This window comes from Criibacterium bergeronii, assembly GCF_001693775.2.
Taxonomy (GTDB): Bacteria; Bacillota; Clostridia; order Peptostreptococcales; family Filifactoraceae; genus Peptoanaerobacter; species Peptoanaerobacter bergeronii.
On record NZ_MBEW02000017.1, the window covers coordinates 1 to 42,237 of the forward strand.

At 33.1% G+C, this 42,237-nt stretch carries 33 protein-coding genes; 27 read left to right on the plus strand and 6 right to left on the minus strand.

The features are described from left to right. Positions 1–75: 75 nt before the first annotated feature. Both BBG48_RS07500 and BBG48_RS07505 read left to right on the plus strand, forming a co-directional pair. The gene (locus BBG48_RS07500) at positions 76–399 is read left to right on the plus strand and encodes a DsrE family protein (protein WP_068913239.1); all 324 of its coding nucleotides are present in this window, start codon (positions 76–78) and stop codon (positions 397–399) included. A 120-nt stretch (positions 400–519) separates the two neighbouring features. Further along, complete coding sequence (locus BBG48_RS07505) at positions 520–1,362, plus strand: 3-hydroxybutyryl-CoA dehydrogenase (RefSeq protein ID WP_068913237.1); 843 nt, start codon at positions 520–522, stop codon at positions 1,360–1,362. Between the two features lie 210 nt (positions 1,363–1,572). On the opposite strand, the gene BBG48_RS07510 is transcribed toward BBG48_RS07505, so the two are convergent. From BBG48_RS07510 to BBG48_RS07520, 3 genes are read right to left on the minus strand one after another with little or no spacing between them, the layout of a single operon-like run. Beyond that, positions 1,573–2,472, minus strand: coding sequence for a carbohydrate kinase family protein (locus tag BBG48_RS07510; protein ID WP_068913236.1), 900 nt, complete (start codon positions 2,470–2,472; stop codon positions 1,573–1,575). 53 nt (positions 2,473–2,525) lie between these two features. Further along, positions 2,526–3,179 carry a PAQR family membrane homeostasis protein TrhA gene (gene trhA / locus BBG48_RS07515; RefSeq protein ID WP_068913234.1) on the minus strand — a complete coding sequence of 218 codons (654 nt, stop codon included), beginning with the start codon at positions 3,177–3,179 and terminating at the stop codon, positions 2,526–2,528. Continuing rightward, on the minus strand, positions 3,176–3,640 hold the full coding sequence (locus BBG48_RS07520; RefSeq protein ID WP_068913232.1) for a DUF1836 domain-containing protein: 465 nt from the start codon (positions 3,638–3,640) through the stop codon (positions 3,176–3,178). The genes trhA and BBG48_RS07520 overlap by 4 nt, the downstream gene beginning before the upstream one ends. A gap of 174 nt (positions 3,641–3,814) precedes the next feature. Between BBG48_RS07520 and rsmI the strand changes: the two genes are divergently transcribed. The 20 genes from rsmI to ychF all read left to right on the plus strand — a co-directional run bounded on the left by rsmI (position 3,815) and on the right by ychF (position 25,973). Next, positions 3,815–4,639 (plus strand): 16S rRNA (cytidine(1402)-2'-O)-methyltransferase, encoded by an 825-nt coding sequence (gene rsmI / locus BBG48_RS07525; RefSeq protein ID WP_068913230.1) that lies wholly within the window; start codon positions 3,815–3,817, stop codon positions 4,637–4,639. Positions 4,640–4,673: 34 nt separating this feature from the next. Beyond that, the gene (locus tag BBG48_RS07530; RefSeq protein ID WP_068913229.1) at positions 4,674–5,339 is read left to right on the plus strand and encodes a hypothetical protein; all 666 of its coding nucleotides are present in this window, start codon (positions 4,674–4,676) and stop codon (positions 5,337–5,339) included. Next, positions 5,336–6,181, plus strand: a complete 846-nt coding sequence (locus BBG48_RS07535; RefSeq protein WP_068913227.1) for a DUF6734 family protein — start codon at positions 5,336–5,338, stop codon at positions 6,179–6,181. Before BBG48_RS07530 ends, BBG48_RS07535 begins: the two co-directional genes overlap by 4 nt. Before the next feature lie 159 nt (positions 6,182–6,340). Beyond that, positions 6,341–7,234, plus strand: coding sequence for a polyprenyl synthetase family protein (locus BBG48_RS07540; protein WP_068913225.1), 894 nt, complete (start codon positions 6,341–6,343; stop codon positions 7,232–7,234). A 14-nt stretch (positions 7,235–7,248) separates the two neighbouring features. Beyond that, positions 7,249–9,114: a 1-deoxy-D-xylulose-5-phosphate synthase gene (gene dxs / locus BBG48_RS07545; protein WP_068913223.1), complete on the plus strand. Its 1,866-nt coding sequence runs from the start codon at positions 7,249–7,251 to the stop codon at positions 9,112–9,114. A 94-nt stretch (positions 9,115–9,208) separates the two neighbouring features. Next, the gene (locus BBG48_RS07550) at positions 9,209–9,997 is read left to right on the plus strand and encodes a TlyA family RNA methyltransferase (protein ID WP_068913221.1); all 789 of its coding nucleotides are present in this window, start codon (positions 9,209–9,211) and stop codon (positions 9,995–9,997) included. 11 nt (positions 9,998–10,008) lie between these two features. Continuing rightward, the gene (gene recN, locus BBG48_RS07555; protein WP_068913219.1) at positions 10,009–11,691 is read left to right on the plus strand and encodes a DNA repair protein RecN; all 1,683 of its coding nucleotides are present in this window, start codon (positions 10,009–10,011) and stop codon (positions 11,689–11,691) included. Positions 11,692–11,758: 67 nt separating this feature from the next. Next, positions 11,759–12,310, plus strand: coding sequence for an NUDIX hydrolase (locus BBG48_RS07560; protein ID WP_068913217.1), 552 nt, complete (start codon positions 11,759–11,761; stop codon positions 12,308–12,310). Positions 12,311–12,321: 11 nt separating this feature from the next. Further along, on the plus strand, positions 12,322–13,686 hold the full coding sequence (gene glmU / locus BBG48_RS07565) for a bifunctional UDP-N-acetylglucosamine diphosphorylase/glucosamine-1-phosphate N-acetyltransferase GlmU (protein WP_068913215.1): 1,365 nt from the start codon (positions 12,322–12,324) through the stop codon (positions 13,684–13,686). Between the two features lie 51 nt (positions 13,687–13,737). Continuing rightward, positions 13,738–14,691 (plus strand): ribose-phosphate diphosphokinase, encoded by a 954-nt coding sequence (locus BBG48_RS07570; protein ID WP_068913213.1) that lies wholly within the window; start codon positions 13,738–13,740, stop codon positions 14,689–14,691. Positions 14,692–14,707: 16 nt separating this feature from the next. Further along, on the plus strand, positions 14,708–15,268 hold the full coding sequence (pth, locus tag BBG48_RS07575; protein WP_068913211.1) for an aminoacyl-tRNA hydrolase: 561 nt from the start codon (positions 14,708–14,710) through the stop codon (positions 15,266–15,268). A 10-nt stretch (positions 15,269–15,278) separates the two neighbouring features. After that, positions 15,279–18,650 (plus strand): transcription-repair coupling factor, encoded by a 3,372-nt coding sequence (gene mfd / locus BBG48_RS07580; protein ID WP_068913210.1) that lies wholly within the window; start codon positions 15,279–15,281, stop codon positions 18,648–18,650. Between the two features lie 79 nt (positions 18,651–18,729). Then, complete coding sequence (locus BBG48_RS07585) at positions 18,730–19,884, plus strand: peptidylprolyl isomerase (protein ID WP_068913208.1); 1,155 nt, start codon at positions 18,730–18,732, stop codon at positions 19,882–19,884. Between the two features lie 276 nt (positions 19,885–20,160). After that, positions 20,161–21,372 carry a bifunctional phosphopantothenoylcysteine decarboxylase/phosphopantothenate--cysteine ligase CoaBC gene (coaBC, locus tag BBG48_RS07590; RefSeq protein ID WP_068913206.1) on the plus strand — a complete coding sequence of 404 codons (1,212 nt, stop codon included), beginning with the start codon at positions 20,161–20,163 and terminating at the stop codon, positions 21,370–21,372. Between the two features lie 81 nt (positions 21,373–21,453). Then, the gene (locus BBG48_RS07595; protein WP_068913205.1) at positions 21,454–22,647 is read left to right on the plus strand and encodes an acetate kinase; all 1,194 of its coding nucleotides are present in this window, start codon (positions 21,454–21,456) and stop codon (positions 22,645–22,647) included. 177 nt (positions 22,648–22,824) lie between these two features. Then, positions 22,825–23,331 (plus strand): YceD family protein, encoded by a 507-nt coding sequence (locus BBG48_RS07600; RefSeq protein ID WP_068913203.1) that lies wholly within the window; start codon positions 22,825–22,827, stop codon positions 23,329–23,331. Between the two features lie 36 nt (positions 23,332–23,367). Beyond that, positions 23,368–23,547, plus strand: a complete 180-nt coding sequence (gene rpmF / locus BBG48_RS07605; protein WP_068913202.1) for a 50S ribosomal protein L32 — start codon at positions 23,368–23,370, stop codon at positions 23,545–23,547. Positions 23,548–23,736: 189 nt separating this feature from the next. Beyond that, positions 23,737–23,892 (plus strand): DUF4026 domain-containing protein, encoded by a 156-nt coding sequence (locus BBG48_RS11010; protein WP_158527917.1) that lies wholly within the window; start codon positions 23,737–23,739, stop codon positions 23,890–23,892. A 45-nt stretch (positions 23,893–23,937) separates the two neighbouring features. After that, positions 23,938–24,729, plus strand: a complete 792-nt coding sequence (locus BBG48_RS07610) for an AIM24 family protein (protein ID WP_068913200.1) — start codon at positions 23,938–23,940, stop codon at positions 24,727–24,729. 152 nt (positions 24,730–24,881) lie between these two features. Continuing rightward, the gene (gene ychF, locus BBG48_RS07615) at positions 24,882–25,973 is read left to right on the plus strand and encodes a redox-regulated ATPase YchF (RefSeq protein WP_068913198.1); all 1,092 of its coding nucleotides are present in this window, start codon (positions 24,882–24,884) and stop codon (positions 25,971–25,973) included. 400 nt (positions 25,974–26,373) lie between these two features. Here the strand turns inward: ychF and BBG48_RS07620 are convergent, their stop codons facing one another. Beyond that, positions 26,374–27,342: a ribonuclease H-like domain-containing protein gene (locus tag BBG48_RS07620; protein ID WP_068913196.1), complete on the minus strand. Its 969-nt coding sequence runs from the start codon at positions 27,340–27,342 to the stop codon at positions 26,374–26,376. Between the two features lie 97 nt (positions 27,343–27,439). Here BBG48_RS07620 and leuS point away from each other — a divergent pair, with 97 nt between their 5' ends. The 3 genes from leuS to BBG48_RS07635 all read left to right on the plus strand — a co-directional run bounded on the left by leuS (position 27,440) and on the right by BBG48_RS07635 (position 32,174). After that, the gene (gene leuS, locus BBG48_RS07625; RefSeq protein WP_068913194.1) at positions 27,440–29,851 is read left to right on the plus strand and encodes a leucine--tRNA ligase; all 2,412 of its coding nucleotides are present in this window, start codon (positions 27,440–27,442) and stop codon (positions 29,849–29,851) included. Between the two features lie 20 nt (positions 29,852–29,871). After that, positions 29,872–31,158, plus strand: a complete 1,287-nt coding sequence (locus tag BBG48_RS07630; protein ID WP_068913192.1) for a VanW family protein — start codon at positions 29,872–29,874, stop codon at positions 31,156–31,158. Between the two features lie 95 nt (positions 31,159–31,253). Then, positions 31,254–32,174: an Abi family protein gene (locus tag BBG48_RS07635; RefSeq protein ID WP_068913190.1), complete on the plus strand. Its 921-nt coding sequence runs from the start codon at positions 31,254–31,256 to the stop codon at positions 32,172–32,174. 54 nt (positions 32,175–32,228) lie between these two features. On the opposite strand, the gene BBG48_RS07640 is transcribed toward BBG48_RS07635, so the two are convergent. After that, a complete protein-coding gene (locus BBG48_RS07640; protein ID WP_068913189.1) occupies positions 32,229–33,875 on the minus strand; it encodes a glycoside hydrolase family 26 protein in 1,647 nt (548 codons plus the stop codon). 279 nt (positions 33,876–34,154) lie between these two features. Here BBG48_RS07640 and BBG48_RS07645 point away from each other — a divergent pair, with 279 nt between their 5' ends. Then, positions 34,155–34,919, plus strand: coding sequence for a hypothetical protein (locus BBG48_RS07645; protein WP_094754431.1), 765 nt, complete (start codon positions 34,155–34,157; stop codon positions 34,917–34,919). Between the two features lie 182 nt (positions 34,920–35,101). Here the strand turns inward: BBG48_RS07645 and BBG48_RS07650 are convergent, their stop codons facing one another. Further along, entirely contained in the window at positions 35,102–35,926 is an 825-nt protein-coding gene (locus BBG48_RS07650) for a tropomyosin (RefSeq protein ID WP_068913187.1), read from the minus strand. A gap of 384 nt (positions 35,927–36,310) precedes the next feature. Between BBG48_RS07650 and BBG48_RS07655 the strand changes: the two genes are divergently transcribed. Next, a partial coding sequence (locus BBG48_RS07655; protein ID WP_116170956.1) for an IPT/TIG domain-containing protein occupies positions 36,311–42,237 on the plus strand: 5,927 nt, incomplete at its 3' end.

Sequence of the window (42,237 nt, forward strand, 5' to 3'; positions counted from 1 at the left end):
CGGAACTGACAAAACTAATAGAAGCAGAAAAAGAAAAAGCTGAAAGTAAATAACAGTAAATTGAGGAGAATGACTATGAATGTAATATTTCATGTTGTAGAAGCAGAAAAGTGGACAGCAACACTTGATAATGCAAGAGATATACTATCTAGAGAGCCACAGGCGAATATAGAAATAATAGCAATGTCTAAAGCTGCTGGACTATTTGGGTCATATAGTGGACAATCTTTTGAAGGACTGATTGGAAATCCAAGAGTTAAATTTGTAATTGGAACTAAGGGACTTATAGAAAATAATTTAACCAAGGAACTTCTTCCTCAAGGCATAGAAGTTGAAGAGTCTGCGATTACAAGAATAGCAAGGCTACAGACGCAAGGGTATGCTTATATTAGACTATAGAATAAAGTAAAATATTTTGATATAATATTTTTATAAAATTTTCAAAATAGTTTTATTACTTACTAAATAGATATTATGTAAGTTGAAAAATAAAAAGTATAAAAATTAGGGAGGCAATCAATGAAAGTAGCAGTAATAGGCTCAGGAGTAATGGGCTCAGGAATAGCTCAGGTTATGGCAAAAGGAAATCAAGTTATAATTAGAGATATAGCACCTCAGGCACTAGAAAAAGCACAAGCAAGCATCAAAAAAAATCTTGAAAAGATTGTTTCTAAGGGTAAAATGACTCAAGAAGAAATGGATACAACTATAGGAAATATATCTACATCATCAGATATTAACGATATAAAAGATTGTGATTTAGTCATAGAAGCCGCAACAGAAAATGAAAAAGTAAAACTTGCAATATTCAAAGAGCTTGATGAAATTTGCGATGCAAAAACAATACTTGCATCTAACACATCTTCATTATCTATAACTGCAATTGGTGCAGCAACAAAAAGACCTGAAAAAGTAATAGGAATGCACTTCTTTAACCCAGTACCAATGATGGCACTTGTAGAAGTTATAAAAGGCAAGATGACCGATGATGAAACTAACAGCAAAATAGTTGAATTATCTAAAGTAATAGGAAAAACTCCGGTACAAGTAGAAGAAGGACCTGGATTTGTAGTAAACAGAATATTAATACCAATGATAAATGAAGCAGTTGGTATCTTAGCTGATGGCTTAGCAACTCCAGAAGATATAGACACAGCTATGAAACTTGGTGCAAACCATCCAATGGGACCTCTAGCTTTAGGAGATTTAGTAGGTTGGGATGTATGCCTTGCAATAATGGAAGTGCTTTATAATGAATTTGGAGATACTAAATACAGACCACATCCAATGATGAGAAAATTAGTTCGCTCAGGTCAATTAGGAAGAAAAACAGGTAAGGGTATCTACGATTACAGCAAATAAATTTTAATACTAAAATCCAAGAGGTTACTTTATTTATATTTCTAGTTATACTCTAAAATTTGTGCGAAAGAACTTAACCAATACAGCTGGATTTTAAATTGTTGTAATAGTCAATAGTATGAAAATAATAAAACTTGTTATATGAAAATAAAATGGACCATTTGATGTAGACTTTTAATTAGTCTACTTCGATTGGTCCATTTTATAAATCTATAACAAGTCTTTTTTTAGCTCTTTAAATTCAGATTTTGGTAAATCAGTACCACTTATACTTACGATTTTTGAGGCGACCTTATTAGCAAAGGCTACTGATTTTTTCATGTCATTTCCTGCGCAAAGTGATGATATAAGTCCTCCTGCGTGTGAGTCGCCAGCTCCTATGGTATCTACTACAACAGATTTAATAGGTTCAAGAAAAGTTTTTATTTTGCCATCAAAATAAAATGCTCCATCTTTGCCACAGGTCACTACGATTATATTTTTTATTTTTTTGTAGAGTTTATTTAATGAAACGTCAATATCGTCATTTGCTCCAAGCTCTTTTAATTCTTTTTCGTTTAAATGTAAAATAGGAGAAACTTCAAAAATTTTATCCATCAATGATTTTTTTATAAGCTTTACCCTTGGACCGGGACAAAAAATTATTTGACCTTTAAAACTTTTAAGTGAACCTACTAATTCTTCTCCATCCTTGTCCTCTACTTCCAAGCCACATACATATATGTATGAGTAAGAGTTTAAGTCAAGATTTTCTAGCCAAGACTTATTAAATCTATATTCTGCACCATGATAGGAGATAAAACTTCTTTCACCGCCGTTTTCTACTATACAGTAACAACAGCCATTTGTAAGCTCTGTATATATGCTGGTGTGAATATTTTTTTCTTTTAGTTTATTTTTTACAAAATCTCCGTATATTCCTTGACCAACTGGGGATATAAAGTCATAAGGAATATCTAAATTGTGAAGTATGGAGACTACGTTGTAGGCACATCCTCCAAGATTAATATTTTGTGATTTAGCGTGCTCATCTTCACTGGTTTTTGGCATTTTATCCACATAAATCATTATGTCGCAGACTGTTGAGCCAATAATTAATGCTTTTTTCATTTAGAGGCCTCTTTAAATATAATTCATTTACATAAGATATTATACCATCTAAATCAACTGATTAGATAAAAATAATAACTGAAAAAATGAATTATTGCCGCTCCTAGTACAAAAAAGTGCCAAACTATATGATAAACCGGGTTTTTGCTTTTATAAAATATTGTGCCGACAGTGTATAATAATCCGCCTAATACTAATAATATTATAAATTTAACAGATTTTTCTAATAGCAGTGGTTTGAAAATTATTATAGCAAACCAGCCCATGGCTATATACAAAATTACAGATATTTTTTTATATTTGTCATAGGAATTGTGAGTAATTATCTTAAATATTGTACCTCCTAATGCAAGTAGCCATATTGAGCAAAGTAGTAAAATACGCATATTTCCTGAGAAAATTGATGTTATAACAGGTGTATAAGAGCCGGCGATGAATAAAAATATTGCTGTATGGTCAAATATCCTTGCAAAAGCCTTTATTTTTTTGTTAAATGTGGCGTGATATATTGTGCTTGTCAAAAACATCAGTATAAAAAATGCTCCGTACACTATAAAGCTAGGTAGGTTTTTACTGCCTATTAATAGTGATTTGTTAATCATAAGTGTTAAAAAAACTATTCCAAGCACCACGCCTGCAAAATGTGACAAGGTATTAAATGTTTCTATAACTAAGCTTTTTGCATCAAATTCATAGGTTTTCATCATTTGACCTCTTTAGTAGATAAATAATTTTTTACATAGATATTATTGGCGATTGATTTTGTGGCACAAGAAAGATAGGTATTAATATCGGTATTGTGTATGGATTTTTCTTCTTTTACGGTAGACACGTCTTTTTCTATTAAATCGCAAAACATATCGTAGGATTTTTCATAATCATAAATGGCAAGCATTAGGCTAATGCCTTTTTTTATTTCATCAATGGTGAAGATTTGTTTTAAAAGCGTTATTACAATTACGCTTGCTAAGTGCTGTTTGGTGTACTTTTTCTTTTCCGGCTTTGGGATAATTTTATTTTTTACATAATTATTTACCATTGCCATGGTAATTGTCGCATCGTTTGGATTTAAAAAAATTTCCAGCTCAGCTTTGGCAATACTGCATAGCTGGTCATTATATAATGGGAAATCAGGTAAATGCTCCCATCTTGTAAGATTTGTTTTCATTTATTTATACCTATAAAAATATTTAAAGTAATATCTAGTTTTAATAACTAGTATAATTCATTTACAAAATTAGTTCAAGGGAGATTTATAAATTTTTTAAACTATATTTTAAATGTGATTTTATTTATAATGTGGTATAATAATAATCAAGAATATGAATAAAAGGAGTATATCATGTTATATATCTGTCCTACTCCTATAGGCAATCTTCAGGACATAACTATAAGAACCTTGGAGACTTTAAAAAGTGTAGACGAAATTTATTGTGAGGATACTAGAAACACAATAAAATTATTAAATCACTACGAAATATCAAAACCGCTTTATTCCATGCACGAGCATAATGAAAATGAAAAATCCGAAGAAATAATAAATAAATTGTCTTTAGGAAAAAATATTGCCTATGTCAGCGATGCTGGTATGCCCGGCATATCAGACCCTGGTGCAATACTTATCAGATATTGTATAAAAAATGGTGCAGAGTTTACTACTTTGCCAGGAGCCAGTGCGTTTGTAGTGGCATTAGTTAGCAGTGGGTTAGATACAGCGGGATTTTTTTTCAAAGGCTTTTTAGATAGAAATAATGGCAAAAAAAAGCAGGAATTAAGAGAGCTTAGCGAATACAAAAATACAGTTATAATATATGAGTCTCCTAATAGGACTGCAAGCACTATAAAAAGCATCTATGAAATTTTTGGAGACAGGAATGTAGTTATTGCAAGAGAAATCAGTAAAAAATTTGAGGAATATATAAGAGGAAGTCTACGTCAAGTAAATGAGCAGCTTGAAAAAGGCGACTTAGGGATAAAAGGCGAGGTAATAATCCTAGTAGAGGGTAAAAAAGAGATTAAAGAGCAAATCAGCGAAAAAGACATACTTAATGAGCTTGAAAAAAATATTAAGCTTGGTTTGTCTCAAAAGGATGCAATAAAGGTTACCGCATCAAATTTAAAGGTTTCAAAAAATACAGTGTATAGCTTATCTATTAATAATAATTAATAGTTTATTTTCATTTAAAGGGATGGATATGTGTATGTCTGTAAAAAATAATTTTATATCCTATAGTAAATTGGTGAAATCGTCACTAAAAAATTATCTTTCTTGTAGAAATGTTGTCTATTCTAATGAAGTAAAAGGGATAGAAGAAATATTCCTTGGGAAAAGTATTATTAATAAATTAAAAAATACTAAGGTAAAATATAAGTTTAGCCTGATAGATAATTTTTTAAAAATGAAATCATTTTTGCAAACGGATTTAGCTCTGTTAAATGAAAATAAAACAAGTGACCTAAACTGCAAAACCAACCCATTTAGACAACATTATTCATTTAATACATCTTTTGGGGTATCAGGTTCATATACTTCATTTAGTTCACATAATTCTTACAGTTATAACAGCTCTTACGGGTTATACACCTCACTTGTAAATGTAAATTCATATAAAAAATCATATTCACCCTCTTATGGTTCGTTTAGTTATTATGCAAACAGCTATAATTACAAATATAAAAGCTTTGCCGGAAGCTCTGAGACATATGCACAAGAAGTTTTAAATGATGAGAATTACTTTGAAAAAAGCAAGGTGGAGTTAATAAAAAAAATTGATGTAAGAGCGGAATATAAAAATGAATATTTGTATAGAGCGTCAAATATAAAGCAAGAATTTTTTGTGATGGGTTATGGACTGGAGCTGATATGATAGAGCAAGGTGGATTAAGAGCATTTAACACTGTATGGAGTAGACCGACAAATCTAAAAGAGGACTTCATGATTAGGGATTATGATTTATTAGTTACAGCTTTATCTGCGTTAAATTGGAGAAAAAATAATGGCAAGATAACATTATTTGCTGATAAATATGCCACCAACTATTTTAATAGGCTAAATATGCTTAGCCTTTGGGACAAGGTTGAGGAAATACCTTATGATTTAGGTATAAACCCAAAAATGTACTGGGCTGGGGCGAAATTATTTGCTCTAAAAAAAATGCAAGCTCCATGCGTCATGATGGATACAGATATGATAGTGTGGCAAAATCTACAAAATATTTTGAATTCAGACATTTGCTCAGCCCATAGTGAGCCACTTATCACTGAGGTATACAAGCCTAAGGAGTATTTTAAAATGAAGGAGGCTTTTGACTTTGATGAGTTGTCGTTTAACGTTTATGCCTCAAATACAGCCATATTATATATAGCCGACATGGACTTCAAAAAATATTATACCGATTTAGCAATTGAGTTTATGCAAAAATCTGAGGACGTGGACGATACACTCAGCTACATGGTATTTGCAGAGCAAAGGCTATTATCAATGTGTGCTTACAAAAAAAATAAACAAATTAAGTATATACTGGAATTTCCAAAGGCTATAGGAAACCAACAGCTCTTGACCCATATTTGGGGTTATAAAAAAATACTTGCAGAGAATACTTACGAAAAAATGAAGTTTTGTAAAAGAACAGTTAAAAGATTAAGAAATGATTTTTATGAAGAAACTGAAAAGTTTTTGGCAAATGATATTTTTAAAAGATATATGTAAAATTTAGATGTTTACTAAACTTAGCGTTAATATTAATTCAAAAAAATCTCACAAATTTTACATTTATTTAATATTTGTGATATAATCTATGGGTTGTCGAAACTAATTATTTATATTAATAAGGCAATTAGAATTAAAATTTTTAAAAAATGGTGGGACATGGATAGAATTGAAAGGCTAAAAAAGGACGCTGCTGTAATAGAAGATAGGATAAAAAAGCTGCTGGATATTCATTTGAAATATTCCGGTATCATAATTGACGCTATGAAATATTCTTCCCTTTCCGGAGGCAAAAGGCTAAGACCAAGTCTGTTTTTAGAGCTTTTAAGAGCCTGCAATGTCTATGAAGAAAAATATTTAGATATAGCGTGTGCAATCGAATTTATTCATACCTATTCATTGATACATGATGACTTGCCGGCTATGGATAATGACGACTATAGGAGAGGGACACTCACCTCTCACAAAAAGTTTGGAGAAAATATAGCGATTTTAGCAGGTGATGCCTTGCTAAATTTTGCGTATGAAATTTTACTGAGATTTATCTGCGAAAATAATGGAGAAAACCAAAATGTTGCTAGAGCCTGCTTATATATAGCTAATAATTCAGGCATTTATGGCATGATTGGTGGGCAAGTAAGCGATGTGACCACAGAAAAAAAAGATATAGAAACAGAGCAACTAGTTTATATACATGAACACAAGACGGCAAAATTGATAGAGGCATCTATTGTATCGGCTGCGATGCTGTCAAACCTTTCTGAGCAACAAATCAAACATTTTGAAAACTATGCAAGAAATCTTGGCTTGGCTTTTCAGATTTCCGATGATATTTTAGATGTTGTAGGCGATACAAAAAAATTGGGTAAATCTATAGGTAAAGATGTCGCTGAAGGGAAAAATACATTCCCAAAATATTATGGAATAAACAAATCTATAGATATACTTTTGCAGCACATTAAAGAATGTAAGGACGCATTAAAAGCAACAAACATTCCTAATCTTGATTTTTTTGAACAAACTGCTGATTATTTGTCACAGCGTAATAGCTGATTATAGGTAATAAAATGTATAAATACTTAGATAAAATCAATTCACCAAGGGATTTACAAAATTTAAATTCAGAAGAAATTAGACACTTAGCCAAAGATATAAGAGTGTTTTTAGTGCAAAACGTGTCAAAAACCGGCGGGCACTTAGCGTCAAATTTGGGCGTAGTGGAGCTTACACTTGCTATACATTCTGTATTTGATACAAGCAAGGACAAAGTAATATTTGACGTTGGGCATCAAAGCTATGTGCATAAAATACTCACAGGCAGAAAAGATAGATTTGATACTCTAAGACAATTAGATGGACTTAGCGGTTTTCCAAAAACAACAGAGAGTATTCATGACGCATTTAACACAGGGCATAGCTCCACATCTATTTCTGCCGGTATTGGTATGGCACTTGCAAAGAATTTGACGGGAGAGGACTATAATGTCGTCTGTTTAATCGGAGACAGCTCACTAGGTAGTGGACTGGCATTAGAAGGCTTAAACTTTATAGGGCATAGTAAGCTTGATATGCTAATAATATTAAATGACAACGAAATGTCCATAGAAAAAAACGTTGGAGCATTGTCAAGAAACCTTAGCCGTTTAAGAGTAAACAACAACTATAGAAATTTATCGGATAATGTAAAAAGTGTACTATCCAGTCTACCATATCTAGGCGACTCAGCGGTAAGCGTGGTAAAAGGCTTAAAGGATGGCTTTAAAAATATTGTTGTGCCGGGAGCTTTATTTAACGAGCTGGGCATAAACTATTTTGGACCTGTAAACGGGCATAATTACGATGAATTAGTAAACGCTTTGGTACAAATGAAAAGAATTAAAGGGCCAAAGATTTTACACGTAAAAACAATAAAAGGCAGAGGATATAAATTTGCACAGCAGGACCCTACCACCTATCATGGAGTAGGGAGTTTTGACGTGTCAAAAAAAATTGAACCATATAATAAAGAAAGCTTTTCTGATGTAGTGGGCAAGAGCCTAGTTAAAATATTTGAGCAAGACGAAAAAGCAGTAGCTATTTGTGCCGCCATGATAAAGGGGACAGGACTTGATTGCTTAAAACAAGCGTACCCTAATAGAGTAATAGATGTCGGCATGGAAGAGTCAAATGCAGTGACAATAGCAGCAGGACTTGCTATATCAGGACTTAAACCATACGTTGCGATATATTCCACATTTTTGCAAAGAGCTTATGACCAAATACTTCACGATGTCTGCTTGCAAAATTTACCTGTAACATTTTTGGTAGATAGAGCAGGAGTAGTAGGAGAAGATGGCGAAACCCACAACGGTGTATACGATATAAGCTATTTTAGCACTATGCCAAATATTGAGATTTATTCCCCAAAAGATGCTATAGAAACGGAAAAATTGATGCTTGCTATGCAAGATAAAAATTGTCCGGTAGCCATCAGATTTCAAAAAGGAATAAGCTACAATTTGGGATTTGACAAAAACAGCGATGATACAGCAAGCTGGGAAATAATTTCAGACAAAGGCAACAGCTCCTTGCTTGCAAGCGGAAAAATGCTAAGTATAGCTTTAAATGTGCAGCAAAAGCTAAAAAGCGTATATGACATAAAAATTAAGGTTATAAATACTCGTAGACTAAGACCGCTAGATATGCAGGCTATGGAAAAAATAGAAAATGATAAATATATCTTCACCATGGAAGATGGCGTACTACCGGGAGGACTTTTCCCTGAAGTATCCATGTATTTTGTAGAAAAAAAACAATCCCCTAAGCTGTATCCGTTTGGATTTTCAAATGAGCCTATAGCTCAGGGCAAGGTTGAGCAAATATATGAAAGATATGATTTAACACCGGATAAAATCGCATATAAAATAAATCAAATTATGAATTCAAAATTATGAATTCAATATAAAATTAAATTTTATATTGAAAAATTTGATAAAGTTGATAAAATCATTTAATGGAAATTTAATTAACAAAAATTCAGGTAAATATATGAAAAAAAGAATTGACCTTCTTTTGGTTGAACAGGGTTTTTATGATACAAGACATAAGGCACAGGTAAATATAATGGCTGGAAATGTCTATGCTGATGGAGTTCTTACTGACAAGGCAGGGGCACTTGTGGATGAAAAATGTAAAATAACAATCAAACAGGAGCTTGTACCATATGTTGGAAGAGGCGGTCTAAAGCTGGAAAAAGCCTTAGAAGTATTTAATATAAAGCTAGACTCTAAAATTTGTATGGACGTAGGAGCATCTACAGGAGGCTTTACGGATTGTATGCTGCAAAACGGAGCAAAAAAAGTTTATGCAATTGACGTGGGATACAATCAGTTGGCGTACAAGCTTAGAATTGACCAAAGAGTAGTCTGCATGGAAAGGACAAACTTTAGATATATAGAAAATGAAAAAGTGCCGGATAAAATAGAGTTTGCCACAGTTGACGTGTCATTTATTTCACTGACAAAAATCTTACCAAAATTAAAAGAACTTATGGCACAAGATTACGAAATAGTAACCCTAATAAAACCACAGTTTGAGTCAAAAAGACAAGAAGTTAACAAAGGAATAATCAAAGATGAAAAAATACATAAAAGAGTTATAAAAGAAATAGTTGATTTTGCAGGTGAAATTGGAATTGTAGCTGATAAAATCACATTTTCTCCTATAACAGGTCAAAAAGGTAACATAGAGTACCTTGCACATTTTGTTGACAAAGGCATTAGTTTGACTACTAAAGACATTGATAAAGCAGTAGAGGAATCTCACGCAAATTTTTAGGTAGGGAGTATATGCTTAAGCAGATATATATACAAGATTTTGCTTTGATTGACACCTTGGAGTTAGAGCTAGAGGATGGGTTTACAGTATTTACCGGAGAAACAGGCTCAGGAAAATCAATACTTATAGACGCAATTTCCTTTGCACTGGGAAAAAGAGCAGATAAGAGTTTCATTAGAAGAGGAAAAGAAAAGTCTACAATTGAGCTTACCTTTTTTTTAAGTGAGCAACTGATAGAGCTGATAAAACCTATTTTTGATGAGCTTGATTTGGATTTGGAAACCGGAGTGCTAAGTATAAGACGTCAGATATACAGTGACGGGAAAAGCATATCTAAAATAAATTCAAAAAATGTTACCATGAGCAATCTAAGACTTATTGCGTCATATTTGGCAAATATCCATGGACAAAATGAGTTTAATGAATTGGATGAGCAAAACCATATAAACATTTTGGACTCATATATAAAAATCAAAGAAAAACAAGATTATATTACCTATGTAAATTTATACAAAGAATTTATTTACAAGAAAAAAGAGTACGAAAAACTAAAAAGCGAATTTAACAAAGACGACAATCAGACAAAATTAGAAATAGTAAACCACAAAATAGAAGAAATAGAGTCCTTAAAACTAAAAAAAGGTGAAGACGAGAAAATAAGCTCACAACTTGAAATTGCCGAACAATCGGAGAAAATAAACAACACCATCAATGGTTTATACCAAGAGCTTTATTCAAATTCATCAAATATAATGAAAACTCTTAAAAGATACACAGAAGAATTTGAAGAGCTTTCGCACTTGGACAAAAAGTTAGCAGCTATCCATGAAAAATTAAATAATGAATACTATAATTTAGAAGAAATAGTCTATGATTTAAGAGACAATATGGGTAGATATGAGTACGAAGACAACTCCAAAGAAGAATTGGAAAACAGGTACAATCAGATAAACTATGTATTTTCAAAATATGCTCAAGGCTATGACGAGCTGATGAAATATCTAAAAGCTTTAAAAAATAAAGTCTATGAGCTTGAAAATATGGAAATAAGACTAAAAGCTTTAAAACAAGAACTGACTCAGCTACATGAACAAGTACAAATTTACTCAAAAAAGCTGACTGAAATTAGAAAAGACAACATCCCAAAGCTTGAACAGCAAATAATAAAAGAGCTAGACACTCTAGGCATTGGAGATACAGCATTTAAAATAGACATAAGCTATGCAGACAGCTTTAATCAAAAAGGCAGAGATAAAATTTTATTTTTAGTATCCTTTAATAAAGGTGAAGAAATAAAACCATTTTCAAAAGTAGCCTCCGGTGGTGAAATATCAAGATTTATGCTTGCATTAAAAAATGTAATCAGCTCAGATTTTGAAAAAACTATGATTTTTGATGAAATAGACACAGGTATAAGTGGACTGGCAAGCGAAAGAGTTGGAAGAAAATTAAAAAATATTTCATCAAAAAGACAGGTTTTGTGTATAACCCATCAAGCACAAATAGCGTCCTTTGCGAAAAATCATATAGAAGTATATAAGACAGAGGAAAATGGAAGTACATTTACAAGAGCAGAGGTCTTAGATAAAACAGGCAGGGTTAAACAAATAGCTCAAATGATGGACTCAAGACAAGACTCTATAAAAGCATTGGAGCACGCAAAGGAGCTAGTTGAAAAAAATTCAAAAAATTAAACTGGAATATTGAAAAATAACTAATCTTCATTTATATTTAAGCAAATATTTTGTTGGAGGTAAATTTTTGACTACAGAAGATTATAAAAATGAGACAATGGAGCCGGTAATCTCTGAAAAGAAGATATATACCGGAAAATATATCTCATTAAAAGTGCAGACAGTAGAAAAATCATCAGGCTATACTCAAAGAGAGATAATAACACATCCGGGTACTTTATGCTTAATTTTATTGACTGATGAAAACAAGCTAGTGATGAATAGAATATACAGAAAAGCCGCCGAGACATTTTCTTTAGAAGTCCTCAGCAGGCAGGTAAGAGCCTCAGAAAGTTATTTTGATACCATAATCAACGAGGCACAAAAAAATCTCGGATATGAAGTTATAGATTTAACACCGATTTATAATAATTATGCGTCTATAAACTATAGTACGGAAAAAGTCTATACCTTTATTGCAAAGGGTAAGAAAATCAAAGATGTTGTAGCTCCTTTCGATGTCCAAATATTAGAGGTTGGCTTGGATGAGCTTTTGGATGATAAGTATAGCCGAGAAATAATTGACTCAAAAACAGTATTAGCAATAAATTATTTAAAAAGCAACAAGGATAATTTTTAAAAGGAGCTTACATGAAATTACAAACAGTAGTGTTGTGTGCTGGCAAAGGCACAAGAATGCACACAGAAAAAGCGAAGGTAATGCACGAGCTGATGGGAAGACCTATGCTGGAGTATATTTACAATCTTTCTGTAGAGCTGACGGACGAAAAACCGGTATTTGTTGTAGGTCATAAAAAAGAACAAATAATTAATTATTTTGGCGACAAAGCAGTCTATGTAGACCAAGAGCAGCAGCTTGGCACAGGGCACGCAATAATGCTTGCAAAGGACAAACTAAAGGACAATTGTAATGTATTAATTACTTGTGGAGATACACCGTTACTAAGAGCAGCTACTATCAAAAGTATAGTTGATACTGTTGATGATAAGACAGATGCAGTAATAGTTAGCAGCTTTTTAGACGAACCGTTCGGCTATGGAAGAATAGTAAAAGATGACGAAGGCAATTTTGTTAAAATAGTTGAGCAAAAAGATGCCACAGTTGATGAATTATCAATAAAAGAAGTTAATTCAGGAATATATTTTATAAAATCCGATTTGATTAGAAAATATATTGATAAATTGAGCAATGATAATTCACAAAAAGAATATTATTTAACAGATATATTTAAACTTCTTAGACAAGATAATTACAATATAAAAACCTTTAGAATAAAATCCCAAGAGATACTTGGCGTAAATACGAGAATTCAGCTTGAGCAAGCAAGACGTACCATGCAGGCACGCATAAATCAGCGTCATATGGAAGACGGAGTAACGATTATAAATGCAAGTGACGTATATATTGAAGACACCGTAGAAATTGGTACAGATACAATAATTTATCCGGGAAATTATTTGTCAGGCAACACAAAAATTGGGAATAATTGCATACTTTATCCTGACAATGAAATACAAAACTCAGTAATAGGAGACAATGTCACGATTAAAAAATCCTATATAGAACAAAGTACAGTAAATGATGCTTGCCAAATCGGACCATATTCACATCTTAGACCTGAGGCAAAATTAGACAAAAATGTTAAGGTGGGCAACTTTGTAGAAATAAAAAAAGCAAGCCTTGGCGAAGGTACAAAGGCAAACCACTTGGCTTATGTAGGAGATGGAGAAGTAGGTAAAAATGTCAACATAGGCTGCGGAGTAATATTTGTTAATTATGACGGCAAGAGAAAGTTCAAATCAATAGTAAAAGACAACGCATTTATAGGTTCAAATTCAAATCTTGTTGCACCAGTCACAGTCGAGGAAAAGGGGTATGTAGCTACAGGCTCTACAATAACAGAAGATGTACCGGCACAAAGTCTTGCAGTTGCAAGAGCTAGACAGGTAGTAAAAGAAGGCTGGACAAGAAAAAGTAAGCTATTAGATAAATAAATTTATTTAATATAAACTGTATTTATAAAATTAATTTTTTTGGAGGATTAAATGAACACTGGTGGAACTGAGATGGAAATCTTCGCAGGAAATTCCAATATAAAACTAGCCACTGCTATAGCAGACGAATTAGGCTTGCCATTGGGAGATGCAGAAGTATCAAAGTTTAGCGATGGAGAAATTGTAGTCAATATTAAAGAAACCGTCAGAGGTAAGGAATTATTTATTATCCAATCTACATCTGCTCCAACAGATAGCAATTTGATGGAATTACTAATTATGATAGATGCTTGCAAAAGAGCATCAGCAGGCAGAATTAATGCAGTAATCCCTTACTATGGATATGCTAGACAAGACAGAAAAGCAAAGGCAAGAGACCCAATCACAGCAAAACTAGTTGCAAATTTAATTACCACAGCCGGTGCTGACAGAGTAATATCCATGGACCTTCACGCAGCACAGATACAAGGATATTTTGATATACCTGTAGACCATCTGCTTGGCGGACCAATCCTTGCAAATGTGTTTAAAGAAAAATTTGCAGGTAGAGACGATATAGTCATAGCATCTCCGGACCTTGGGTCAGTTACAAGAGCTAGAAAATTTGCCGATGTTTTAGGAGTTGGCATAGCTATTATTGATAAGAGAAGACCAAAACCAAATGTATCAGAAGTAATGAATATCATTGGTGAAGTAAAAGATAAAACTGTAATAATTGTCGATGATATGATAGATACAGCAGGCACACTGGTAAACGGTGCAAACGCACTGATGAATGCAGGAGCAAATGAAATATATGGTTGTTGCACACACGCTGTATTTTCAGGTGAGGCAATACCAAGATTGCAAAACTCATGCATGAAAGAAATAGTGGTACTAGATACAATAGAATTACCAAAAGAAAAACAAATAGATAAGATTAAAACAGTTAGCGTTGCACCTGTATTTGCAAAAGCTATAAGAAAAATCTATAACAACGAATCAATAAGCACAATATTTGGTTAAAAGAACGGAATTATTTATGTATGTAATTGTAGGACTTGGAAATCCGGGATTAAAATATTCACAGAGCCGACATAATGTCGGCTTTATGTGCATGGATTTTCTTAGCGAAAAATTGGGAATAAAAATTGACAAAATAAAATTTAAAGCACTCATTGGTGAAGGCAATTATAATGGTGAAAAAGTAATACTTGTAAAACCGCAGACCTTCATGAATTTAAGTGGTGAAAGTGTACAAGCAATCGTGAACTTTTATAAAGTGCCACACCAAAATCTTTTTGTAGTATATGATGACATAGATATAGACCTAGGCAAGCTTAGGATTAGAAAGCAAGGCAGCTCAGGAACTCATAATGGAATGAGAAATATTATATATTTACTTGGCTTTGACGATTTCCCAAGGTTTAGGATAGGAGTGTCAAAACCGCAAAATATGGATTTAGCAGATTTTGTTTTATCAGGTTTTTCAAAAGAGGAACAAAAAATATTAATAGAAACGTTAAATAAATGCTCAGATGCTTGTCTTAATGCTATAACTGATGGGATAGACAGTGCTATGAATAACTTCAACATTAGGTAGGAGAAATGCTTTGCAAAAATTTTATGATTATATAGAACAAAAACCTAAATATGAGGACATAAAAAAATCTATTAATAATCAGGAATTTCCGTTACTTGTAAATGGAGTTTCACTGGAAAATATTGCTTTTTTTGCTGATTATAATAAGTATATCACCCATAAAAAGACAGTAATAATACTTAGAGACTTGCACATGGCGAGACAAGTCTATCAGGACTTGTCAAAGTTTAATAATAAAGTGCTTTTTTTGCAAACGGATGAGCTAAGGCTATATTTTGTAGAGGCAAATGATAGACAAAATGAATACATGAGGATAACCACTCTCAAGAAAATATATCAAGGTGATTTTGACTTTCTTGTGGTTGGAGTAGCATCATTTTTAAGAAAGTATATGCCTAAAAAATATTACAAGCAAAATAAAATTGATATCGATATGAGCTCTAAAATCGATACCGATGAATTATCCAAAAAACTTGTAAAATTAGGCTATGAGCGTACACCAAAGGTTGAGGCAAAGGCAGAATTCAGTATAAGAGGTTCGATAATAGATATATTTTCGCCGGACTTTGCCAATCCTGTAAGAATAGAGCTTTTTGATGATGAAGTTGACTCCATCAGATATTTTGATATTTTTTCTCAGGTTTCAATAAGTAAAATTGAAAAAATTTCTGTAATAAATTGTAGAGAATATATATATCCTGATGAAAGTGAAAGAATTGATGAGTTATCCAATTTATTAGAAGAAGATATTTCACAGGATATTAAAGCTGAGATTGAAAAATTGCAGTCAAAAACCTATTTTACAGGCATGGAAAAATATCTTGACTATATATATGATGAAGAGGATTTGAGCCTGTTTCAATTCTTAGACGACTGCAATTTTATTTTGTATGAGCCAAATCAAGTAGTTGAGATGTATGAAAGCATTTATTATCAATTTATACAAAATTACGAGACCTTTAGAGACAAAAATCTTGCAATAGAAGAGTATAAAAATATTTTTTATACCAAAGAAGACTTTGTGTATAAATTAGAAAAGACAAATTTAATATTAATTACTGAAATTTTTTCAACAATTAAAAAATTAAAACCAAAGAAAATATCCGATATAAATGCCAAAGCCTCTCCAAAATACAGAGGGGATTTAGTGCATTTAGTAGAGGACATAAAATATTTTAAAAGTAAAAATACAAAAATATTAATTTCTCTTTACGATAAAGATGCAGTTAAAAATTTAGAAAAAGCATTAAATGAAAATGACATCACTGTAAAAGTGATAGAAAATCAAGACTTTGATGTGAACAATTTTGATATATTTTTGACAAAAGATGGTAAAAATAGGGGAATATATCTGCAAGATGCAGACTTTTTGTATCTTACAAATAATGACATCTTCATGCGTGTTTCTAGACCAAAGCCTAAGAAAAATGCTGTAAAAAGCCAAAAAATCAATAGCTTTATAGAGCTTAAAAAAGGTGATATAGTAGTTCACGAAACCTATGGTATAGGTAGATTTTCTGCCATTGAACAAAGAGAAAATAACGGTGTTACCAAAGACTTTATAAAAATTGTGTATAAAGATGGCGACACTATTTATGTGCCTATAAATCAGATGGACAAGGTACAAAAATATATAGGTACAGCCTCTGATAAAGTCACTTTAAGCAAGCTTGGCTCAACAAGTTGGAAAAAACAAAAAACTAAAGCTCAAAAAGCGGTAGAGGAAATTGCAAAATATTTAGTTGAGCTTTATAGTATAAGAGAACACAAAAAAGGCTACGCATTTTCCAAAGATACATTTTGGCAAAGAGAATTTGAGTCGCTGTTTCCATTTGAAGAAACTCCTGACCAGCTAAAAGCCATTGAAGATATAAAATGCGACATGGAAAGTCAAAAGCCAATGGATAGGCTTGTGTGCGGAGATGTTGGTTATGGTAAGACGGAGGTAGCTCTTAGAGCAATTTTTAAAGCTGTAATGGACCAAAAGCAAGTTGCATTTTTAGTGCCAACTACTATTTTGGCGGAGCAACACTTTAAGACTTTAAGTGAGAGATTTGAAAATTATCCTATTACTGTTGACTCACTCAGCAGATTTAAGACAAAAAAGCAGCAGAATTTGGTAGTTGAGGGAGTAAAAGCCGGTACGATTGATGTGGTAGTGGGCACTCACAGAATTTTGTCAAAGGATATGTCTTTTAAGGACTTAGGTCTTTTAGTGATAGACGAAGAGCAAAGATTTGGGGTAAAGGATAAAGAGAAAATCAAGCAGTTAAAAAATAATGTAGACGTGTTGACTTTAACCGCCACACCGATACCAAGGACATTAAATATGTCGTTATCAGGCATAAGAGATATGTCCACTTTAGAGACACCTCCAAATGATAGACATCCAATAGCTACTTATGTGACGGAGGCATTAGATGGTATAATAGTAGATGCTATCCAAAGAGAAATAATGAGAAACGGACAGGTGTATTTTGTATACAATGTGGTGCATGACATTGACAGAATTAAAAAGTATCTTAATACATTGATGCCGGATTTGAGGATTGCTGTTGCACATGGACAAATGAATTCAAATGAGCTTGAGGACATTATGATAGATTTTATGGACAAAAAATATGATTTACTTTTATGCACCACTATCATAGAAACCGGCATGGACATTTCAAATGTTAATACCATTATCATTTATAATGCAGACAAGATGGGTATATCACAACTTTATCAGCTAAGAGGCAGAGTAGGTAGGTCATCAAGACAATCCTACGCCTACCTTTTGTATGAAAAGGATAAAGTTTTGACAGAGGTAGCCTCTAAAAGATTAAAGACCATAAAAGAATTCACAGAATTTGGCAGTGGCTTTAAGATAGCTATGATGGATTTGGAAATAAGAGGCTCAGGAAATCTGCTTGGAGAGTCACAGTCCGGTCACATCGAAGAAGTAGGCTACGATTTATATATAAAAATGCTCAACAAGGCGTTTAATGCTCTTAAGGGAGTTAAGGAAGAAGAAAAAACTCAAACTGAGGTATATCTTAACGTGGACGCTTATATACCTGATAATTATATACAAGATGAGCTACAAAAAATCGAAATTTACAAAAAGATTGCCTCTATTGAGGACAAAGAGGATTATTTTGGAGTTCAGTCAGAAATTGAGGATAGGTTCTCAGATATACCTGAGTCTGTAGAAAATCTGCTTAAAATTTCAAGAATTAGAAGTCTTGGAGAAAGAATAGGCATAGATAAAATTTCACAAAATGGCGTGTATGTAATTTATTCAGGAGCAAAACAGAAATTAAAACAAAGAGTTGAAAAAGACTCACCTCAGAGCCTGCTGAAAAATGTAATAAGCTTTTTGGAAAAATTAGCAGGTTAAAGATTTATAAAGGTTATATTGATAACATTATGTTATTATTATATAAATAAAACAATACAACAATTTTAAGGAGAAAAAAATGAAAAGAATTTTAAAATCTGCCTTAGCAGTATTATTGGCTTTGACTGTTGCAGCTTGTGGAAGTAAGTCAGGTAAGGCTATAGCTACGGTTAATGGAGAAAATATTACTTACTCAAGGTATGTTCAAGAATTAGCATTGTTTAAATCTCAAATACAAATGCAGTTTGGTGACTCAATTTGGTCACAGACCTTCCCCGGAAGTGATGAAACATTTTTACAAAATCTAAAGACACAAATCTTAGACAATCTAGTTGTAAACACATTGCTCAAACAAGAGGCTGAAAAAGCCGGACTTAAATTAGATGAAGCAAAATACAACGAAGCAGTTAAACAAACTCTTGATGGCATGAATAAAGATGAAATGCTAAAAAAATACTACGAAGATAATAAAATCAACGAAGAATATATAAAACAAATGATAAAGGAAAGTATGCTTGCTCAGGCATATCATGACGATTACATTTCAAAAAATGCAGCAACAGAGGACGAAATAAAAAAATATTATGAAGACAACAAGGCTACTCAGTTCACAGACGAACAGGTAAAGGCATCTCACATATTGATAAAAACTCAAGACCAAGATGGAAATCCATTACCACAAGACCAGCAAGATGCAGCAAAAGCCAAGATAGATGATATAGCAAAAAAAATAAAGGCTGGAGAAAGCTTTGAAGCATTGGCTAAAGAATTTTCACAAGATGGCAGCAAGGACAATGGAGGGGATTTAGGTTACTTTAGAAAAAATGAAATGGTACCTGAATTTGAACAAAAAGCCTTCTCTATGAACGTAGGTGAAATTTCAGAACCTGTTAAGACACAATATGGTTACCATTTAATAAAATTGACTGATAAAAAATCTTCTACACCAACTTTAGAAGAAGTGAAAGACTCAATAAAATCAACGATTGAAGAAAAGAAATTTTCTGATTATCTAACTAAGTTAAAAGACGATAAAGAAAAAGTTAAAAAGAGCGAAGATTTATTAAAAGATGCTGAAAAAGATATAAAAGAAGATGCACTAAAACAAGAACCAGCAGCAGATAAAAATGCAACAAAGGACGAAACTTCTAAAGAACAAACAAAAGACGCTGCAAAAGACGCACCGGCAACTGAACAAAAAGAAACAGACAAGACTGAAAGTAAAGCAAAATAAGTATAATAAAGCTTGAATTTATAGAGGTGTTGTCATGATATTTTTTGCAATAATATTTACAATTTTAGGCGGAATTCTTGGAGCATTTCTAAAACTGGTTTCATTTTTAAAGAAAAGAAGTAAAGTGTAACAAGGGTACGAAGTTGGTGTTCAATTTCAGGTATGTTTTTTTAAATTTTTTGAATAAAAATTTGCTTTGTAGGGGCGAACTTTGTTCGCCCGTAAATTGTTATTAATAAATTTAAAAGCTAATAAAAGATTTTGGCGGGAGTATTTATGAAAAATGTGGTCTTAGGAGTAACTGGAGGAATTGCAGCATATAAAGCCTGCGACTTAGTGTCAAAGCTAGTAAAAAAAGATATAAATGTAGATGTCGTTATGACAAAAAATGCCACAAATTTTGTATCACCAATGACATTTATGACACTTAGTAAAAATGTAGTAAATGTAGATACATTTCAAACTGTTAAATATTTTGAAGTAGAGCACATAGAGCTTGCCAAAAAAGCGGATTTATTAGTAATTGCACCTGCAACTGCAAATATAATTGCAAAGCTGGCAAATGGTATAGCTGATGATATGCTGTCTACAGTAGCCCTAGCCACAAGAGCTCAAATCCTGATAGCACCGGCAATGAATACAAATATGTACGAAAACCCTGCCACTGTAGAAAATATTATTAAATTAAAAAGTAGAGGTATAAAATTTGTAGAGCCTGCGACAGGCTTGCTTGCGTGTATGGACGTGGGCAAAGGTAAATTAGCAGATGTAGAGGACATACTTGATGCAATTGAATATGAGCTTTTTAAAACTGATTTATTAAAGGGTAAAAAGCTTGTAGTAACAGCTGGACCTACAATAGAGGACATTGACCCTGTAAGATTTTTGACGAATAAGTCCTCAGGAAAAATGGGCTATGCAATAGCAAAAATCGCAGCTCAAATGGGAGCAGATGTGACGCTTGTTTCCGGAAAGACAAATTTAAAACAGCCATTTGGCATCAAAAATTTTATACAGATAAAATCAGCTCAGGAAATGTATGAGCAAGTCATGGCAAATTATGATGATGCAGATATAGTAATAAAAGCAGCTGCTGTAGCAGATTTTACACCTGCAAAAACCTACGAAAACAAAGTCAAAAAGACAGACGGATTTGAACAAAAAGATGGCACAGCTTGTTTAGAATTAAAAAGGACAATAGATATTCTAAAAACTCTAGGACAAAATAAGAAAGACCAGTTTTTAGTAGGCTTTGCCGCTGAAACTCAAAACGTTGAAGACTATGCGAAATCAAAGATAAATGGAAAAAATTTGGACATGATAGTTGCAAATAACGTAGCAAGTAAGGGAGCTGGATTTAATACAGACACAAACGTGGCACAGATATTTTTTAAAGACGGTTCGAGCATAAAAGTAGATATGATGCAAAAAACTCAGCTTGCAAAAATCATATTAGAAGCAGTCGCTAAAAAAATGAATATTTTATAATTGCTTTTATGTTGAAAAATTTAGCATTATGAGTTAGAATAACAATGGTATAACAAAATTTTGAAGGGGGCATTTCATAAAATGAATATTTTAGTAATAAATTGCGGAAGTTCATCATTAAAATATCAATTAATCAACATGGATGATGAAAGTGTTTTAGCAAAAGGGTTAGTAGAAAGAATAGGTATAGACGGCTCAGTATTAAAACATGAAGTAGAAGGACACGATAAAGTAAAAATACAGCAAGACATACCAAATCATGAAGTTGCTCTAAAACTTGTTATGGATGCACTTGTTGACAGTGAACATGGAGCTATAAAAAGTCTAGACGAAATAAATGCCGTAGGACACAGAGTAGTACATGGTGGCGAAGAATTTGCACAATCAGTCCTAATAGACGAAAAAGTAATCGAAGGAATTAAAAAATGTAATGAATTAGCACCATTACACAACCCTGCAAATCTAATAGGAATTAGTGCTTGCCAAAAAATATTACCAAATGTAAAAATGGTAGCAGTATTTGATACAGCTTTCCATCAGACAATGCCAAAAGAGTCTTATTTATATGCACTACCTTATGAATATTATGAAAAATATAAAATAAGAAGATATGGTTTCCATGGCACATCCCATCTTTATGTTTCTCAAAGGGCAGCAGATATGCTAGGCAAAAAGCCTGAGCAAGTAAATATCATTACTTGTCACCTAGGAAACGGTGCAAGCTGCGCAGCAGTAAAAGCAGGTAAATGCGTAGATACATCAATGGGACTTACTCCACTTGAAGGACTAATCATGGGTACTAGATGCGGAGATATGGATCCGGCTATAGTAACATTTTTAATGGATAAAGAAAAGCTTGATACAAAAGGTATCAATGAAGTTATGAATAAAAAATCCGGTGTACTGGGAATGTCCGGAGTAAGCTCAGACTTTAGAGATATAGAAGATGCACAGGCACAGGGCAACGAAAAAGCAAAAGTAGCTCTTGATGCTTACCATCAAAGAGTTAAAAAATATATCGGAGCTTATTACTCAGAGCTAGGTCATGTAGATGCAATAGTATTTACAGCAGGACTTGGAGAAAATTCGGCAAAAAGCAGAGAAGAAATCTGCAAAGGTCTTGAAGAGCTTGGTATAGAGCTAGATACTCAAAAAAATAAAGTTAGAGGCAAGGAAGAAATAGTATCAAAAGACAGCTCAAAAATAAAAATAATGGTTATCCCTACTAACGAAGAGCTAGTAATAGCTAGAGATACATTAAGATTAACAAAATAGTTTTATATAAAAATATTATCTATAAAGATTTTATAAATATCAGTCAAAGAATATTTATAAAGTTAGAATTTTTACAAAAAATTCAAATATTTATCTATTATAAAGCGATTTTACTTGACACCTTTGTATTATTTTTAGTATAATTGATATGTTGATTTTTTGTTGAGGTAGTTTTGAATGAAAATTCAGATAAATGATTTGCTCATTAGCTCTAAGAAGAATTTTGAGTATTTTTTAGAGCTTGACGATGTTAAAGCATTGAGCATAGATGGACGAGAGGTCAGATTTAATTCACCACCAAGGATATCTATAAAAATCACAAAGGACATAGCCGATGAGCTTTATGCCAATGTGGACGTAGCAATGAATGTTAACATTAATTGTGTTAGATGTCTTGATGATATGAATGTAGACACTACCATAAACATTTCCGGAAAATTAGTCGATAGTGACAAATTTTCTGAAGAAGATGTAATTCTTATAACTAATAAGGAACTTGATACAAAAGAAATATTGGAAGATGCAGCCTTTGAACTATTGAATGACAATTTATATTGTGATGCATCTTGCAAAGGACTGTGTCAGACTTGTGGTGCAAACCTCAATCATAAAAATTGTAATTGCGATGCTGTAGGGGTAAAAATAGACCCTAGGCTTGAAAAACTTAAAGACTTTTTAAACTAAGTCTACTAGAGTTAAAGACGAAAGGGGGATTTTAAGATGGCAGTACCTAAGAGAAAAATGGGAAAATCAGATACAAGAGCAAGAAGAGCAGCTAACATGAAAATGACAGCTCCTAATTTAGTTGAATGTCCTCAGTGCCACGCACTAAAAATGCAACATAGAGTTTGTCCTGAATGTGGATATTACAACGGAAAAGAAGTTATATCAGCTGAGTAATCTAATACAAACCTAAAAGCCTACTACTAATGCAAGGTTGCATTGGTAATAGGCTTTTTTAATTTTTAGAAAATTTTATTTTTATGTTTTTTGTTTTTAGAAATTACACTAACAAATTTATAGAAAATATAAAAAAGATTGTAAATATTTATAGCGTAGTGTAAAATATTATGGGAACTAACCTCATTTATGAGGTTTGAAAAAGATGCAAGAGACTCCTATATTTTGCAACTAAAGCTACTTAATGCCATTATGCCTGACGCCTTAGCCTATGAGGACGAAAGTGCAGAAAAATACATGAATAAAAGATGGGTAGAGCTAGTAGTAAATTCAAAATATCCATAAAGTGTTTACCTTTTAGATTTATAAAAATATTTTTAGGAGGAATTTATGTCTTACCAAATTAACAATTTTATTAACAACGATGATGTAAAAGTAATCAAGCAAGCAGGAATATTTCAAGTAATTGAGTATCAAAGAGATTTGTCAGTAAATTCATACACAGCGTCACAGGCATATTTTGAGGCACAAATGAATGTAAGGAAAAGACAGGTAATAGCAAATTTAAACAATAATTCTGTTACAGTCCAAGCAGGAGCTATGCAGTGGATGCTTGGAGATGTCAACACCAATACAGGCATAAAGGGTGCAGGAGATTTCTTAAACAAAATGGTTAGAGGAGCAGTAACAGGAGAAAGTGCCATAAAACCTGAATACAAGGGTACAGGGATTTTAGCTTTGGAGCACAGCTACAAGCATTATTTAATCATAGACCTTGACGATTGGAATGGTGGCATAGTAGTAGAAGACGGTATGTTTTTAGCTTGCGACAGCGAAGTAAAACATAAAGCAGTTCCTAGAAGTAATTTATCAAGTGCCACACTTGGGGGAGAAGGATTATTTAATTTAGGCTTAATGGGTACAGGCTTTGTAGTATTAGAAAGTGTAGTACCGGAGGAAGAATTAATAGAAATTACGCTGAACAATGATGTAATAAAAATAGATGGAAATTTTGCTGTAGCATGGTCAAGTAGCTTAAACTTTACAGTAGAACGCTCAGGTAAATCATTAATTGGCTCAGCAGCCTCAGGTGAAGGACTGGTAAATGTATATAGAGGAAGTGGGAAAGTCTTGATGTCACCGGTTCAGGCTACACAAGCTTCTCAAATTGGCAAAATGTAATAATAAAATTTAAAAATGGGACTGAGTTGTGGGTGATTTTTTTGCAATTCAGTCCCCTTTATATAATGTAAATTTACTCCTCCTTGCAAATTCATTAAATATATGATAGACTTTTTAAGTTAAAGTAGTTTATAAAAGGAGATTTTAATAAAATGAAATTAGGAATAGTAGGATTGCCAAACGTAGGTAAAAGCACATTATTTAACGCCATAACTCAAGCAGGAGCAGAGGCACAAAACTATCCGTTTTGCACTATAGAGCCAAATGTAGGTGTAGTGACAGTGCCTGATGAAAGAGTAGACAATCTTACAAATATAAATAAATCAAAAAAGACAGTCTATGCAACTATAGACTTCGTAGATATAGCTGGATTAGTTAAAGGAGCCAGCCAGGGCGAAGGTCTTGGAAATAAATTCTTGTCCAACATCAGAGAGGTAGATGCGATAATTCATGTGGTAAGAGCCTTTGATGATACAAATGTAGTCCATGTAGATGGTAGTGTAGACCCTGTCAGAGATATAGACACAATTAATCTTGAGCTGATATTTTCAGATATAGAAATATTGCAAAGACGTCAGGCAAAGGCACAAAAAGCTTTAAAGGCAGACAAAAACGCTGCAAAGGAATTAGAAGTAATAAATAAATTTCTAAATGTTTTAGGACAAAACAAGAGTGCTAGAACATTAGAGCTTACAGAGGCAGAAAAAGAAATTTCTAAAGACTTCAATCTACTTACTGATAAGCCTGTAATCTATGTTGCCAATGTATCAGAGGATGAAATTGGTTCAGCGGACAATGACTACGTCAAAAAAATCAAAGAATTCGCACAAACAGAAAACGCAGCTTGTGTAGTAATAAGTGCAAGGATAGAAGAGGAGCTTTCATCTCTATCTGCTGAGGAGAAAAAAGAATATCTTGCAGACCTAGGAGTAGACCAATCAGGTCTTGATAAATTAGTAAGGGCAAGCTATGATTTACTTGGACTAATCAGTTTCTTGACTACAGGACCTGATGAAACTAGAGCTTGGACTATATCCAAAGGTACATCAGCACAAAATGCAGCCGGAAAAATTCATTCTGATATCCAAAGAGGCTTTATCAGAGCAGAAACTATAGCCTATGACGAACTGATGAAAGTAGACGGCAACATGGTTACAGCTAAAGAAAAAGGCTTAATCCGCTCAGAAGGTAAAGAATATGTAATGCAAGACGGAGATGTGGTATTGTTTAGATTTAATGTATAAAAGTTATAAAAATACCTGAAGATTATGATTAAAATATGCTCAAATTGTGATTATGTGTATTTGAATTTTGAAAATAAATACTTTATTTGCCAAAGTTTATGTAAAAATGTTTATAAAAATAGGCACTGTCCTTAGCAATTTAGTGATTATTGCAGGGTTATTCGGCTGATTTTTGATATTTAAAAATACACTTTACAATCTAAAAATTATAGATGCCGGTCAGATAGCTCTATATCAAAAAGTGGTTAGAGGGCTGATTGTGTCGGGAGTAGTGTATTTTTTATTGATGTTTTTCGCTTTATCGATTTTTAGTAGCAACTATATCAAAAAAACTGCCAATATAATTGAAACAAATCAAAAACTTGATTGTTTAATCAATATTAGCAGTAAAGAGTAAATTTTACACGAAGTAGTCTTTATACTTTGAGATTAAATAGTTGATATTTTCAAATATTATTTCATTGTCGATTATTAAGGGGATATATCCGCAGTCAGTTTCATATGCTATAGATAGACAGTCATAGGCTGATATTTTCTTGATGTATAGAGTAAAAATTATCCTATTTTTGTAGATTGAGATTTCACTAAAATCTGCATTGTAGTAAACAGCTTTCTTGTGATAGCTGTCAGCTCTAAAAACCAATTGTAGCCTATCACCTATCAAATCATACTCATCTAAAATTAGATGGGTATTTTTTTTAATCTCAAGGCTATGGCTGCACTTAAAATTGTCCAAAACATCATAAAGAGCAATCAAGGTAATGATTTCTTCCTCACTATGCTTGGAAAGCTCAAGCAGAGCCTGCCCTCTTATATCGTCAACATCAATGCTTTGCTTTTCAAAAAGTATTTCATCAGCTTGATTTTTATCTTTAGTTTTTTTATTTTTGGGTTTAAATTTGAGTACCCTAGCTATGGAGTTCATATCATAGCTATTTTTTTTATTTAAATTAAATTTATTTTCAATATAAGCTCTGTTATTTTCTTTGAGGTCAAAATATTTGCTGAATACTTTAAAAGACTTTTGTATATCAGTTAAAATAAAATCCTTAAAAGAAAAATTTATGTCATATTTTTCCAATTTGCTTTCAATAAATTTAAATTCAAATTTATCCCCGCTAAAGGTGACAATCTCATTTTTGCCGATTAAAGCCTCCAACAATTTCTCTATGACAGCTTTTTCTTCAAAGGAAAAATATTGTGTAAATCTTGCTTTATTTTGTGAAAAATGTGACGCACAGCTAAAGCCGACTATACTGTCTTTTTTTGGAGAAAAGCCGGTAGCTTCTATATCTAAAAAAATTATATCCTTACTTAATTTACAATCATCTAAAAGCTTATTGTTATCAATTATTTTCATTTTTATCATTTCTTTTTGCCTAATATTTGACGTTTATGATATAATAATATAATATATTTTATTACATAAATATAAAAAAATCAAACAGCCATTCTTGGAGGGTTAAATGGACAAATATAATTTTAAAAAGATTGAAAAAAAATGGCAACAGATATGGGATGAAAATCATACTTTTGAATGCAGTAATGACAGCGACAAAGAAAAATATTTCCCACTTGTAGAATTTCCTTATCCATCAGGGCAAGGACTGCACGTAGGACATCCAAGGTCTTATACCGCACTTGATATAGTAGCTAGAAAAAAACGTCTTGAAGGCTACAACGTGCTTTATCCAATAGGCTGGGATGCATTTGGACTACCTACAGAAAATTACGCAATAAAAAATAAAATTCATCCAAAGATAGTTACAGAAAAAAACGTGGCAAACTTTAAAAGACAGCTTAAAGCTTTAGGCTTGTCCTTTGACTGGAGTAGAGAGGTAAACACTACTGACCCTAATTATTACAAATGGACACAGTGGATTTTCCTTAAATTATATGAAAAAGGCTTAGCATACAAGAAAAAAATGCCAATCAACTGGTGCACATCATGCAAAATAGGACTTGCCAACGAAGAAGTAGTAGGCGGAAAATGTGAAAGATGCGGAGCAGATGTAATCCACGTTGAAAAAAGTCAGTGGATGCTAAAAATCACAGAGTATGCTGACAAATTAATCGATGATTTGGACGAAGTGGATTTTATAGACAGAGTTAAAACTCAACAAAAAAACTGGATAGGCAGGTCTTACGGGTACGAAGTTGACTTTGATTTTGTAGGAGGCAAGCTAAAAGTATTTACCACAAGAGTAGATACAATATTTGGTGCAACTTATATGGTAGTATCACCTGAGCATCCAATAATTGACCAAATAAAAGACCAAATACAAAACTATGACGAATTACAAGCCTACAAGCAAGAGGCAGCAAAAAAATCAGATTTTGAACGTTCAGAAATGGCAAAAACAAAATCCGGTGTGCAGATAAAAGGTGTATCTGCCATAAATCCACTTACGAAAAAAGAAATCCCTGTATTTGTATCAGACTATGTACTTATGACTTATGGTACAGGTGCAGTAATGGGCGTACCTGCTCACGATGAAAGAGACCACGACTTCGCAGTAATGTTTAACCTACCTATAATAGAAGTAGTAAAAGGTGGTCAAGACGTACAAAAAGAAGCCTATATAGATAAGAGTGACAAATCTATCCTAGTAAATTCAGGAGAATATAGTGGACTTACAGTAAAAGAAGGTATAGAAAAAATAGGTGAATACCTTACTGGACTTGGCGTAGCAACTAAAAAGACAAACTATAAACTAAGAGACTGGGTATTTTCACGTCAAAGATATTGGGGAGAACCAATTCCAATAATCCACTGCGACCACTGCGGCTATGTACCTCTAAAAGAGGAAGATTTACCACTAGTATTACCAGAAGTAGAAAGCTACGAGCCAACGGATAATGGCGAGTCTCCACTTGCACTACTTGATGACTGGGTAAATGTTACTTGCCCGATTTGTGGGGCACCGGCAAAAAGAGAAACAGATACAATGCCACAATGGGCAGGCTCATCATGGTATTATCTAAGATATATGGACCCACACAACAACGATGCCTTTGCAGGCAAAGATGCCTTAGATTACTGGCAAAATGTTGATTGGTACAATGGAGGTATGGAGCATACCACACTTCACCTATTGTACTCAAGATTTTGGCACAAATTCCTTTATGATATCGGACAAGTGCCTACAAAAGAGCCATATAAAAAACGTACCTCTCATGGAATGATTTTAGGAGAAGACGGACAAAAAATGTCAAAATCGCGTGGCAACGTAGTAAACCCTGATGAAATAGTGGATGAGCTAGGCGCAGATACATTTAGAGCATACGAAATGTTTATAGGCGATTTTGAGAAAAAAGCACCTTGGTCGTCAGAAAACATCAAAGGAAGTTACAGATTTATCGAAAGACTTTGGGCAATACAAGAAATGATTACTGATGAAGAGTCAGAAATAAATCTTGTAAAATCCCTTCACAGATTGATAAAAAAAGTATCCTATGACTACGAAAATCTAAAAGCCAATACAGCAATTGCGGCGATGATGGCATTTATAAATGAAGTATATGCTGTAAAGAAAATAAATGTAGAGGATTACAAAAAACTGTTAATACTTGCCAATCCGGTAGTACCTCACGTTACAGAAGAATTGTGGCAAATAGTTTCTAAGGATGACAGTATGTTAAACCAAGCTACATGGCCAAATTATGATGAAAATCTAGCAAAACAAGACGAAATAGAAGTTCCGGTACAAATAAATGGCAAAGTAAAAGCAAAAATTACAGTGTCCGAAGAGCAAGGTCAGGACGAAGTGATGGAAAATGCCTTGGCACTAGATATAGTAGCAAACGCAGTAAGTGGCAAGACCATAGTTAAAAAAATATATGTACCAAAGAAAATTATTAATATAGTAGTTAAATAGCGTTAAAAATAGGAGTAAACATGAAACGTATTCAAAAAATGCTGATTGCATTTACATTAGTGATTACAATTTTTAGTCCAATAGCTTTTGCTGAAAATGATGAAGTAACTAACGAAAATGTACCATCAGCAGTGAAAACTACACAAAACTCAAAAGATGTATTTCCTGCAAAATCAGAACAACCAGCAACAAATTTGGATACAACAGATACACAAACCAACCAATACACAGGTGAAAAAGTTAAAGATACAAATAGTGCTCCAAAAGAACCTACGAGAAACCAAACACAGCAGACACAACCGGCTCCGGTGAAAAATACGACAGACGATAGTGTAAATGTGAGCAGTGAGCCTGTAGAAACAGTAAACAACTATTTTATTGGCACATTTAGATTGTTTGATAGAACCACAGGTAAAACCTTGGACTTTCTTGCATCGAGGGCATTTGCCTATGATTACAAGCAAGAAAATCCAAAGTTAATAGTTGACCAAGCCAGTTTAAATATATTTTTAAACGAAATGGACAAATACTTCGCCGGAAAAAATTCAAAAAAAATCATGTTTGCAAGTCCAATTGAAAATGGAAAATATAAAATCTCAGAAGAAATTGTACCTACAAGAAGGATTGAAAGAGAACAATTTAAGCAAGAAATGATGAGAAGAATAAAAACGGCAGACTACACGCTTTTTGAGTTACCATTTGTAGATGTTACTGTAGCTCAAGTAGGACAAGGTGCAAATTTTGGCACTGAAATTTCAATGCTGAGCAGTTATTTGACATACTACAATGCGTCTGATAGAGGAAGAAGTTATAACATTGACATAACTGCTGAGGCGATTAATGGCACAAAATTAGCACCGGGAGAAAAATTTCATTTCAACAGCAGGGTAAAATCCGTAGACTCAAAATTAAAAAACGCATTTATCATCAAAGGTGATGAGTTTGTGCTAGGTCTAGGCGGAGGGCAGTGTCAGGTATCGACTACATTGTTTAATGCAGTTTTAGAGGCTGGACTAAAAATTGACCACAGAAGAAATCACACACTCAAAATTCACTATGTGCCTTACGCAAGAGACGCAATGGTGTCTAATACAAACGATTTTGTCTTTTCAAATAATTTCGACAATGACATATATATTTTCTACAGAAAAGCTGGAAATAGCATAGCTTTTGATATATATGGCAATCCGGCGGATAAAAAAGTAGTAAAGACATGGGTGACCGGCTCAGGCAATTTATACACACTATATAGGACAATAGATGGCAGTCAGGCACAAGAAACCTTCAGGTCTTTTTACAAGGACTAATCCAAAATCAAGAAATTAAAAAATTAATCCAAGTTAGTCTAAAAAACTTTAAGACCGGCTTGGATTAAAATTTAATCAAATAAGTAGGTGCATTTATGAAAAAAGTATTTACTGATGTGCAAAAACAAATTGAGATACTAAAAAGCAAAGGGCTAATCATAAATAATGAACAAGACGTAATGTATAAGCTGGCAAGAACCAACTACTACGCACTTATAAATGCTTATAGAGAGCCGTTTTTAGCAGATAGAAAACAAGGTGAACGCTCTACCTATATCAGGGGTGCAAGATTTGAAGAAATATTTGAAATCTATAAATTTGATAGAAATATAAGAGTAATTTTTCTAAAATATATGCTGATTTTAGAAAATAATTTTAAATCAGCAATCAGCTATGAGTTTTCAAAAATTTATGGGTATCAGGACTATTTAAGACTGGAAAATTTTGATAATAAGCAAAGCAACGTCAAGGATATATTTAATTTGATAAGCTGGCTAATGGAGTCACTAAGCCGTTCAATATCAAAAAACGATTATATAACCTATTATATAGAAAAATATAACTATGTGCCATTTTGGGTATTATCAAACACGTTGACACTTGGTAGTATAATAAACTTTTACAGATTGATGAAAGAAGACGAAAGAGAGTATATTGCCAAAAATTATTTTGGTGTAAAATCTGAGGATTTGCAAGCCTACATAAGGCTGGTAAATTCCTACAGAAATATTTGTGCCCACAATGAGCGATTTTATTGCGTAGCTGTAGGAGAGGACATTCCTTTTAACAATTACTACAATTATTTCAAGGTAACTCCACAAAAAAGGGGAAATGCCTTTGCACTTTTGGTTTCAATGTGTATTCTTTTGGAGAAAGAGGATAAGCAAAACCTTTTAAGTGAGCTTGAAAGACAGATAAACGATACAAAAAATAATCTACAAAGTATAAGCATAGCAAAGCTCTATGACATGATGGGATTTCCTCACAATTGGGAGAAAATGAAAAAAATTGATTAATATAAAAACGGGATTTTCTAAATTTTAGAAAATCCCGTTTAACATATATTCATATTATTTAGAAAAAACAAACTCTGAGCTGTAAACATTTTGACTGGAGCTACTATGGGCATCATTACTTGGGATTGTGCTGTAGTTTTGAGCGATACCTTTATAGATGTTATTTGAGCCACTGCCTATATTATTTTTAAACACATTTAGCGTTTGTCTTGGCTCATCAATAAGATATATTCTAGCTCTGTTTCCATCGGCATCCTTATCTACTCCGTGAAACCAAATTGCAACCTTGATTTTTGGATAATTTTTTATAGAGTTGAACATATTTTGCGTCCATGCCACTTTGTCGCCACCCGCTACAGCACAGGCAAACTCAGTAATCATCATCGGCTTGTCATAATTTTGCTCAACACTGTTGTAAAGTCCTTTGTATAGAGTGTCAAAATCTACAAAGTGCTCATCTTTATAATAATTTCCTGTATTGTATAAGGTAAGTCCGACTAACTGATATTTCTTGTAGTCAGGGCGGTACATTGACTCATCATTATATTTGAAGTCAGGGAAATTTTTTCCGTTAGGATTAAATACATACAGTACATTTTTGTTAGCACCCTCTTTTTCAAAAATGTTGTAAATGTGATTGTATGCCATTTTATATATGTCAGCATCTAAGCCTGTATTGTAAGCGGAGTATGCACACCAATCTCCATTCATTTCGTTGGCTATTCTAAATATTGTTGGTTGTTCACTTTGAGCTACGATTTGAGCCATTTCTGTTAAAAATTCGTCATATTCACCGTTAAGTATGCCATAGATTTGATTTTTTCCATCTGCTACTTCATATTGCAAAGTGAGCTCAAGATATTTTTCAGTCCTTATGCAGTAATCTATGGCGTCAGTTACATATTTATTACTTGAGCTTAAATGATGGTACAAAAGCATAAAACTGAAGTTGTGGTCAATTTCTCTTTCTATACTTCCGACCTTGCCATTTATCCAAAATTCGTCAACAAAGATACCCCAAGCTCTGTCAGGACTTAGGAAGTAGTCTTTATAAAATTTCTTAGTCCTATCACTTAGATTTTGTGCACCCTTTAGCTCACCATTTACCAGCTTGTAAACAGACGGTACTTTGGTAGGAAAATTTGCGATTTTAGACTGGTCAAAGTTTAGGCTTGCAAGCATAGGCAAAAGCATTTTCTTGTTTATAGCGTCAGAGGATTTTACCATAAAGGTCAGAGCCTTTGTATTGTCCAGCTGGATAAATAAAATCATGTAGTTGTTTTTGTCATCATTTACAGTTTTGAGCTTTGACCTATAAAAGGAAATCTCATGAGCTGCTTTTGAGCCTAGATATGTATTCCCATCATAGGTTATTATATGTTCATTTTGGCTTTGTCTTATCCCCTTTAGCGAATAATTGAGATATGAGGCATAGGACGTGGTAAGGTCGTCTAAAAAGATTTTTATGTTTACATTGTTAAAGTCTATCTCAGTGACATAGTGAGAGTCGTTTAGAGTAATTTTTGATGAGCTGGGCATCTGCATACTGTATCCATCATAATGATTTATCAATAGACTTGTATAGTCATTGATTGGTCTTATTTCTATTTCTTGTTCAGTAAATCCTGACGAAAGCGTGAAGGTGAGTGTTAAAAAACAAAATAAGCTGATTTTTTTAAAATGCTTGTAAAAATTTTTCATTATATATCCTTGTTCAATTAGTCTAAATTTAAATATACTTTGCTATTTTTATAAAAATGTAATAAAACACTGTTGGCAACTACGAAACGGTTTATTTTCCTATTACCTACAAAAACGTATCTTTCATATTATAATTTAAAAGCAAAATTATGTAAATGATTTTAAAATTAAAACTGTTTTACATAAAGTGGTAATAATTAGTATAAAAACTTGTTAAATATTTTAAAATTGGGTATTATGTCAAATAAGATAAATAGTAATATTTTGGAGAAAAAATTTATGAACGATACGATATTAAATCTATTAGACGATAGCAATTATTTAGTAGTTGGGTTTTCTCATGAAGAGCTGATATATAAAAATAAGAGGTTTGACCACTATTTTCATGAAATATCAAATAAAGAAGATTTTAAATCCCGAATTATTGAGCACACCGTAGAAGAGGGCATAGATAAATATTTTCTAAATTCACCTGACGGTAATGGCGGAATGATTAAGTTTGAATGCACAAGCTATATGTCAAAGGTTCTTTACATAGGAGTAAAGCTAGATTATGAAAAAGTGGCATCATTTTTGAGACATATCGAATGTGTAACTAAAATACCTGAGGGCAATTTTACAAAAATAATTGACTTCAAAAAAAATAAGACAAAGTCCTATTGCACACTTGTATTAGACGACTCATGGATAATCAAATATTATTCAGATAATGTCTACTCTTTATTTGGTATAGAAAATCCACAGCTTAAATCAATAAAAGAAGTTTTCGGTCAAGAATTATACGATGCACTTAAAGAAAAATACAATTATATAGATATATTTAACGACCTTGCCATAGAATATCAGGAAATGCTCATAGTCATGAGCAAGTCTGAGTATGGATTTATCATACTTAATTTTTATCCCTATTCGTGTAAAGCCTTCAATAAATTTGACGAAATAGGTGAGCTGACATATAAAGTAGAGCAACTTGAAAAAGAACTTGACAGAAGAAAAAAATTGATAGATATGCAAAAAACCATCATAAGAAATATATCAAGATAGGTTTTTCACAAGATTTCTTAATTTTAAAAATAAATATAGTATTAAAGTAAAAAATATTAGTCAGGTGTCTAACTAATTATTTTTTAAAATACAATAAAATAATTTATAAAACATAGTAAAAAAGACAAATGTCAATATTTAAACATTTGTCTTTTAAAATACTATTAATTTTTAATAAAATACTATAGAGTTACACCGCCACGAATACCTCTGCCATCTCTTTCGTAGTAATCAGCAACCTTTTTGCTGTTATTATTAGAAGTACCATCAAATACAACTATATCTTTATCTACATTTTTAAAGTTCTTATCTTTATTAATTTGAGATACTACATCATCCATTACTCTGTCAAGATTTCTAGAGTCCTTTTTAAGCCTTGTTAAATCATCAGATGTAAGACCCTTAATATATGCCTCTACTTCAAAACTTCTACCATAGTAGAAATTGTAAGAGATATCAAAAGACCTTCCGCCAATATCGACTCTATTTAAATATCTATCTCTGTTAAAATCATCTGCTAAATCTCTAGCAGCTCTCTTCAAATCATCAGAAGTAGAAGAAGTTTTAGATTTTGCAGTCTCGTCCTTTAACTTTTTATTTTCATCAGTAAGAGTTTTTACTTCAGCCTCTTTCTTAGCTAAATCATCAGCCAACTGTTTTATTTTAGCCTCATAGTAAGCCTCTTTTGCAGGATCCATACCGGCAGTTTGTGATTTTACAGGGCTGACATTTAATGTAGCAGGCATACCATTTGCAGCAGGTATCCATTCAACATTACTAATCCCTAAATCACTAAGAGTAGAAATGGGTACATAAACTCTTGAGTTTGCTATGAAAGGTTTTTTAGTATTATCAGAAATAAACTGAGCATTACCATTTACCTTAAAAGTAAAAGTATCATAGTAAGCTTGTTGTGCTACAGGTGTTGCTGCAAAAACGCAACCAGCTCCGATTGCTACAACAGCAAATGCTGAAATAGCAGCTTTTTTAAAATTATTAAATTTCATGTAGTTTCCTCCGATATTAATATTTTTTAATTCTTTAGCATTTGTTCAGCTTTTATTATACTATTAAATTTTGTTTTAGCAATTACATTTGTATTACATATGTTTAAGAGCTTGCATTTGAAATATTACATACAGTTTAAAAATTGTAAATTTGATTAAAATTAGTATACCTTTTGGCGATATATTTTTTGCATTAAATGAATACGTTGTGTTATAATAAGCTGTAACATTTAAATTTTTACACACTGGTATTTATTTTAAGGCTGGTTAAAATATATTAATTCGATTTACAATCATTAAATACTCTTTATAATTAATTTAACAATTAATTACATATAAATTCAAATCATTTTAAAATAAAGAATTTATTTTCATGGAGGAGAAATGGCAAATAAATTTAAAAAACTTTTATCGTTGTTGCTTTCGGTGATGATGATAATTACATTACTGCCAGGGAATCTTATTGAATCCTTTGCAGCAACCCCAGTAGATATTTCTATAACTGAAGTATACTACACAAACACCATTACAAATGGAAAGAATACTTATACTATTAAGATTATAGGTGATGGTTTTATACAGCCTATCGGCAAAGATGGAAAAGATGTAACAGTAGTTAAGGATGTAAATATTTTATCTGCAGCAGGGCAGACGTCTTTAATGCAAGGCAAGGCCGTAAAACAAGGTGTAAAGACAGAGGTTACTACATCTATTATTACTATTACCGGACCGGAAACAGGAGATTTTAATACTCTTAAAGTTAATGCCGGCGGCACAAATAATTTCATAATTAATACCTCCGGTATACCAAATTCAACATATAGATTTAATGTTGATATTGGTAAAACAGCAGAAATGGAAAGTTTCCAAGATAACATAAAATATTCAGGTAAACCACTTGAAATATTGGGAAGAAACTTTACCGGATTAACTGAGCTGTCCATAGGAGCTGCTAAGCAAGATATAGGTTCAACACCTTATACTACTAGCGATACAAAAATTAGCCTTACTAAATTGGAGGCTAATAAATTTAATGAGTTACAGTCAATAAGATTTGTTAAAGAGTCTACAGGTTCAAAGTTGACTTATGCTGGTGCTACGCATGGAGATAACATAAAAGTATATACAACATCAGAAGTAAACAGCATAATAAAAATATTACAACCTATAGAGGGACTGGATAATTTATTAGTAGTACCTAATGAAGGACCGTACAACAAAGAGAGCATGATTTCTGTATTTGCTATGGATGATGCAGGTAAACAGCTATTAGAAAATAAATTTAAAAAGAGTTATGAGCTTACACTTAGGAGAATGGTAGATGGTAAGCCTCAGACAATAAAGCTTACAGGCATAGAGCTTATATACAAAGATGGTAAAGAAACAAATCCGGTAATAGGTATCAAAGGCTGGACTACCAAAGGACCTCATCCATTTCCTTCTAAATGGGATATGGTTGTTTCCGAACAAGGCCACCCGGAGGCAGAGGCAGTAAAAAAAGAGGCATATACTATATCAAATAATGCACCATCACCGGTTATAGATGGGCTATTGCCATCAGAAGGACCAAACTCAGGCGGTACAAAAGTATTAATCACCGGTAAAAATATATTTACTGTAAACACACCGGGACTTACAAGACCTACTTCTGATGCAAGGATTACACCATCAGGTGACGCTACTGCAATAGATAATAATACTTTAGGTGTAAAATACGATGTAGCAGGTAAGGGTTTTAAACTTGGGAATAAAGAAATAACTGATATATCTAGACAGATAAAAGTCAGAATATCTTCTAAAACTATTGCTGTTGCAGGAAAAGTCTATCAGTCAGCAGACACTGCAGGAAAAATTCCATCTTTAGGTGAAGTATATGACGGTAAAAAATATGGAGATTTTCATTTTACTGTTAATGATAGAGATGGCTTAGTAGTGATTACTGATGTATCGTCAGCATTTGGACCTCAAGATGTTGTATTAGAAATGGAAACAACATTTACCTTAAAAACAGGTAGCGGTACAACTGATGTAATAGTTATAACAGCGTCAGAAGGTACTAAGTACAGACCATTTACTTTAATCGAAACGACACCTATACCTCAAATAGACTCAATAGAAGTACCATATGGCTATTTTAATGATACAGCGGAAAGAGATATAAATCCCCTATTAGAGGAAGGTTATGTTTGGCCTGAAACCGATAAGGATAAGCCTGGTGGTGATGGTATAGAACCCTTGATGATAAGGATAACAGGTCAAAAATTTGAAGTATTGAGAGAAAAAGAAAAAGATGCTAGCGGAAATCTTACAGGCAAAGAAATAGTAAGATATCCTGAAGTAAAATTTTTAGATAAAGATGATACAGAACTGCCTGCACTTAGCTCCAACGGCACATTAGACACTAAGGTTTTAGACGACAAGGGTAATGCAATTGACGGTAAGTTTACTACAATAGGTACTACGTTAGTTGTATCAATAGTACCTAGAGACACAACAAAAGAGTTAAGGCAACTTATTAATGAACAGCAAGAGCAACAAGGACAATTTAAAAATTTAGAGGGTAAAATCGTAGTAAAAAACCCTTCAGGTTTGGCAAATCAAGCCGATGCCAATGGTGTAAAATTCCAATTTAGAAGACCTACAGAAGAAACTGGAACAGATTTTATTAGGACTGACGCTAATCAGCCAATAATAAAACTTGTTACATCAGGGGGAGCTCCTATAAAGAGATTGCCATCAGATACTGACTCTAATATACAAATTAAATTAGAAACAAAATCAGGAAGTTTCTCTGACCTTAAAAAATTAATGGTTACTGTAGATGGGAAAAATATTTCTGACAAAATTAAAAAAGCTGAATTTGTAGGAACACAAGCAGTATTAGATGTAGTTGTACCAAAAGGGTTTATAGGAAAAACAAGACTACAGGTAATTACACCTGAAGGACTTATGGACTCATATACAGTCACATTTGATACAGCTAAAGGTCCGGAAATAAAAGAGTTAATACCATCAGAAGGCGATAAAGGTACATTTGTCGTTATTAAAAGAGATACTAAAGCAAATGAGGTGGGTTTTAAACCATCAGTATTTACAGCAAATAATATAGAAGAACAAAAAGGCTCTGTAGTTCTTTGGAATGGTGTTGATATTAATGAATTGCTTGATGGTTACAAAAAAGACTCTACTGGAAATTTAGTGGCAGCTAATAAGGAGGACTCGTTATTTTTAGACTATAAACAGGCTCAAAAGGGTGTAGTAGAAAAAGCAAGAACATTTGGTAAATATGTATATGTAGTTGATGCAGATACAATCTACTTAAAAATTCCGGATGAGGATATGCTAAATGCCATAAATAAAGATTTAAAAGAAGGCACATACGGCATACAGATTAAAAATCCGGATGGAGCAGAGTCATCAATTGCTAAGCCATTTAAAATAATTGATGTAATAGACAAGACAAAAATAGGCTCAATCGAACCGAACACCGATGATAAAAATGGTGGCTTGGTTGTTACAATTAAAGCTGGAGGAGATACCAACTTTAAAGGCGGTGTAGATGTATATTTCGGCTCACAAAAAGCTGAGGTTGTAGGATATGACATCAACAATAAAGAAGTGTATGTCAAAGTACCGCCACTTGTTGATTATAAATTCCCAACAACCTTGGATGATACAGTTCAGTCATTCACTGTACCGGTAACACTACAAAACAAAGTAAATAAATCTACTGATACAAAATTAGATGGGTTTATATATTTAAATCCAAATTATACTCTTGAAATAACGCAGATTTATAATTCAAAGTATGCTACAGACCCTAAAAATGCTGAAGCTAAAAAAGGCGTCGAAGGTGACACTGTAGTAATAAGAGGTAAAAATTTAAGACTAGAACAAAAGGATGGCAAATATATTTTGCCTAGAGTATTCTTTGGATATACTCTTGCAGATACAGACCCGGTTAGCTTTGGAGCTAGAAATGTTAATCCGGACGGCTCTCCTATACTTAAAAATGGCAGAGCCGAACTGGAATGGATAAAGGTCAAAGTGCCAAAAAAACCTACTCTAGCTATTAATTCTGACGGCTCAGTAGATGTTTTGGTACAAAATCCTGATGGTGCAAAGGATATAGCTGAAAAAGGCTTTATTTATTCAACAAGTAAGCCTACAATAAATGAGAAAGCATCTGTCTTAACAGCATCAAGATTTCATGATACTGTAACTGTCAGTGCAAAAGATGTAAATGAAAAAGGCTTATTAATAGCATTTGGTGATAAAACTTATGAAAAAGAGCTAAGCTCATCCGAAATGGAGCTTGAGACAACTAAACAAGTAGAAAAAATAGTTGTAAAATACACTCCCGGGGTAAAAGACAACATATCAGTATACTATAAAGCACCCGATGGTACGTTAACCTTAATGACTGATACAGACGGAGACCTTATTGGAGGAAAGGGAAGTATTGGCAAAATAGGAGACTCACTGGTTTTTGGCATTAATTGGAAAAATCCGGCATACCATAGCACAGAAATTACTAAAAATCCGGAGCTAATAGCCTCATTGAACAGAGAATATGTATTGATAAAATCTCAAAGTAAAGCACCTGATGTTAATACATTAATAGTAAGAAGAGGATTAGGAAAACTGGAGTCGTTCTCAAAAGACCCAGCTACAGCTGAGTCAAAATTAACAATAGCAACTCCATACAACGAAAAAATCGAAAAAACTACAATCACATTAATAAACTCAGATGGTTCATCAGCCACAGCACCATTTATATTTCATGGCGGTATGCAACCACCAGTTATAACAGATATTGATGGCAGCAAGGAAAGAGACATAACTGTACAAGGAAACAAGTCTGTAAAAGCAAAAGTATTCACAAATGACTACACCACAGATAGTGAAATTACTTTAATAGGTTCAGGCTTTAAAGATATAGAAAAAGTTAAAGTTGGTGACCTAGATGCGGAAGTAATCAATATATCCTCTGATTATACAAAAGTTAAAATAAAAGTACCTAAGGGTACATTAGAGCTTGTAGGTATACCATTACCAATCACAATGGTAACAAAAGGCGGAAATGCTTACTCAGATAAAAGCAACCCTCCGGTATACTATATGATGATACAAGCCGGCTCAAAACCTGAGCTTTCATCAATATCACCGGCAAAAGGACCGCAAACCGGTGGCACAAAAGTAACAATCAATGGTGCAGGTTTTAGAGACATTGATGAATTTGGTTCAAAGGGCGAAATAAAAGTATTCTTTGCTGGCAAAGAAGGTAAAGTCACAAAACTACTAAAAGACGACAAGGGCGAAATAGTAGGTATTCAAGCATTATCCCCAGCAGTAGATATGATAGACGAAAAATCAACTGTATATGTTAAAAATGCAGACGAAGGAAAATCTGAACCAATTGATTTCCAATATGTATCGCAGCCGGTGATAGAAAAATTGGAAGGCACATTTAGACTGGATGCTGAAAAATTGGATGATGCCCAAGATGTAAAAGTTACTGTAATTGGTAAAAATTTTTATAACCCTGAAAAAGTAATTATAGGTGGAAAACTTTTAAAAGTAGACAAAAATAAAGACGCACAAGAAAAACAAATGATGCTGGGCGTAAAAGACGATGGGGCAAACCAATATGTTGAGCTACAAAAAGATAAAAATGGCGTTGAAAATGGTATAGCAGTTACCAAAATAGAGCAACCGCAACCAAACGGGGCTAAACCGGCAGCCAATGAAAAAGCAAAAGAAAAAAATACCACATCTTTTGTGGTGACAATGCCTATAATCACCTATGAACAAATGCAAAGCATGACATCAAAAAGTATTATAGTTGTTGACCAAGATGGTGGTACATCACCTGAAAAACCGGCTGATATAAAGTTACCGGTACCACAAGCACCACAGCTAATTGCAGTGCCGGGGTATAATGGCTCAATAGGCTTGTCATGGAGCTATAAACCTACAGACCCAAACAGAGCTACAAGATTTGAAGTTTATGCTAAAGAGTCGGGTAAAGGTGATTATGTGCATGTTGGAGATGTAGTAGGTGATATAAATAAGACAGACTACTCTTATATTATCAAAGACCTAAAACCGGACACCGAATATCAAGTAAAATTAAGAGTAATGAATAAATTCGGAGAGGCACAAGACTTTGGATATGCAAAAGTAAGAACTCTTAGACCTGAGGATGACCCTAAGGCAAAAGAACAAATAAAAGAAATGCAAAGGTCTGAGGACAATGTAAGACAAAATGGTACACAAAAAATGGTAGGCGACCAGCTACAGTATACAGT

What these genes read in the sequence shown, in the direction of transcription:
- BBG48_RS07500 (WP_068913239.1), top strand. Translation starts at nt 76, where the DNA reads ATGAATGTAATATTTCATGTTGTAGAAGCAGAAAAGTGGACAGCAACA.
- BBG48_RS07505 (WP_068913237.1), top strand. Translation starts at nt 520, where the DNA reads ATGAAAGTAGCAGTAATAGGCTCAGGAGTAATGGGCTCAGGAATAGCT.
- BBG48_RS07510 (WP_068913236.1), bottom strand. Translation starts at nt 2,472, where the DNA reads ATGAAAAAAGCATTAATTATTGGCTCAACAGTCTGCGACATAATGATT.
- trhA (WP_068913234.1), bottom strand. Translation starts at nt 3,179, where the DNA reads ATGATGAAAACCTATGAATTTGATGCAAAAAGCTTAGTTATAGAAACA.
- BBG48_RS07520 (WP_068913232.1), bottom strand. Translation starts at nt 3,640, where the DNA reads ATGAAAACAAATCTTACAAGATGGGAGCATTTACCTGATTTCCCATTA.
- rsmI (WP_068913230.1), top strand. Translation starts at nt 3,815, where the DNA reads ATGTTATATATCTGTCCTACTCCTATAGGCAATCTTCAGGACATAACT.
- BBG48_RS07530 (WP_068913229.1), top strand. Translation starts at nt 4,674, where the DNA reads ATGTCTGTAAAAAATAATTTTATATCCTATAGTAAATTGGTGAAATCG.
- BBG48_RS07535 (WP_068913227.1), top strand. Translation starts at nt 5,336, where the DNA reads ATGATAGAGCAAGGTGGATTAAGAGCATTTAACACTGTATGGAGTAGA.
- BBG48_RS07540 (WP_068913225.1), top strand. Translation starts at nt 6,341, where the DNA reads ATGGATAGAATTGAAAGGCTAAAAAAGGACGCTGCTGTAATAGAAGAT.
- dxs (WP_068913223.1), top strand. Translation starts at nt 7,249, where the DNA reads ATGTATAAATACTTAGATAAAATCAATTCACCAAGGGATTTACAAAAT.
- BBG48_RS07550 (WP_068913221.1), top strand. Translation starts at nt 9,209, where the DNA reads ATGAAAAAAAGAATTGACCTTCTTTTGGTTGAACAGGGTTTTTATGAT.
- recN (WP_068913219.1), top strand. Translation starts at nt 10,009, where the DNA reads ATGCTTAAGCAGATATATATACAAGATTTTGCTTTGATTGACACCTTG.
- glmU (WP_068913215.1), top strand. Translation starts at nt 12,322, where the DNA reads ATGAAATTACAAACAGTAGTGTTGTGTGCTGGCAAAGGCACAAGAATG.
- BBG48_RS07570 (WP_068913213.1), top strand. Translation starts at nt 13,738, where the DNA reads ATGAACACTGGTGGAACTGAGATGGAAATCTTCGCAGGAAATTCCAAT.
- pth (WP_068913211.1), top strand. Translation starts at nt 14,708, where the DNA reads ATGTATGTAATTGTAGGACTTGGAAATCCGGGATTAAAATATTCACAG.
- BBG48_RS07585 (WP_068913208.1), top strand. Translation starts at nt 18,730, where the DNA reads ATGAAAAGAATTTTAAAATCTGCCTTAGCAGTATTATTGGCTTTGACT.
- coaBC (WP_068913206.1), top strand. Translation starts at nt 20,161, where the DNA reads ATGAAAAATGTGGTCTTAGGAGTAACTGGAGGAATTGCAGCATATAAA.
- BBG48_RS07595 (WP_068913205.1), top strand. Translation starts at nt 21,454, where the DNA reads ATGAATATTTTAGTAATAAATTGCGGAAGTTCATCATTAAAATATCAA.
- BBG48_RS07600 (WP_068913203.1), top strand. Translation starts at nt 22,825, where the DNA reads ATGAAAATTCAGATAAATGATTTGCTCATTAGCTCTAAGAAGAATTTT.
- rpmF (WP_068913202.1), top strand. Translation starts at nt 23,368, where the DNA reads ATGGCAGTACCTAAGAGAAAAATGGGAAAATCAGATACAAGAGCAAGA.
- BBG48_RS11010 (WP_158527917.1), top strand. Translation starts at nt 23,737, where the DNA reads ATGAGGTTTGAAAAAGATGCAAGAGACTCCTATATTTTGCAACTAAAG.
- BBG48_RS07610 (WP_068913200.1), top strand. Translation starts at nt 23,938, where the DNA reads ATGTCTTACCAAATTAACAATTTTATTAACAACGATGATGTAAAAGTA.
- ychF (WP_068913198.1), top strand. Translation starts at nt 24,882, where the DNA reads ATGAAATTAGGAATAGTAGGATTGCCAAACGTAGGTAAAAGCACATTA.
- BBG48_RS07620 (WP_068913196.1), bottom strand. Translation starts at nt 27,342, where the DNA reads ATGATAAAAATGAAAATAATTGATAACAATAAGCTTTTAGATGATTGT.
- leuS (WP_068913194.1), top strand. Translation starts at nt 27,440, where the DNA reads ATGGACAAATATAATTTTAAAAAGATTGAAAAAAAATGGCAACAGATA.
- BBG48_RS07630 (WP_068913192.1), top strand. Translation starts at nt 29,872, where the DNA reads ATGAAACGTATTCAAAAAATGCTGATTGCATTTACATTAGTGATTACA.
- BBG48_RS07635 (WP_068913190.1), top strand. Translation starts at nt 31,254, where the DNA reads ATGAAAAAAGTATTTACTGATGTGCAAAAACAAATTGAGATACTAAAA.
- BBG48_RS07640 (WP_068913189.1), bottom strand. Translation starts at nt 33,875, where the DNA reads ATGAAAAATTTTTACAAGCATTTTAAAAAAATCAGCTTATTTTGTTTT.
- BBG48_RS07645 (WP_094754431.1), top strand. Translation starts at nt 34,155, where the DNA reads ATGAACGATACGATATTAAATCTATTAGACGATAGCAATTATTTAGTA.
- BBG48_RS07650 (WP_068913187.1), bottom strand. Translation starts at nt 35,926, where the DNA reads ATGAAATTTAATAATTTTAAAAAAGCTGCTATTTCAGCATTTGCTGTT.